Origin of the sequence: Shewanella sp. SM74, assembly GCF_025653725.1 — a bacterium.
Taxonomy (GTDB): domain Bacteria; phylum Pseudomonadota; class Gammaproteobacteria; order Enterobacterales; family Shewanellaceae; genus Shewanella; species Shewanella oncorhynchi.
Genome location: NZ_JAKKRZ010000032.1, coordinates 1 through 45344, shown reverse-complemented (window position 1 = coordinate 45344; position 45344 = coordinate 1). Strand labels below are relative to the sequence as shown.

The window sequence follows — 45344 nt, the reverse complement described above, 5'->3', positions numbered from 1 at the left end:
TCGGGTTGTCATGCCAATGGCATTGCCCGGTAGCTACGTTCGGAATCGATAACCGCTGAAAGCATCTAAGCGGGAAGCGAGCCCTAAGATGAGTCATCCCTAGGAATTTAATTCCTCTAAAGAGCCGTTCGAGACTAGGACGTTGATAGGCATGGTGTGTAAGCGTTGTGAGGCGTTGAGCTAACATGTACTAATGACTCGAGAGGCTTAACCATACAACCCAGATGGGTTTTGCTAAGCGAACTTAGATAGAATATCGACACTTGATAAAGTTAAAGACTCAACAGAAAATCAGCTTTCCGAATTATTATTAACGTGAGCCAGCGATGGACACGGTAATAAACAGAATTTGCTTGGTGACAATAGCCTTGTGGAACCACCTGATCCCATCCCGAACTCAGAAGTGAAACGCAAACGCGCCGATGGTAGTGTGGGGTCTCCCCATGTGAGAGTAGGTCATCGCCAAGCGCCTAATTTAAATAATCTTAATTGATTAGTATAGAATTGCTGATATGGCTCAGTCGGTAGAGCGCATCCTTGGTAAGGATGAGGTCCCCAGTTCGATTCTGGGTATCAGCACCATTACAATCTAGTGTTTAATCCTAGAATAAAGAATTTGCTTGGTGACAATAGCATTGTGGAACCACCTGATCCCATCCCGAACTCAGAAGTGAAACGCAAACGCGCCGATGGTAGTGTGGGGTCTCCCCATGTGAGAGTAGGTCATCGCCAAGCGCCTAATTATCTCATTGAGATGTAACCAAGCCAGCTGAATAAGCTGGCTTTTTTGCGTCTGTAATCTGAACATTCTTTGCACTAATAGCAATGCTGCCGACTGTAAGTATTGCTATTAGCTTTGTTGGCGAGTTTTTTCTTCCCCTCAATACACAAGCTTTGCTTCCAGATTTTTCACTATTAATCGATAAAAAAAAGCAGCCAGAAGGCTGCTTTGAGGTGTTACTTTCGCATTAGGTTGCTTAAGCTTCTTTAAGCCACTGGGCAGCACGTTTAGCGAAGTAAGTTAAAATACCGTCTGCGCCTGCGCGTTTAAAGCAGAGTAGGGATTCCATGACGATGGCTTTTTCTGCTAACCATCCATTTTGGATTGCAGCCATATGCATGGCGTATTCACCACTGACTTGATAGGCGAATGTTGGTACTGCAAGTTCAGTTTTAACGCGATGCACTATATCTAAATACGGCATACCTGGCTTAACCATCACCATATCGGCTCCTTCTTGGATATCGAGTGCGACTTCATGCAAAGCTTCGTCACTGTTCGCTGGATCCATTTGATAGCTATGCTTATTTCCACCTTTGAGGTTACCCGCTGACCCTACGGCATCACGGAATGGACCGTAGTAGTTTGAAGAGTATTTTGCCGAGTAAGCCATTATTTGGGTGTTGACGTGCCCTGCCGCTTCTAATGCTTGGCGAATCGCGCCAATACGGCCATCCATCATGTCCGATGGTGCAATGATGTCTGCTCCAGCATCGGCGTGTGACAGTGCTTGCTTCACTAAAATCTCGGTGGTGATATCGTTAAGGATATAACCTGTTTCGTCTATGATGCCGTCTTGACCGTGAGTGGTGAAAGGATCTAGTGCCACGTCAGTCATGATTCCGAGCTGTGGAAAGGCTTTTTTGAGCTCGCGCACCGCACGTTGCACTAGGGCATCAGCGTTATAGGCTTCTTCTGCCATTAACGTTTTTTTCTCTGCAGGTGTCACAGGGAAAAGTGCAATCAATGGGATACCTAACTCAACCAGTTCTTCAGCTTCTTTCAGTAGCAAGTCTATCGAGTAGCGCTCAACACCGGGCATAGAGGCTATTTTTTCACTGCGATTAGTGCCTTCTAGAACAAACATTGGGTAAATCAAGTCATTGACCGTTAGATGATTTTCGGCCATGAGGCGACGGCTAAAATCATGTTTACGCATGCGGCGCATTCTACGCTGAGGGAAGGCACTGGTAATGATATTCACATTTGACTCCTAATTAGGTACTGGTCTTGCTTGATCCGACAAATACAAGCTGACTTGATTACGTCCACCGTTTTTGGCTTGGTAGAGGGCTTTATCTGCTTGTTCTAGTAATTTAGTACTGTGTTGATCGTGGGTCACTATATCGGCACTGACTCCGATACTGATAGTCAAAGGTATCGCTTCACCTTCCCATTCAAAATGAATAGAGGCAACAGCGTCTCTTATTGTTTCAGCAACTTGGAGAGCACCTTCTGCAGTTGTATTAGGAAGGATGATAGCAAATTCCTCCCCCCCAAAACGTGACACTAGATCCGTTGGCCGTTTTAAATGCTGCTGTAATGTTTGAGCTATTGTACGTAATGCTTGATCGCCTGCAAGATGACCGAATCTGTCGTTGATCAGCTTGAAGCGATCTATATCAAGCATTAACAGTGCTATGGGAGTTTCTTGCCTGCGACTGATCCGGCTTTCAGCGATTAAACGTTTATCAAAGGCACTGCGGTTTTTGACCCCTGTTAAACTGTCGATAGTGCTTTGTTCAGTGAGTTTTTGGTTTACTTCATGCAATTCTCTGAGCGTGATTTCAAGCTCTAAGGTACGTTCTTGTACCATTTGTTCGAGTTTCTCATTGCTCTCGGCTTCCGCTTTTAGGGCTTCTTCCCGCGCACTACGAATTTTCTGTGCTTGTTTCAAGGCTTCTTGCTGGATACGTAGTTTAGCTTTGCGCTCATCGTTATAGCGGATGGCGAGCACCAGAGACATGAAGATAATTTCAAAAGTCAGCCCAAGCATCACAGGCGTTTGCGGTTTTAAATTGAGGTCAATCACGCTGAGATAAAGCAAGCTACTGATGCAGGCGCCTGTCAGCATACTCACCCAGCCAATAGTGTACATACGTGCCAGTTTATGGCCATTGATAGCCTGAGTAATGGCAAAGACCATCAGGACTAGGCTGAGTACTGCAACGGAAATGATCTCGATATAGAGCGCCGTTCCATATTGGATAAATGGTGTGGCGAGTCCAACACAGAGGATATACACAGCACTATAGCGACAAGTGAGTAACATACGGCGGTTTAAATATTTGAGCTGTAATATTTTTTCAGTAAACATTAACGCAAATGCCATAACGATTGGCAGTAAAAACGGCACCATAACTTGCTGCAATAGCGGCCAGTCTGGCCAGAGGAATCGGAAGGCAAAACCGTTAATCGTGGCAACGAGTAAGGTCATGCTAAGGACATAGCCAGAGTAATAGCTGTAGCTGAATGAGCCCGATGCTATGGCGATAAAAAGGCTAAAAATGCCAATTGCGGCAAGTACACCAAGTTGGAATCCATGCTCAACGGCGGTAGATTCGGCAATTTGAGCTAAGTCATTAGAAGACCATAGGTTTAATGGTACTGCAGCACTACCTTCAGTTTGAATATGCAGATAGAAAGTATGGGAGTCATCTGTGTTGATCTTGAAAGGATATAGGAAAATATTGCTCAAGAATGGTCGATCCTCATAGGGGAATATATCACCCATCAGCACAGTATTCATGAGTTTATTATTGACTAAATGGTAGATAGTTACCTTGTCTAACAAAGGGTTATCTAGCGCTAAAATGCGCGAAAGTGTTTCGTCAGGGCTGGTTAAGCTGAAACTGAGCCAAAAATCATGGCCGCTGAGTTTTTGAATGTCTTTATTGGTAAAGTTATGCCAATCAGTTTTTGGCAAAGCTTGTATTTCGGCCAGTTCTTTTGCTGGTGTAGGGTGGCTGACCATTAACCAAGGCGTAAGGTTTAAAGGTGTCGTGGTTGACTCGTCAATGCTCAATAGGGTTGCCAAGGCCTGTGTTGGGTATATCCATAGCCACAGCAAGAGTATGAGTGGCATGTTTTTGTTAAGCATGGATTCGATCCAAATTAAAAAACGCTAAGCTATTTTGGTAGCAACGTTTTGCAAACTCATCCGCATCTTCTCCGCGTAGGTTTGCAATATAATTTGCGATATAAGGAAGGTATTCGGGCTTGTTTTTGCTCGATTTAGGCTTGGGCCGCATACTACGGGGGAGTAGGTAAGGGCTATCTGTCTCGATTAAAATGCGATTCTGCGGAATAAAGGGAACGAGTTGCGCTAGTTCTTGGCCGCGTCTTTCATCGCAGACCCAACCTGTTATGCCTAAGTGTAAATCTAGGTCAATATAGGCTTCCATCTGTGTGTGAGTGCCAGTGAAACAATGCAAAAGCGCGCCACTAAGCTGTGGGCGATATTCCCGCAGGATAGCAATAAAGTCTTCGTGGGCATCGCGTTCGTGCATTAGCACCGGCATTTGCAGTTCAACGGCTAAGGCCAGTTGGGCAATAAAAGCTTGGCGCTGGATAGGTCTCGGGGAGAAATCACGATTGTAGTCTAAACCACATTCGCCAACGGCAACCACTTGCGGTGCGTGACAGAGTTCAGCTTGTCGAGCGTTTGAGCCATCATGCCAACCACTGGCATGGTGGGGATGCACACCAGCAGTGCAGTAAAGTTGGTTAGGATATTGCTCGCATACAGCAATGGCTGCCGCACTTTCAGTTAAATCGCTGCCAATAACAATTAACGGCGAAACCCCTTGGTCCGCCGCCGCTTGTATTATCGATACAGTATCTTGTTCGAGTGCGCTGCCAAGTAAATTGACAGCGATATCTATGTATGAGGGCATTATTTTAGACGTTTTACCCGAACCTTGGCATTGCGATCATCGGTTCCCATTAAAAAAGAACCTAAAGCGGCTTTTTCAATATAGACAGTTTCACCTTGCTTAACATTGTACTTACGGCCATCAGTTTGTTTCCATACCTGACCGTTAGTGAAAGTCACTTTAATGTCTCCGTAGGCATCTTCAGCTATAGATTGAATCTCTAAATAAATCTTATCGACAGTATTTTCTTGAACACGCTTGGCTTCCATCCCAAAGTCATCGGCAATTTTTGCCGCTGGTGCTTGGGGGGCGGTTGCCACTATCGCTGCTGCAGTCGTAGGGACTGCAACTGTTGCTACTGTAGCCGGTATCGCTTGAGTGCTAATGGTGTTAGGTGTCATGCCTTTTAGGCTTTCTGCTAGCTTGTCATAGCAAATCAAGCGGTCGAGTTTATCGGCGGTTGCTGCACATTGGGTTAACTGTTGTTCAATGCTGGCATTTGCTTGGACAGATACAAGCATGATCGCTGCCGTGATAAGGGTTAAGCGCATGAGAATGTTCCTTATTATATTATTCCCCTAACGCCTTCGAGGACGTTAGTCGTTTGTTTGTTCAGTCTCTTCGTCTGACTCGTCATCTGGTTTGCTGTAGAAACGAGCCGCTAATAAACCGCCTTCGAACAATAACAGCATTGGTACAGCAAGCATAGTCTGGGAAATCACATCTGGTGGGGTTAATAGCATGCCGACGACAAAGGCGCCCACTATGATATAAGGACGTTTTTGCTTGAGATCTTCAGGTGTAGTGACACCTGACCAGCAGAGTAAAACAACGGCAATGGGGATTTCAAAGGATAGACCAAAGGCAAAGAACAGCTTCAGAATAAAGTTAAGGTAACTGGTAATATCTGTCGCAACTTGAACTCCCTCTGGCGCATTGTTAGCAAAAAAACCAAAAACAACAGGGAATACAAGATAATAAGCAAATGCAATGCCGAGATAAAACAATAAGGTACTGCTGAATAGCAGTGGCATCACTAAGCGTTTTTCATGTTTATATAAACCCGGTGCCACGAAGGACCAAATTTGAAATAACACGTAGGGCACTGCCACAAAAAATGATAAAACGAGGGTTAGTTTGAAAGGTGCAAAAAATGGTGCAGCGACATCCGTCGCAATCATGCTGCCACCAAGAGGTAAAGACTGCATTAAAGGTATTGCCATGTAGTGGTAGATATCATTTGCCCAGTACACACTACAAATGAACACTAATAACACACTGGCAATGGATTTTAGCAGCTTGGACCTAAGTTCAAGCAAATGGCTGATAAGTGGCTGCTGTTGCGACATGAATTATCCGTTGGCTTTCGGGTTAGAACTGGTATCCACGCCCTGAGATGCCTCACTTGAAGCAGCGGGAGAGGCCGATGTTGGACTCGCCTCTGCAGTGGCTGTTGGATTAGTTTGGCTAGCTTGAACTGGATTCACTTGAGCAGGTGTGTGAATTTGATTCTCAGGCGCAGGGGTGTCTTTTGATGGATCCTGAACCTGATAAGGGCGGTTCACTGACTGTGCCGCTTGCTTTAGTTGCTCAATAGACTCTTTGAGTTCAGGTGAGAGGTTAGATAAACCTTTGCTCTCTGCTTTTTTAAGATCGGCATGCAACTGCTCGATCTTCAGCTCCTGCTCAAGTTCTTCTTTTACCGAGTTCGCCATGCGTTTCATCGCACGGATCCAACTCGTTACCGAACGCACCGCAACCGGTAGACGTTCGGGGCCAAGAACCACTAGCCCCAAAACACCGATCAGCAGCAGCTCCATAAAGCCGATACCGTCAAACATAAAGAGTTACGCCTGTTCTTTGTTAGACTCAGGTTTCTTTTCAGTCGCCTGTTGAGTTGTTTGCGCTGTTTTAGCCGCTTCGGTGTCTTCTAATGCCTTCTTGTCTTCTTCTGAAGACATGGCGTTTTTGAAGCCTTTAACCGCACCACCTAAATCACCACCCAAAGAGCGTAATTTCTTAGTTCCAAACAACAAGACAACGATTAACGCAACGATAAGCAGTTGCCAAATACTAATACCACCCATGAAGGTATCCTCTTAATTGATATCGGTTCTATTATGAACCTCTGATTAATTAGTGCTAGCTAAAATTTGCGATTCTTTGGCCTAGATCGCCATCCTACAAACCACAATATCATGCCTGAAATTAGACAAACATAAGGGGTCCATAGTGTAGCGTCTCTATTAATCAATAACGTGCCACAGATCAATAAAACGGCAGAAGTGATAAGCAAGTAGTTACTCTTGTGTGCCTGCTGCTGATATTTCAAATACTTATCTAGCATTTGTTGCTGAGAACTCAGCAATTTCCTGCCTAACTTAAGATTATCGTAAATTAGTTCAGGGAATTCAGGTAGTTTATCAGCCCAATATGGCAGTTTTGTGGATACCTTTTTAAACATAGCTTTAGGACCGACTTGGTCGGCCATCCACTGCTCTAAAAAGGGTTTGGCGGTTTGCCATAAATCCAACTGCGGATACAGCTGACGGCCTAAGCCTTCGATGTAGAGTAAGGTTTTTTCCAACAATACCAATTGCGGTTGCACCACGATATCGAAGTGGCGCGCAGTGCGGAATAATTCCAGTAACACATGACCAAAGGAGATCTCGTCGAGCGGCTTGTTGAACATAGGTTCACACACCACTTTGATGGCCTGTTCGAAAGCTTGTAGATCGGTTTTTTCCGATACCCAGCCAGACTCAATATAGAGCTGGGCGATTCTGTGATAATCGCGATTAAAGAAGGCGAGGAAATTCTCGGCGAGATAGCGCTTATCGACTTCGCTGAGTGTGCCCATGATGCCGCAGTCGAGCCCAATGTAGTATGGGTTCTCAGGATGATCGCGGGAAATAAAGATATTGCCCGGATGCATGTCGGCATGGAAAAAGTTATCGCGGAATACTTGGGTAAAAAATAGTTCAACACCGCGCTCGGCCAATAACTTAAAGTTGGTACCTTGCGCTTTAAGTGCGGCAATATCCGAGACAGAAATACCGTAAATACGTTCCATCACCATCAGGCGTGGATAGCAAAACTCTTCATACACATAAGGCACATAGAGCGCATCTGAGTTGAGGAAGTTGTTGCGTAGTTTGACTGCGTTTAAGGCTTCGAGCTTAAGGTTTAACTCGCCTAAAATGGTCACGCGGTAATCTTCGATCACTTCAGCAGGGCGCAGTCGGTTACCTTCACCGAGGAGGTATTCAATCAGTTTGGCAGTTTGCGACATCAACTGCAGATCGGCCTGGATTTTAGCTTCTACATTAGGGCGCAGCACCTTAAGTACGACGTCTTTACCGTTAGATTTGAGGGTCGCGGTATGCACCTGAGAAATAGAGGCTGAGGCCAGTGGTATTTCATTAAAGTCATCAAATAGGGATTCAATCGGCGCTTTTAGCTCAGCTTCAATCGCTTGGCGGGCAAGTGCACCATCAAAGGGCGGCACTTTGTCCTGTAGCATGGCCAATTCACTGGCCCATTCATCGCTGAGTAAATCGCGGCGGGTTGAGAGCATTTGTCCAAGCTTGATATAAACGGGGCCGAGTTCCTGCATCGCCAATTTTAAGCGTTCGCCACCGGGCTTATTTTTATGCTTATTGCGGATCCAGAATAGGCTGTTACGGGCGAGTTTAAAGTACCAAGGTGTCATCTTTGGCGGCAATACGTCATCTAACCCGTACTGAAGTAAGGTCTTGATGACGTGGTAACCGCGGCGGATACTGGCAAAGGTCATGGCTTAATTTGGTCTCTTAATTGGGCAATCCGTTGTTCAATCGCGCGAGTGTCGGCAACTAAATCATCCATTTGATCGCGAAAGTGCACTAACTCAATTGGGTGCGGTGCGAGGCGATACTCTTCAACTGCGAGTTGTCCTAAGTGGGAGCGGGTTTTACGCAATACTTCGAGTGCAAAGTCTTTTACCTGATGGCTAGAACAGATGAGTTTGTGAGTGGGACCATCACCTAAATAACGGGATATTGGCTCGGCAAAGTCAAACTCGATGCTGCGTAGATATTGGCTAAAGCTTTGTAATAAATTGAGATCGCCTTCAAGCTTGAGTTTATCTTGCTTGATTAGTTCAGTCAGGTTTGCGCCTTCGGACACGCGGTAAAGCGTCGTCGCATCGGCATGTAGACTGACATCAACATCGCCTTCATAGCGGCTCAGTACTTGGATCTCTTTGGCAAACACTAAATAGAATGGCCAGCTGAGCTGTGATAATTGGATACGAAACACTTTGCCATGCAACTGGCGCTGGCGTAAATAATCGTCGCCCGCTTGGGCCTGAAGTTTTTTCAGACCCGTTTCAATTGTGGCGCAGGCAAGCAGCACAACTTCTTGCGGCATCATTAGAATTTATAACCACGGTGCAATGCGACAATGCCGTCGGTCATGTTGGTGTAGTCGACTTGTTCAAAGCCTGCATCAACCATCATTTGTTTTAATGTGTCTTGATCTGGGTGCATGCGGATCGATTCAGCCAGATACTCGTAGCTGTCGGCATCTTTAGTGATGAGCTCACCCATCTTAGGTAAGACTTTGAAGCTATATAAATCATACACTTTACGCATGATTTCATGCTGAGGCTTAGAGAACTCTAGCACTAATAACTTGCCACCGGGCTTAAGCACGCGGTTCATCGAACGCAGCGCCGCATCTTTATCGGTCACGTTACGCAGACCAAAGGCGATGGTAATGATGTCGAAGTGGTTATCGGGAAACGGCAGTGCTTCGGCGTTGGCTTGCACATAACTGACATTGTTGACTATGCCCTTGTCGCGCAACTTAGTGCGCCCGACTTTTAACATGGAATCGTTAATGTCAGCTAAAACCACTTCACCTTTATCGCCCACTAAGTGAGAGAATTTTGCAGTTAAGTCGCCTGTGCCGCCGGCCAAATCGAGCACTTTCATGCCAGGGCGGGCGCCAGAGACTTCAATGGTGTAACGTTTCCAAAAACGGTGAATGCCGAAGGACATCACATCGTTCATTATGTCGTACTTAGCGGCAACAGAATGAAACACGCCGGCAACGAGTTCAGCCTTTTTATCGGCCTCTACGGTTTTGTAACCAAAGTGGGTACTTTTAGATTCGCCCTCAGACATCAATGTGTTCCTATTGTTTTGCAATGTATTAGTTGCGAGTGTAAGCCATCGCCTGCATTTGCTGAATCTTTGATCTATCACTCTGTGATCGAGCTAGTAAACTAACTGCAATGCCTTAGCTTGAGGCACCCCTGAACAGTCGTAGGATTAAGTGCTTAGCGACCACGTAAAATGGACTGGCATTAGACCACAATATCAGGATTTGGTGAATAGCTTAGCGCCCAGTTGGGTGTAACTGGTGATATTCATTGTGCCAAAAATTGCATACGAGCCTGCACATAAGCGTAGATAAGCTCGCTTAGGCTTTGGCCAACATCCCTAAATCCGGCTTCAATCCCAGCTTCGTGGCAACTTGGTGCAGCCTCGGCTAAATGCAAATATGCGCATGGGCAGTGGCGGGCGATATAGCTGACATAATGCGCCGCATCGAGCAATGGCACACCTGCAGCGGTTGAAGCGCTACTGGGCATTTTAGCGATAGCATCGACGTCAAGTTCTAATCCTACGGGTAAACCTGTGTCATTAAGTTTGGCGGCGATTTCAAGTAAAGCTTGGCTAAGGCTGATTTCACGGCGAACCCAAATTTGTTGCAAGCTATGCCAAGTTCCCCCAAATTCGCTGAGTTGGCTTAGGTTTGCTTCGCTGTTTTTTAACTCGTGTAAACCCAGTACATGGTAGCAACCTAAGGCGCCGCGATCGGCTGCGTAACTAAAGCCATTGCCGCTGTGACGGCCTTCAAGCAAACGAAAATCCGAGTGAGGATCGAGATTCACCGCGGCGACTTGGCGTTGGTAGTGGCCGTAGGTTGCCATCAACAAACCATAGGCATTGTTGTGGCCGCCGCCGATGAGTATGGGTTCTAAACCCGCTTTTAAAATCGCACTGACGATGCGGATCACGCGCTCATCGAGTTGCTCCACCGCATCACGTAATTCATCTAGGGTAACGTTAGTGTTATCTGTAGTATTGCTCGTAGTTTGTTGCTGCAGATCGGCGGTGTTCACTTGGCCTAACACTAGGCATTCGGCGCCAGAAAGAAAATGATTCGATTGTAAATTGAGCCATTGGCGCATACTGGTTGTGAACGCATCGGTTGCACCGCCGCGGCCTAAATTGGCACGTGGGCCTATATCTTCCCCAACGCCGATAATGGCAAAGCTTGCACCGTGGGCTTTTGCAGTGGCGAGTATGGTCTCTAACGTGTGTTCGTGATTGGCCAGATGGACGCATTGGCCTAGCTTAGTTTCGCCCGTTCTTGTGCTGACGAGTGAGGCGATATCGGTATGGGTAAAAGGAATAAATTCAGGCATAGATTGATATTCTTATTCGGCCAGAGTCGAGCTATTGTGGCCAGAGTAGGGCGAGGATTCAATGGGGAAACGCTGAAAATAGTGAATAAAAAAGCCAGCTTAGCTGGCTTTCTTGACTGAACAGTGAGATTACTCAATGTCGAGTGGTTCAGGTGATAAAATTACGCCTGTGTTATCAGCATAAATGTGATCGCCGGGTAAGAAAGTCACACCGCCAAAATTGACTGGAATTTCCACTTCGCCCACTGAATTGCCATCAGCACCCACTGGAATTGAGGCAAGGGCTTGAATACCAATGTCTAACTCTTCCAATGCATCCACATCGCGCACAGAACCGTAAACGATAATGCCTTCCCAGTTGTTGCTAACCGCAAGTTCAGCGATAGCACCATCGATCAGCGCACGGCGTAATGAGCCACCGCCATCAATGAGTAAGACTTTACCTTGGCCATCCTCTTGTAGGACTTCGGTAATTAGGCCGTTGTCTTCAAAGCACTTGATGGTGCTAATAGAACCGCCAAAAGAGCTACAACCACCGTAGTTACTGAACATGGGCTCGACTACATCTACGACATCTAAGTACATGTCACATAGTTCTGAGGTGTTGTATTCCATATTTACACTCCTATTGATCCGCGTTGCGTACAGTTTAGCGAGTTTACGCCAGTATAAAAGGGATTATTGAAAAGAAAAGTGTTATCAATCACGGTATTGTTGCCACTTGGCTGTTAACACATCTGTAGTAAATTTTCGTCACACTATAGAATTTATTCGGTAAAACTTGATATTGGTCATTAAATAACGGTTTTTTATTACAACTCTGTTGCGCGTTTTGGTATTATATCCCAAGTTTAAATTAACTTACTTAACTTAATTTGCTTTAGGGGCATGGACCCCCCGTTACGCTTATGGACGGTAGAGGGCCTTCGAGAGGTGCCTATGGAAGCTGTAAATACGATTGAAATTATTGGTTATTTTGCCTCTATAATGGTGGCGATCTCTCTAATGATGAAGAATATCATTTGGTTGCGATGGTTGAATTTTGTAGGATGCACTCTGTTTGTGGTTTATGGGGTGTTTATTTCTGCTTGGCCTGTGGCCGGCATGAATGCGTTTGTTGCTTGTATTAATATTTACCATTTGACAAAAATTTACCGTGCTAAGGCAAATACTCCCGCCGCAGCCTAAGTTTTATTGGATTGTGTTGCTCTTGAGATTAACGTTTAGAGCAACACAATATCCTGTCTCAGTCCTATCGCTATTTCTAAATAAATCCCTTAGCCCCAGCATAACGTCTCTAGAATCCTTCTAGATCAAAACCTCAGCCATGCTTCTTGTCATAAAACCTTCGAGCAGATGTCACTTAGCCGTCACAGGTCTTTCTTAGTCTCAAGCTATCTAATAGTGCTTTAGCTAATGTGATTTAGGTTTAACTATTAGCAAACAGTAAATTAGCCGTGAGCAGTCAATAACGAATTCAATCGTGAATAGAGCCTTGGTGAGTCGGTTGGTTTCAGACTAAGCACTCTAAGCGTCGTCGAGAGAATGCACAGATTAACATCACAGTAAAACTCGCTGGTATGCCAGCAAGGAGCCTGTTTTATGTTGAGTTACGTTGCAGACTTAGATAAGCGAATGTTTTGCCATATCGTGAGCTTCACCCAGCACCATGGTTTATATGCCCATGCAAAGCGGGTGTCAGCGAGTGGCGATGGGCATGTGTATTTATATTTGTCCGTGGGTTTGATGCTAACGCACGCTCAAGGACAGGCTCTATTTAATTTGATGTTAGCGAGTTTTTTGGTTGAGTTACCTCTGTATTTACTATTGAAAAATAGTATTCGTCGGACACGGCCATGCCATGCATTAGTGGGATTTGAGAGTGGTTTTGAACCATCGGATCGTTTCAGCTTACCGTCTGGTCATACAGCTGCGGCCTTTGTGATGGCAACGAGCGTGGCACAAATTTATCCTGCGGCGGCTCCTGTGGCGTATTTATGGGCTTTTAGCATAGGGGGCTCACGTATTGCACTTGGCGTGCATTATCCCTTAGATATTCTGGCGGGAGCCTCATTGGGAATTGGGTCGGTATTGCTGGTTCCTCCAGTGATTTAATTCAAATATGCGCCTGTTAATCATTTCATTAGTGGGAATTCTCCTTCACTCATCAGTTTAAGGATACGTAATGCGAATACTCTACGGAGTTCAAGGCACAGGGAATGGCCACTTAAGTCGTGCACGCGTCATGGCTAAAGCATTGATGAAACAAGATATTGAAGTGGACTTTCTATTTTCGGGGCGTAAGCCTGATCAGTTTTTCGATATGGAGTGCTTTGGCGATTATCGCGTTCAAGCGGGAATGACGTTTGCGACGCACTCCGGGCGCGTGAATGTGCCACAAACTGTCCGGCAAAATTTGTCCTTGTCGTTATTTAAAGATATTAAAGCATTAGATCTTAGTTGTTACGATTTAGTGCTCAACGACTTTGAACCTGTGTCGGCTTGGGCTGCGCGGCGCCAAGGCGTGCCATCCATTGGTATTAGCCATCAGGCGGCGTTAACTCATCCGGTGCCAAAACTCGGTAGCACTTGGTTTAATGAGATGCTGCTCAATTATTTTGCACCAGTGGATGTGGCGCTGGGGTGTCATTGGCATCATTTTGGCTTCCCTATTTTGCCGCCTTTTGTCGAAGTGGATGCCAGCCCATTCGAACACACGCATCAGATTTTAGTTTATTTGCCTTTTGAAGATGCGGATATGATTGCTCATTTTCTGTCTCATTTTAGTGATTATCAGTTTTTGGTATATCACAGCCAACAACCTAAAGGCCAAGTTGCTGAGCACATTAAATGGCATGGTTTTAATCGTGAGGGGTTTAAGCAACATCTTGCCAGCTGCGGCGGTGTGATAGGCAATGCGGGTTTTGAGCTTGCCAGCGAAGCATTAACCTTAGGTAAAAAACTCTTAGTCAAACCACTGATTGGCCAGTTTGAGCAGTTATCGAATGTGGCGGCGTTACAACTTTTAGCGGCTGCAGATAGCATGATGAGTCTCGATGTGAACATAGTTAAGCGCTGGCTTAAAACGGCATCACCTAATCCAATTGCATATCCAAAGGTGGGGGATACGCTGGTTAAATGGATTAACGGCGGCGACTGGCACAATAGTCAGCCGCTGTGCCAAGAGTTATGGAGCCAAGTCACGCTTCCCGATACTTGGCGTTAAACAGCATTGCTGTTCAGATGAAAAGCAACTTAGGCACTAGCTGGGTTAATGGCGTTAGCGTATAATTTCGTCAATTTTGCTGTTAGTCCCTTTCAGCACGTCTATTTTGGCCTAGCCTGGCCGTTAATTATGTTGTTATAAATGAGCCTGAAAAAGTTTACTCAGTACAAGTTACTGTTTTTAATGTTGTTATTACTTTGTGTCTTACTTCCTTTTATTCCAGATCAGGCTTACCACATACCCGGCCTTGATATCGCTAAGCAAAATTTTCATGTGATTGAGTTTAATGATAAAGGTCAGCCCCACGACGAAAGGCAATGGCAAGGTTTAGAGACGCGAATTTTACACCCAGAGCCTGCACAGATCCCTGAATTATTGATTTTTGTCCATGGCTGGCATCATAGCGCTGAGCCTAAGGATGAAAACTTTATTGCCTTTGAGCAGTTTTATCAGCAAATGGCCGCGTCCGATACCCAGCGTAACTTGTTGGGTTTGTATATTGGCTGGCGGGGCGATAAATATGATCCTTTTTGGATCGATGGCTCAGATGATGCAAAAAGTTGGATTGAACCCTTAGATTTTCCCACTATTTTACAGCGTAAACGGGTTGCTAAACGTATCGGGCAGTTAGGTCTATCACAACTGCTGGATAAGCTTGATAGCTTAGTAACACAGCATAAACTGCTGCGTTACACTGTGATTGGCCATAGTCTTGGCGGTGCTGTTGTTTTGCATGCGAGTAAAGATCGCATCAAAGCCGCCATTGATAATCAGCAGGATAATCCTAATTTATTCTTACTGTTAAATCCCGCCGTGCCTGCTAAAGAGTATCAGCCATTAGATACGTTGGTGAGCTTAGATAGACAAAAACCGAGTATGGTGGTGTTGCAGTCGAAGGGGGATTTTGCAGTGAAAGAAGCCTTCAATTACATCAAGGACGGCGAGCGCGCTGTCGGGAACTCTTGGGCGATTACCCACGATATTGACAAATGCTCTGGTGGCAATTGCACCACGCCAATGAAGATGCCCTCGGCCTTGATGGCGCACGATCAAATCCCTGGCTGTATGATGACGCTGCCTCAATCAGGCTGGAAAATTCGTGCTCGCCTGCAGGCTCGTCGTACCGTGCAAACCTGCCCCGATGCCAATATGCAAGCCGTATGGGTACTGGCCGTGTCGGACGAAATCGTCTCTGGGCACAATGGCATTCTCACTCCAGAGCATGGTAAAGCCTTGTCTGAGGTGATGCGTATGATTGATTTATATCGAAATCAATTACCTAAACATGCGGTGGAAAGCCCTGCGAACCAAGATCTCGGCACCTTAGCGCCAGAGTCAGAAGCGGCAACATCTACCGAAGGTGAAACGCCTGTGCCACAAGAGCCAGTGATTATTGTCGAGCCTTTACCTGAAGAGCAAAGCTCATCGACACCTAAGGTTAATGCACCATTGCAGGAGCCAAACGTATCACAGGAACAAGATAAGCCTGCTGCGACTGAGGCGCCACCCGCGCCAATTAAAGCGCCGGAATCAAAGCCTGAGGCTAAGCCAAATGACGGTGCAGAACCTCAACCTAAGGTTGAAACTGAAGGCATAAAGTGATCTGTAGCTGTACGGAGTAAGTGATAGGCGATACATCTAGTGTTGTATCTCATTGAAAATAGATAATAAGCTGGTGAATAAACTTTATGAGTCAATATGAGAGCTGAGTTAAGAGCAAAAATCATCACTGTTTGTCATAAAAAAATTGAGACTCAAGGTGATAATGTCGGCCTCTCATTTTACGCTTTCTTTGCGAACAAAAATGATGATCCAGAGTTGCTTATGGAAGCGGCGACTTGGTGGATTCAAACTCATCGCTTAGACCATTTTGTTAAGGCTCATAAGGTGATAGAGATAATCCAAAAGGAATCGGAAGAATAGATCCTAAATCGCTTACTGCGGATTTTTGGTTTGCCACCTGCGCCAAGTAAAAGTGATTAGCGCAGCGAGTATTAGGCTGACCATAGCCCATGTGGGGTATTTATGCTGGTGGTAAAACGCCAGCATGGGAGCGATTTCATCGCGGATTAACACTGGGCCTAATCCAAAGAGTGCCACCCAAATGCTGGTGGCGAGAGCATTACCAATCACAAATTGTTTTAATGGCATTTTAGCGAGACCGCAGCCGATAAACATAAACTGTTTTAATCCCTCAACAAAACGACTCAACACTAAAGCGGCGATGCCATATTGACCAATAACGCCATGGATTTTGTCTTCCAATTGCGGTTTTATCCAGCCCTTCTTAAGCAACACATCACCAAAGCGCCAGCCGATGAAATATCCCAAACTGTTACCGCAGAGTGCAGCGCAAGCTGCAACGATTAATACCAATGGCAGTGACATTTGCCCTGTAGCGGCTAATAAACTGGCGACAATTAATAAGGATTGTCCTGGCGCCGGAATGCCAAAACCCTCGACAGCAATCGCGACAAATAGCAGAACATAACCATATTGCTGCAGCCAAGGCGTGAGTTCTGTGATGATATGTTGTAGCGTTTCTGGCATAGATGAAAGTGCTTAAATCAATGGGACGATTGGGCCATCATACTCGCCAATTTCTCTGGTTGGATAGATTTATGAGCAAAGTTTCATGCCCGTTTTAGTTAGTGGCGGTGAATAGGCGTAACGCAGGGGGGCAGTTTTTACCTGAAATATAAAAAAGGCCGAACTCAGTTCGGCCTTAATACCTGTACTACAGTAGTGACGATAAAGCGACTAGGCGAATGCTGCTTGTAGCTGTGGTACTACTTGTTTCTTACGGCTTAATACGCCGTCTAACCACACTTTGCCATCGACGGTATCTTTACCGTAGGCACGTTGGGTCAGCTCCGCATCGTCAGACACAATCAACAACTCTGAACCTTCTTTCATGATGTCAGTCAGCAGCAATAAAACGCTGTGGCGGTTACCTTCCACTTTGAGCGCTTTGATATCGGCTTCTAGCTCGGCCTTGATATCGTCAAATACTGACAGGTCGATCACTTCTAACTGGCCGATACCGACCAAGTTACCGTTCATGTTGAAGTCTTTAAAGTCGCGCATAACGAGGTCACGTGCTGGCGTGCCTTGGACGGCGGATTTCACTTTGAACATTTCCATGCCCAGTTCTTTGAAATCTTCAACGCCGGCGATCTCAGCTAACGCTTCAACGCAGCGAATGTCTGCAGTGGTACACGTCGGTGATTTGAAAATCACGGTATCGCTCAAAATGGCGCACATCATGATGCCAGCGATATTTTTAGGGATAGCGACTTGGTAAAAGTCGAACATCATCTTGATCACTGTGTTGCTGCAACCCACTGGGCGGATCCAGCATTCTAACGGGGTATCTGTGGTGAGATCGCCTAACTTGTGGTGATCGACAATCCCGACGATGGTCGCTTGGGCGATATCATCCGGTGCTTGAGTTAGTTCTGAATGGTCAACGATATACACTTGCTCGCCAGCATAGCTGGTTTTGTATTCCGGTGCTTCGAAGCCGAAACGTTTCAGAATAAAAGCGGTTTCGGGTGACAATTCACCTAAACGTGCGGCAATGGCTTCTTCACCGATTTGGTTTTTTAAATAGGCTAACGCGATAGCACCGCAGATTGAATCTGAATCGGGGATCTTGTGACCGACAACGTAAATGGGCATTTCAGGGACTCTCCTTTAAATTTGTGACAATTTTAGCAATATTTGGCTTTAATCGGAAATAGCCAAAGCGCATATCACTGCGCTCTTCAGTTGCTATTTCTCTAAAAATCGAACGCTCAGGTTCGGCAAAGATGGCTTAAGGTTTAGATCTTCACTTTTATCACGACTTTACGCACCGCCGTGGCGATATCGCCTGTGCCGGGCATATGCATGTCACCGGGGAAAAATAATGCAAACATGCCTGCTTTGAGTTTGATATAAGAGGCATTGGCTTGGTTTGCCTCGTAATCAAACTCGGCGTAATCGTGTTTTTCAAAATAGGGTTTCGAGGGTGTTTGCTCCGCTAGTGGCAAGTAACCAAACTCTTCTTCACCGCTGAAAACATATTGCACATCGATATATTTTTGATGAACTTCAAAGGGTTCTGTCGACTTATGCTTGGTTTGATAGTCATTCACTATCACAAAAATATTGTCGCCATCGAGGGGATAATTGCCTACGGGTAGCTGACTAAAGTCGGTCGTCGCTAGATGTTCTAATGCAGTCGCAAGCCGAGGGCTTAAGGATTGATAAATATGGCGGTTTTTTAAGGTATCGACGATCATCGGCTACTCGACATGGTGGAAGTGAAATGAGCGAATGGTAAAGATTATAATCCGATCACCACAGTTAGGACATAAGCTTTGTCGATTGGAAGCAGGTCTAAACATTTCGGCATAAAAAAACAGGCCATTGAATGACCTGTTTCTACATCAAGTATTATTAAACTTAGCTAAAACGGGTTTAGTAAGTGTATTTGGCTTCTAAAAAGTAGTAACCACCATTAAAGCCAAAGGGGGTATTGGTTAATGGGTATACAAAGATACCATTGAAGTTATTGTTATCAGGTCGTTTTTCTGGATACACATCAAACAAATTTTGCACCCCAGCTGTAAAGCTTAGCGCATTGGTGGCGGCGTATCTTACCGACAGATCCATCACCCACTGATCGCTATAGTTCACATCACCCGTTGAATAACCTTCACTGTAGTCACCAAAGTAGTTTAAGCGGATATTGGTTTTAAAATCCCCGAGTTCATGGGTCAGCCCAATACTGCCCGTGTTATGCGGTGTGGCAGACGTCATGCGGGTTCTTTCTATACTATCAAAGAGTTTCTTGTCTAATCCGCCTAAAATAGAGGGTAGATTGATGTCTTGGATCTCTGTTTTATTATAGGCATAGGCTAAGTTCGCCCGTAAATCGCCCCAAGTGCCAATATCAAAGTCTTGGCTAACAACAAGATCGACCCCGCGAGTTCGGCTATCGACGGCATTGACGAAGAAGCGTGCTGAATCAGCATTGGTTCCTGCTAGTGCGGTCGTAACCGCGGGGCTATCAGTCGCTCTTAGGGAGCCAGATAAGATGATGCGATCATCAATCTCTATTTGGTAAGTGTCGAGTGTTACCGCGAGGCCAGTATCATTGGTATAAACAAGACCGAGACTAAATGATTGCGATATTTCAGGTTCTAGTTCGTTAATTCCAAGCGCCTTTGTCACTGGTGATAAGGTGTTGAAGGTGCCTGATTCAATAGGAACCAGTTGCCCCGTCACTGGATCGGGATTAAACAACGTCGAGATATTGCTGAAGTACAGTTGTTGTACGCTCGGCGCTCTAAAGCCTGTATTGATAGTGCCACGCAGGGCTAAGTTGTCGGTAAAATCGTAACGACCCGCGAGTTTCCAGCTCGTGTTGCCGCCAAAGTCAGAGTAGTTTTCGTAGCGTAGCGCTGCCGCCCAGTAAAACTCGTTGGTTAATTGGTTTTCAAGTTCGGCATAAATGCCTGTGTTATCGCGCGTTTCATCAACCTCAGACTCAGGGGTAAAACCGGTGAAGCCTTGGCTACCCGCCGCTTTGCCATTATAGCCACCATTGATATACGAATCTTCTTCTCCGGCTTCAATTTCATAGCCGTTTTGGCGCCATGAAACACCGGTCGCAAACAGAATTTCAGAATCGTTTATAAAGGCAAAATAACGGGAAATATCCAAATTGATATTGGCTTCACGGGTCGATAACGTTCCTGCGTCGAACTCGGTAGGAGTTTCAGGGCCTAAGGAAGCATTTAAGGTATTGACGATATTATAGTTAAATGAATTCTTGCCATATCCCACTGAGGCATCAATATCCCAGTCACTCAAGTTGAATTCATAGCCTAGGGTAAGAGACGAATCGATAATTTTGGGGTTAATTTGTGGTAAAAAACCGTCGGGATACACTTCGGGTAAGTTACGGGCATCGAGAGCTAAACGGTAAAAAGCACCCGATTTAGTTTCACGTTGGCTAATACCACCAAAGGCATACAGTTTTCCGTCGGTAGATATAGGCTGAGCCGCATTGATAAACAAACCGACATTATCATATTCGGCATCACCAACGTGGTGGCTCTTACGGTTAAATGTCGCTTCGCGCGGATCTGCTGAGCCATCAGCTAACTTAGGGTATTGCTGCCGTGGATCTAACCCTGCGCGGTTTGTGCTGTCTTTGTGATGCGCTTCGAGGGCGACATTCACAAAGCCATCATGGTTTAAACTGATCCCATGGTTAACGCCTATGCGCCATTGCTCACCGTCACCTTGGTAGGTTTGTCCGGCTTGCGCCGAGACGCTACCGCCTTGATCGCTGTCCTTGAGTACCACGTTAATCACGCCAGCAATCGCATCTGAACCGTATTGTGCCGAGGCTCCATCTCGGAGAATTTCAATGCGTTTTATCGCTGTCATTGGAATAGCATTTAAATCGACGTTAGAGGAGCCTTTTCCCATGGTACCGCTTAAATGTACTAGAGCAGAACCATGGCGACGCTTGCCATTTACGAGTACTAAGGTGTGGTCTGGCGACAGGCCGCGTAAGCTCGCGGGGCGCACCGCATCTGAACCGTCAGTCACCGAGGAGAATGGGAAGCTATAGCTTGGCGCAGCAAATTGCAGCGCTTTAGCGGTTTCCGTCATACCTGTTGATTCGAGTTGTTCGGCAGTAATGATATCGACCGGCGCAACACTGTCAGTTGCCGTGCGTAGTGCTATGCGTGAGCCTATGATCTCGATTTTTTCGAAGCCGGTTTGTTGCTCTTCGGCTTGGACTGCTGGAATAACCAGTGTGGATGACACTGCCAATGCGATAACGGCTAGACGCATAAAAACCTCTCAATGATGTTTGTAACCCAATACTCGAACTTAGGTGTGCAGATAAAATAACAATCTGATGCCGAGAAGGTTATCATTGTAACAATTGTTACATTTAGACGTAAATGTGCTAACTCAGAGCCTAGTGTTCTAAATAATATTCAAAATGCAGTTGAATATATTGATGAAAACCTCCCTATCGATCTGCGTGCTTTTGAGGCATCGTACGGCACAATACACGTTGTCGCATGCACATTGCGACTGAGTTAAGTTGATGATATGAATTGTTTATTGACGTATACCTTCGTGGTTTACTATTTTATTTTGCTCTAATGGCATTGGTTTTAAGGTACATAGAATTGTCAGCGTTACGATTTCTCGCAGGACCAACAGCATTTAACACCTTGGCAGAACAAGGTCTTAAATCTGAGCATTTTACCCAGCTACTTGCCGCCTCTGGTGGACCTAAATGGCTTGGTATCGCTGGGTTAGATAAGTATCTGTTTTCTGAGTTTTTCAAAGACAGACAAACACCGCTTTATACACTCGGCGCTTCTTCAGGGGCGTGGCGTTTAGCGTGTTTGGCGCAGCAAGATCCCCTCGCAGCCTATGGCCGCTTAGAGGATTTTTATATTGGTCAGCGTTACGACAGCATGCCAACACCGCAGGAAGTCAGTGCGCAAGTTAAAGGCGTAGTGCAGGGCATTTTAGGGGGAAATGGTGGCAGGGAAATCGTTAATAACACTCATATTCACAGTCATTTCGTCGTGTGCCGTGCTAAACATTTAAATCGTTTAACGGCAAAGCTTCCGCTTGCGGCGGGGCTGGCGATGGCGGCGGCGACCAACTTAGTGAGCCGTCGGAGTTTAGGTTGGCATTTTGAGCGTGTGGTCTTTAGCCAACAAGCTGCAGCATCTCCCTTTTTGCAACTCAACGATTTACCCAGTCAGCAGGTTGAATTAACTGAGGCTAATGTCGATGCTGTGATGTTAGCAACGGGGTCGATTCCTTTATTGCTGGCCCCTGTGTCCCAAATTGAAGGCGTTGCCGATGGGCAGTATTACGATGGCGGCATTACCGACTATCACTTTGATTTGCCTTTATCCCGTGCTAAGGGACTGACGCTGTATCCGCATTTTTATCCGACCATCAGCCCAGGATGGTTCGATAAATCCTTGAAGTGGCGCCAAGGTCGCGCTAATTATCACAATGCGCTAGTGTTGGCGCCATCGGCCGAATTTGTCGCTTCATTGCCCTTTGGCAAAATCCCCGACCGTGAAGATTTTAAGCAACTGGACACGGCGCAGCGGATGCAATATTGGCGTACGTCTGTGGCTTTGAGTGAACGTCTTGCAGAGGAGTTTGCTGAGGTTGTCGTAAGGGGAAATGTGCTAGAGCGACTGGAGCGTTTTTAGTTCGCTGTAATTGTGCTTAGAAAACGGGGTTTGACATGACGTGGTTGAAATGCCCTGATTCAAAATAGCGGGGTCGCAAATTTCTTTGTGCGCTCAGCGGCTTCAGGAAGGAAATTCTTTCACCTGCTACACTTTACAATAATAGGAAATACGAATGCATTGAGTTCGTTTCCTTCTATTTGGGGCAGGAGGTTGCTATGCAAACACGAGAAATGGCGTTACTCATGCGCGATGCCTTGTTACTGCCACAGGGACGGGTGGAGGTTCGCGTGGTTGACCCCGGTCATCTGCGCATGGTGGCCGATGTATTCAAGGGAAAGTATGTGCTCGCCTTTGCCACCATTAGACCCAGTGGTAGTCCGCCCTGTTATCCCACTGCCACCCAATGTGACATTATCGATTTTAATCAGCTAGAAGATGATTCACTCAGCATAGTGCTCGAAGGGCGTCAACGCGTCAGCATCCTCTCAGCGGCGCAGGCCAAAGATAAGCTGTGGATGGCGCGTACTTTACCTTGCCGTAACTGGCAAGAAGAGCCGATTAAAGGTGAATTTGAGTTGATAAGCGCCGCATTAGAGCAATTTTATGAAGTGAATCCCGATCTGTTTGAGCTCTATTCTCAAGTGCATTTGGAAGACGCCGCTTGGGTGAGCCAACGCTGGCTAGAGGTTTTGCCTATGTATAACAAAGATAAATTAGTATTAGTGAATCAGCCAGATTGCCACAAAACCTTGGACTTCGTGCTGCAACTCATCAAGTCCCATGTGGACTGAAAAACCACAAAAAGGCTAGAATAGCGGCTTTCTATAGCCGCTTTTTTTGTGATATGACTGCATCTGCCCGCGCCGCCCAACCTTCTTACATAGTGCTTCCTGTGAATGTCACAGATAAACCCACAGTGTTTGCCTTTCTCGTACAACATTTTGCCCGTATAGGTGAAGATGTATGGTGTCAGCGGATCCTCGACGGAAAAGTGCATTGGCGGGATGGCAGTTTGATCGCCTTGGACACTGAATATCGTCCAGCGGCGCGGGTGTATTACTACCGTGAAGTGCCGGTGGAAGCGAAAATCCCCTTCGAAGAACAGATCCTATTCCAAGATGACAATGTCATTTTGGCCTACAAGCCGCACTTTTTGCCTGTGACGCCAAGCGGCAACTATGTGAACGAATGTCTGGTGCATAGACTAAGATTGCGTACTGGCATTGATACTATCGCGCCCGCTCATAGGCTTGATCGTGAAACTGCTGGAGTGATCCTGATGACTGTCGCGCCTGAAACCCGCGCGCTCTATCATCAACTCTTTATCGACGATGCGATTCGTAAAGACTATCAAGCGATTGCCAAGTTGACTCCTGAGATTATTGAACAATATCAACAGGGCTGCTTAACTTTGCCATTGCACAGGACTGTTACAAACCGCATGCAGCCGAGCGACCCGAGCTTTACCATGAAAATCGTTGAAGGCGAGGCAAATACCCATTCCGAAATCAGTTTAGTGGCGGTAAAAGGCGATCTTGGTTTGTTCCACCTGAGCCCGATTACCGGTAAAACCCACCAACTTCGTGTGCATATGCAAAGCTTAGGTATGCCATTGTTAAACGACAGATTTTATCCAAGCTTATTACCCAAAGGGCCGGATAACTTTGCGACGCCTCTTAAGTTGATGGCGCAGCGGTTACGTTTTATTGACCCAGTGAGCGGGATCCATCACGACGTGCAATGTCAAGGTTTTGAGTTTTAGTCAGCGGAAAGCATTATTTCCAGTCTGTTTAAAGGAAATAATCGGGTGCAATTGTGTGCTTGGCCCTGTGATGGTATGAATACAATCTGCAGTATCTGAGTCTCTGCCATAGGGAGCCATATTACGATTGTTTAAAGGAAGTCCATTATGACCAAATCTGCGATCTTCTCTATCTTGCTTTGCGCTGCAGTATTAGTGGGGGCCATGTATTTTGGTGACTGGACTAAGCAGCCTTATCTGAATGACATTGCCGCCGAAATCCGTAAGGCGAGTGCGGTGATTGAACCGAAGAAACCGAGTTCGTCTGGCACATCGACAGCAGAAGCCGATGCCGAGCGGGATCAAAGCCCTAAGATCATTTGGGATCAAATGGCGCATGAAAAACCGTCGAATAAGTCGCAGCCAGAAGCACTGATTTTCAATCAGGCTCAGCCAAAACCTGCCAAAACCGATGAGGCGTTATCCAAAAATACGCCTTTGATGGATTCTGGCTCTGGTGCCACTCAGCCTGAAACGGTTAAACATAATAAACCCGTTTAATCTGTTATTCCTGTTTGGGTGGTTCGAACAGGGTTTCGCTCATATCGCCATGTAAAACCGCAATTTTTGTTGGTGCACCATCATCAGCTAATTCCAACATACCTATTCCGCTTTTATTCACTAGACGTTTACTCGGCTCACCATTTGGTCGCCTGCCGCGCAGCAACATACGTTTACGTTTTGTCAGCAAGTTAAGTGGTGAAAAGTGGCCATAAAACCAGCCATTGAGTTTATCGAAAATCGGTAACAGCTTCTCGGGGAAGTGATTTTTTATACCGCTGCAGGTGATTTGGTAGATGTTAGGGCTACTGCGTCTAAAACGAATACTGATGTCGTAACTAAAGGAGTAATGCACATCGCCGGAGAGGATCACAAACTCCTCTGGGGTTTTACGGTGCATAAAAATACTCAGCAGTGCATTGGCGGCGCCCGGGTGGGCCATCCAGTTTTCGGCGTCTACTAACAGGGAACCGCCGATCAGAGTGGCTGTGCGCTGCACTGCTTCAATCAACTTGACCCCAAACATGGGCGCAGGTGAGACGATAATGACCTTCGACTGGCCGAGTAGCTCTTGCTGCAAATCCATTAACGCCTCCCAATCCATCAAGCCGGAAGGTTTTGCAAGATTAGATTCACTGCGCCAGCGGCGGGTACGCGTGTCGAGCACGACCAGTTTGGGCGAGGACTCTAAGGTGTAATGCCACTGCTCAAATTTAAGTAATTCGTCGATGAGCAGATCCTGACTTTCGCTTTCTTGTCGCGCAAAAAACGCATCGAGCAGCGGGCGGATATCGGCGGCAAATTTATCAGGCGCGTTGCCAAGTCCTTGGAATAAGGTGTAGCCGATTAAGGCATTGCCAATAATGCGTTTCGAAAATGCGTGTTCGTAGGCCGCTTGTTCCCATTTAGCCGTCAGATTCCAATCATCGGTGACGTCGTGGTCATCAAACATCATATAAACGGGAATGTGCGCCATAAAGCGCCTGACTTGCCCCAGCCCAGCTTTAAAGCCAAGCAAGTGTTGCCACTCATTTTGCCAGCGGGCGGTATTGGCGGGTGATAAGCCATCGACATCCTTTGAGATGTTCACTAATTCCCACAGTTCAGGTGACCAAGTGAGTAAATACAGGGCGATGATTTCATTTAGGCTGACCAAATGATTTACGGCGATGGAGGAGGTAAAAATGGGGTGATTGCGATACCAACGCCAAAGCGCGGTTTTGGCCGGATATTGGGTATGAGGCAACAGGTTTTTATGCCGTTGATACAAATATGCGGGCTGATAATGAATGTCTTCACTAGTGGTGATGCTCGCGCCTTCAAATTGCTCATGTTTAAGACCAAGCAAATCGATGACTTGCCCTATGGCGCTTAACATAGGTCCCGCAACATCATCAATGTAGACCTGATCGCCACTCATTATGATAAGTGCAGGGCGATCATCCTCCGCACCCCTGTTGATTATCTTGGCTAAATGGGTATCGGCGGCGACCAGTGCATCGTCACTGTGGTGATGCGGATTGCGGCAGGAACCGTGGAATACTTGGGTTAATTCAGGGGTAAAACGTACACTTGGCGTCGACGCATCGCCGTAGTTTAGCTGGCTTATCATGGCAAAAATATCACCATGCTGAGCGGCAGACACTTGGTAAGGTGTGACGATATTGGGCGCGAGCAACTCTGGGCGCGACAGTATTATTAGATATTGATGGGCATGTTGCCCAAGTGGCACATAGTGTAAATCTGCATCCTGCAACAGGTACTCTTGCTCACCAAGACGCAGCTTAAGTTCAGTTAATGGCTCACGACTTACAAACCACAGGGTAAAGTGTGAGGCATCGCAGTGGCGCAGCATGGGGCCAGCTAATATCAGAGGAAGTGTCGTACTCAAATTCTGCCTATGGGTATTTGGGTTAATCTTGCATGAGTTAACCCTAAGTAAGTTTGGTTTAGAAGAGTAAACAAGTGCGTTGAATATGAAAAGCTTTTAGAATTGTTAGCCATAAATATGCGTTGAAACTGAATGGGGCGGTATGGCTAAGATTATGGTCACGGGGGCGACTGGGCTACTCGGCAGAGCTGTCGTAAAACAGCTTGAATTAACAGGACATGAGGTTATCGCCACGGGTTTTAGCCGCGCAAGTGAACGAGTGCATAAACTTGATCTTACCGCCCCTTTGGATGTCGAGGCATTTATCGCCCGCGAGCAACCGCAAGTGATAGTGCACTGCGCCGCCGAGCGTCGCCCCGATGTTTCCGAGCAAAATCCGCAGGCAGCATTGGCACTTAACTTAACCGCCAGCCAAGCCTTAGCTATGGCAGCTAAGGCCAATAATGCTTGGCTTATCTATATTTCCACTGACTATGTGTTCGATGGCACTCAACCTAAGTACGCTGAAGATGCAGCCACTCATCCGGTTAATTTTTATGGTGAATCTAAGCTAAAGGGCGAAGAAATCGTGCTAGACACTAGCGCTGATTTTGCTGTGCTACGCTTGCCAATCCTTTACGGCCAAGTAGAAAAGCTGAGTGAATCTGCTGTGCTAGTGCTGGTTAACCAATTGATTGAGCGTCGCGCTCAGGGTGTTGATCATTGGGCGATACGCAATCCAACCTCGACCGCCGATATTGCCCAAGCCATAGACAAGATGATTGCACAGCATATTGTAGCGCTAATAGTGCAGGGGATTTATCATTTTAGCGCCGCAGAGACTATGACTAAGTATCAGATGTTGTTGACCTTAGGAGAGATTTTACAACTCAGTACAGCGCACTTAACGCCTGAGTCTACGCCGACAGATAACGCCAAGCGGCCAAGGGACTGCACCTTAAGTTGTGCACGTTTAGCTGCGCTGGGGATTAGTTCTGAAATCAATTTTGCCACTGGCGTGCGCCAAGCATTAACACAATCGAGTGGTGCACTTGCTACGCTCGGATTCACTCTGTAGGAATCGCCATGGCTAAGATCTTAGGGACCAGTCTACAGGCTGCCGACCAAGTCGCATTACTGCGAACCTTAGGTTTGCTGCTGCAAATAGGCTTAACCACGTTTGCCGCCGATACTTTTGGTCTTAGCCTGCAAATGGAGCCGTTAGTGCATGTGTTAGTGCTAGAGGTATTATACCTTTCGCTCACATTGGCGCTACGTAAACCCTTATTTGCTAAGGAGCGCGGCCTCTTTATTGCGCTCAGCTTAGACACATTATTTTGGATATCTTGGTTGCACTTTTCCGGCGGCGCGACCAATGCGTTTATCTCGTTATTACTGTTGCCGATTGCACTTGCGGCTGTGACTTTGCCAATCTGGGCGCCTTGGGCACTGACGGCTATTTCAACCTTTGCCTACAGCCTGATGATCTTTACTGTGCCCGAATCCCCCATGCAGCACCACGGTATGGACATGAGTTCCCACTATTTAGGCATGTGGTTCAACTTTGTGATTTCAGCTTTGGTGATGACAACCAGCGTAGCGTTAATCACTAAGCGTATGCGCCGCCAAGATGCGCAGTTAGCTTATATGCGCGAAGGGCAATTGCGTCAGGAGCAACTCTTAGCCCTAGGTACAGTATCGGCGCAGATGGCACATCAACTGGCCACGCCGCTCTCGAGTCTGAGGTTATTACTCGATGAAGTAAAAGAAGACATGAGCGATAACTCGATAACGATTGTCGAGATGGAAACTGCGTTAGGTCGCTGTGAACATACACTTGCCGAGCTGAGATTAGCGACGGAGTCGATCCGCGATCGCCGCCAGCGCCCACTAAAGATCATTGAGCTGGTGGACAGTTTAAAGCAAAAAACCTTGCTGTTTATGCCGCAAACTGAACTGAATTGGTTGATCACTTGTATGCCTGAACAACTGGCAGAGCAAAGTATTCTGACTGATATGAGTTTAACGCCAGCCATCATGGCCTTGATTGAAAATGCTGCCCGCGCTAGCGCCGAAACCCTAGGTGCGCCGCAGGTGGATATCAGTTTAGATATAGCGCCAAACGAAGAGCAGATCTACTTGCAGATCCGCGATTATGGCACTGGTATCGCGCCCGATTTATTGCCACAGCTGGGCACCTTACTCATAGAAAGTCCCAAGGGTTTAGGTGTAGCTTTGCTACTCAGTCATGCCAGTTTAGAGCGTTTAGGCGCTGAGTTGATTTTGGCTAATCATCCCCAAGGTGGCACTGTGGCACAAATTCGTTTCACTATTTTAAGGGAGCTGGCGCCGTCTGTATCGCACAAGACTAAGGCTAGTGACGAGGTAAGTTCATGAAACGTTTGTTGATTGTAGAGGATGACCTTTCCCTTGCGAGTATTTTAGGCCGCCGATTAACACGCCATGGCTTTGAATGCCGATTAACCCATGATGCCAGTGATGCTCTGCTGGTGGCGCGGGAATTTCGTCCTAGCCATATTCTTTTAGATATGAAGCTTGCCGAAGCCAATGGCCTAGGGTTAATTGTGCCGCTGCGTCATCTGCTGCCCAAGGTGACTATGGTGTTACTCACAGGTTATGCCAGTATCGCCACTGCGGTGGAAGCGATTCGTCTCGGCGCCGATAATTATTTAGCTAAACCTGTGGATACCCAAACCTTGCTCGCCGCACTGGAAATAGATGGGCATTCCCATACTCTTCAAGAAGATGAAGTCGACGATTCGCCACTTAATCCTAAGCGTTTGGAGTGGGAGCATATTCAGCAAGTGCTCAATGCTAACCAAGGCAATGTGTCCGCCACGGCTCGCCAATTGGGAATGCATCGTCGGACGTTACAACGTAAATTGCTGAAGAAACCAGTGGGTGAAAGTGGACATTTGAAGTAACGATTCATCCACGTGTGGGCAAGGAGCAAGGAGCAAGGAGCAAGGAGCAACAGGCAACAGCTTAAGGCAAACCTGATGAGGTGCTGAGGCTGAGCGTTTGACCATAAAAAATGCCACTCAAAAGGGCCGAGTGGCATTAACAAGAAAACGAGAAGTGAATCGATGAATTAGCGCTAGGATTTACGCTAGCGCCATTGCACGATTAGGTTATGCGATTAAAAATTAACGGTTTCTTCGTTTGAGCAAGGGCCGTTAGTTTCACACACTTTATAGCTGAAGCTAGTGCCAGCTAGGTCAGTGAAGCGGTCAATAAACGATGAACTGCTTGAAGTACCCACCGCAACACCGTTACGGAAGATAGTATATTCATCAGCGTTGTGACCTTCCCATTCGAGTGCAACACGAATGCTGCCGCGACGAGATTTGTTAGCGTTTTTCACTGTCATTTCTAACGCCACTTCTGGCACTTCAACTGCAAATTCTTCAGAAGTGCTTGCCGTTGCGCCATCGTTGTCAGTTACAGTCAGTGTGACTGTGTAGCTGCCTGACTGGGCATACTGATGATTGACACTCGCACCTGCGGCATTTGTACCATCACCAAAATCCCAGTTCCATGATGTCAGGTCGCCATCGCTGTCAGTACTGGTGCTTGTGAAGCTGCCGTTGCCGTTAGCAAAGCTTGCAGTAAAGCCTGCAGTTGGAGCTTGGTTTGGTGTGTCATCGCCGTCATAAGCACCCACTAGGCTCACACCTGTGTAGCTGCTATAGCCGCTGACCATCACCCAATAAGTTCCCGTTTGAGCAGGATCAATAGCACAGCTTTCGGCATTACCTGACTTGTATGGACGACAGTCATAGCTGCTAGACGTCGGCGCTTGACCAAATTTAACATACATGTCCGCATCACCTGTGCCGCCTGACATATTGAAGCTCAGGTTAGTTGCACCGCTAGCGACATCGAGTTTGTAGTATTTTTTGCTACCTGATGCACCCGCTAAACCTGTCACAGCAACACCGTTGGCGAGTTCAGTAGCTTCTGGTGGTGGCGGTGGTGGTGGCGTTTCACAAGGGGTGATACCCACAGCGGCAAACGCAGTAACCACATCGTCAGCACTTAAGCCTAAGTCAGTTGCGGCCGATTTTACACCACAAGCGCCTTGCCAGAATAAGCTGTCCGCCGTCCAATATAATTGGTTAGCGACTACGAATGTTTGGAATGCTTTGCGTGTATCCCAACCTGGTAAGTTAGCTAAAGTGTAGAAAGCTTTATTGAATACACCTGAACTGTGGTGCACGTCGATGCCATCATAGTAATCGTCGATATGACCGATTGAGATACCGTCTAAGGTTGGATCTGCCATGTAGCGCAGTGCACCACTGCCTTTAAAGATATCGGCGCCGACTAACCAGTCGTTTGTGCCGTGCATGTAAAATTCAGCAGCTTCACCCGCCATATCTGAGAAGGCTTCGTTCATGCCGCCAGATTGATCTGCGTAAACCAGCCCTGAGTTTTGTTCAGTGAACCCGTGGCTCACTTCGTGTGCCGAGACATCTAAGCTCACTAATGGGTGGAAGGTTGTTGCGCCATCACCGAAGGTCATAGCGCTGCCGTCCCAGAAAGCGTTTTCGTAGTTGTTGCTGTAGTGAACTCGCATCGTTAACTGAAAGGTTAACGGTGCAGTGTTGTACCACTCGCTATACATGTTGTAGATCACGTTGCCAAAGTAGTGCGCATCGTTTAATGGCGAGTAAGCGCCGTTGATCTCTTTGACTGTATTGCGTGGACAAGTATAAGAGAAGGGGGTGGCGCCTGATGTGGCACCGTTTAGGTTAACGGTTTTCACGTTAGGTGAGTTCATGGTGCAAGTGTCACCGCTCACTTCAACGTCTAAGCTAGAAAAATCAGTACCGTATTCGTATTGGCCTGTCTTAATGTTACCGCCTGGACCTGTGCCGGTTGCAGCATGGTTAATCCCTTCCCAACGCTTAATCACTTCACCTGAGTGCGCGTCAACCATAGTGAATGGGCGGCTTGGCTCATCGCCATATACTACAAATGAGGTCACATAAACGAGGCGAGTTTTAGCGGCATCATCGAGGTAAAGCCATAATTTTGCTTGTTTGTTTTCAGCTTTTAGGCCTGCAACGGCTTTGTCAGACTTGCCACGGATCGCAATATCTAACGCTTTGTTAGCCGTTAAAGTGGGTTTGACAAAATCAGCCGACTTTTCAATATTTTTTAATACGCGGCCAGACATGTCGCTGTAAAAGCCCATGCTCGATTGTGACGTCGCAACAGAGAAACCATAAACCGGTACGCCATGGAAATATTGTTGTAAACGTTGTTTTTGCTTGCCTTGACCTAGGTTGAGTTTTTTCTCGACTTTGAGTTGGCTACCTGCGTCTAAGCTGAACTGAGACACTAAGTTATTGCTTGAAGACGCGCTTCTAAGAGTACCGACATCGACAACATCGGCAGCAAATGCGGATGTGCCTAAAGTGGCCGACACAGCAATGAAGAGTAGCGACAGTTTTTTGTTTAGCATCATGCTTGAAATCCTTTTTCCGTTTTGTAAATAACGTTGGAATGCCATACAGCTTAACTGGCTCGGGCGAGCGTTTTTTATTGTGATTTCTACAGGGTCGTCGGCATCCCTCTGCCATGGCCGCATAGAATGAGCTGTTGCTCAGGCGGGAATTCTCAGATTTTTATTCTGTGCAAAGCGTGAATAACCGCATGACTCTAGATGTTATTTAAATGTAAAAGCGTTAACAATCGTACAAAGGAACTATCTTCAACGTTCATTTAGACGCTTTTAAATCTGAATTAGGACTTTTGGGTAATAGGGATTTAGCCAAGCGGAAGGGTGATGCACTTGAGTGTTTTAAAATAATTTAATGATTTATTTCAATTGTTTATTTTTCAGTGTTCTTGAAAAGGCTTGATTAAGGATGGGGTGTGCGTTGGGGGCATCATCCTATCAAGGGGTTGAGATCCTCGGCTTTGATTTATTAACTTAGAAAGACTCCATCGGAGTTGCCGCTGCTTGACTTGCTCTTCAGCTTATGTCACCAAGGTAACTCTGTGCCATCGTAGGCAAAAAAACGCCCTGTTTGTGCGGGTGTAGCATTGGCTATGATGGGCAGTAAGCAGTTGGCGACATACTCAGGTGTAAACAGTTTGCCTTTGGGGACACTCTGTTGAAATGGCTGAGATAATGGCGTGTCTGTCGTGCCCGGATGCAGAGACAACACCACGCCGTGTTTCATGGTGCGTTGCCACTCAATCGACAGTGTTTTGAGAAACATATTCAGCGCGGCTTTTGAGGTGCGATAGCTGTACCAGCCTCCTAATTTATTATCGGTAATACTGCCGACTCTCGCCGATATCACGGCAAATCTTGCCGAGCTACTTTGTTTTAAGGCATGGCAGAAGTGTTTAGCCAGCATGACACTGGGCAGGGTATTGAGCGTTAAATTGTGCTGGAAAAAGTCGATATCCAGTGACTGTAGGCTTTTTTCTGGCCCTTTATCTTGGTTGTGTAAAATCCCGACACAGTTAATAATCCAATCTAATTCAGTGAGTTGTTCACTTAGCTGTCTAATCTCAGCTTCATTGGTCACATCTAATGCATGCCATTGGATTTTCTCCTGCCTGTCTTGGGGAAGATGATGCCAGTAGGTGGCGTGCACTGTGGCGTCGGGATAGCTTTCTTGAATTTGCTTAACCATGGCTTTGCCAATACCCCCACTCCCGCCGACGATAAGTACTTTCATAGCAAACTCTCCCTATCCAAATATCTATATCAAAATCTTTATATCAAACTCTTTATATCAATGAGTCACACTTAACATTACTCAGCTACAAACGGTTTAGATGAACGAGGTTGTGCTCGGCCGTGGCTAATATGGCGTGCCTTACGGGCTCGTCCATCTTGTCCCATGTGTTGTACAGCATGCCGATCCTTGGGTTCTGCGACAATCGCGCGCGGTGTTTGTCCATAAAGCGCCAATAAAAGCTATTGAACGGGCAGGCAAGTGCGCCGCTGCGCTCTTTTATCTTGTAATGACACCCGCTGCAGTAGTCACTCATTTTATTAATGTAAGAGCCGCTAGCGGCGTAGGGTTTAGTGCCGACAATGCCGCCGTCGGCAAACAATGCCATGCCGCGGGTATTGGGCATTTCAACCCATTCGATGGCATCAACATACACGCCTAAATACCACTCATCGACTTGATTTGGCTCGATTTCGGTTAATAAGCAGAAATTGCCGATCACCATTAAGCGCTGAATATGATGGGCGTAGGCAAAATCTAATGATTGGGATAACGCTTGTCGCATGCAGCTCATCTTAGTGTCGCCATGCCAAAAATAATCGGGCAGCGTCCCATGGGCATCGAGAGCATTAGTGCTGGCGTACTGCGGCATATTGGCCCAGTAAATGCCGCGAACATATTCTCGCCAACCTAATATCTGTCGTACAAACCCTTCAACTTGGGCGATATCAATCTCAGCATTCGTTTGATAACTGTCGATGGCCGCATTGATGACTTCTAACGGGCTGATTAATTTACTGTTAAGGCTGAATGATAGTCGACTATGGTACAAGCTCCACTTGGCGGGATGTTGCGCTGTCATGGCATCTTGAAAGCGGCCAAAGGAAGGAAGGCAAACCTGACAAAAATATGTTAATAGCTCGAGGCTTTGCGCACGGTTTATCGGCCACAGCAATGGCGTATCAATACGACCCATGGTCGGGATTTGATGACGTTCAAGCCTAGCGAGAATTTTCGTCACATCGAGGCTAAACATTAATGGCTCAGGCAAGACTTTTATATCCTGAGGTTTAAGCTTTTGACGGTTGCTTGCATCAAAGTTCCATTGCCCGCCGAGTGGCTTTGCGTCTTGCATCAAGATGTTGAAGCGTTTACGCATACGGCGATAAAAGTGCTCCATCATAATGTGTTTGCCGACGGGGAACTGCGTATCGATTTCGTCAAACGGCAATATAAAGTGTTCTGTATCGACACAGTTCACCACGGCGGTGTTGAGCTTAAGCTGACTCAATTGCTCAAGCAGGCGGTATTCATCTGGCCTTTGGTATTCAAACTTGATTGCGCCAACCTGCATCACTTGATGTTGAATGAGCCCCAGTAGATCGCTATAGCCCTGAGTGTTATTGAAGGTGTCATCAAGGGTTAAATAGAGCACTTGATGCCCTTGCGCACGCAGCTCTTGGGCAAATTGCGCCATTGCCGCAAAGAAGGCACATATTTTTTGCACATGGTGGGTTACATAAGTGTTTTCTTGGTGCAATTCTGCAATCACATACAGCACTTGATCATCAACACGGTTAAACCAAGAATGCTGGGCATTGAGTTGATCGCCTAAAATTAACCTGACTGTATGGAATTGCTGTAATTGCATTAAGTGGACTCGTTGAATGACTTTCGCGGTTAAGCATTTCGCGATGGGATATTGCCTGACATTACGAATTGGGTTGCAGTGAGGATCACAAAGCAGGGTATTTGTCGTGATTTCGACAAGGAGGTTTATCTAAACTTGGTTTGATAGCTTTTAAAGCAAAGTCAAAGTCGGGGGCTTCACCCCTTGATTTTCAATCAAGAGTCCTTGCCGAACAACGTCGATGTCTGACTGCCAGTTCGCCATCCTTGGCTCTCGTTCGTACCGCTGTTTTCGCAGCACTCACCCTAGCGAAGTTACATGCATTAACTCTTTATTTATAAGCAGGGCTTCGTGCTTATTCAAAATCGCTAACGCTTACGGTGGTACATCCCTATTAATTAAATAAAGAATCCGAAAGCTAACTTGGCATCCATGCCTCGCTCATGCGATTTTCTTCAACGCCCTTCAGCAACTTCGCAGGTGAAGGTGAACTTCTGAAGTTTTAGTGTTGTTTGTTAGTATTTAAAAAGAGTACTAACACTCCATTTTTAAAATTTAACAATGGGAGTCTAAATAACACGAGCTAATTCATATAATAAGGCTGGTGGAGCACGTTTTATAATACAAAAATGAGATTGGTATCCTTAGATATAAAAACATCGGCCTAGACCGATGTTTTGGGGTTGTCTGATGCAATAAAATTCACATAAACAGTGAGATAGCTAACCACTAATCCCAATATACTGTATAGACATGATAGCCTGCATACGGCTTAGGGGATAGTTGATGTTCGCCATAGGGCCAGCCTGTCCCCATTCCATCTGCTGCGATTCCTTCAATCCATTCTTCCACTTCCGCCAGAGGCGCACAGGTAAGAATATGAATGTTCTCAGCTGCAGGCCATAGCTCATCATCCTCAAGTGCTTCGGACCATTCATCGTGCATCCCAACATAAACACCTTGCACATCTGACCTATGTTCGATTTCTTTCAAGCAACGATAGATTTCTTTGATGGATGGTCGACCATAACCCCAATTATTGGGTGCGATAGACTCTTCATCTTCGTTTTCTAAAAAGTACTCATTTAATGTCACTACCGGACAGTGCTCTGGATCGGCGGTCGATAAGGCGCTTAATTTATTGAGTAATTCCGTTCTCGTTGTCACTGACAATACTCCATTTCTAAGATTTGTTTCCAGCGAAGGTTTAACTGTTTTATCACATATGCAGGGCTAATAATAAATCTGGCCATCCATTTTAGAGCAACAATATAATGCACTTTCAGGTTGCCTACAAAGAAGCTGTTTTCAAGGCACCCAGCTTAAATGGTGTGGTAGTTAACCTCCGACTATGTTTTGATTAAGCATTAAACAAGGAGGTTTATATGCCGCGTCCTCTCAGAACTTAATAAGCCTTGAAGACATTCCCTATTACCATTGCTATAGCCGCGTTGTGCGGCGTGCTTTTTTATGTGGCGATGATGCCTATTCTGGGAATAATTATGACCATCGCCATAGTTGGGTTGAGTCACTACTGTTTGAACTTGAAGCCGTTTTTGCTATCGATGTTGCAGCCTTTGCGGTGATGTCGAATCATCTACATGTGGTGCTGCGGGTCGATATCGACAGTGCCAATCGTTGGACTGACTGAGAAGTGCTGGAGCAGTGGCATAAGTTGTTTAAAGGCGATGAATTAACACAAAAATCCGTTTAAGGAGAGTTAGTTGAGGCGCATGAGGTCAACCGATTAAAGCATTCAATTGCAATTTACCGCAGCCGATTATGCGATATTTCATGCCTAAGTTTTCAAAAGAGCGCGATGTTTGAATGAGCTAATAGCAAGACAAGCAAATCAAGAAGATAACTGTACAGGCCACTTTTAGCAGGGACGGTTTAAATCACAGGCCTTACTTGATGAAGTTGCTGATTTAAAATGGTAGACCTGATAATTTTCATTCCATTATCCTTGACCATGTGATCGCAGTGTTCGCGCTTACTTATGCTGCAAATGGCGCCATCAAGCGCTTAGGGATAACTCATTTTTAAATCAAAGTTGGCGAGTCACTGGCGTAATAGTCTTAATCGTTGGGTGCATTGATCAAAAAGTTATTATTTTATAGTATGTTACTCAATTTTAATGCGTCACTTAACGCAGCGGGAGCTTAGTTCGTATGCGGGAATATGATGGGATTGAAAAGCGTTATCAAAGACCTGATGCCGATTTAGCTAAAAGTTTGATGATTATCGAAAATTTATTGGGTTTTACGCCGCTAGAGGATAGGTTGGAATTTGATTTGTCTTTTTGGGCTGGCGGCTCAGGTGTATTCGATAAGTTGGCGGTTTCATGTTCTGTGACTCCCGAGCAAATGGTACTCGCGCAAGATAAGTTGAGACTCTATTCCCCAGAGGCGGCGATAGCATTGGATGAATGGCGTGATGATTTTATTTGGCTAGTGGAGGATGAAGACGTTTGTACCGATGTGCTGGTTAGGTCGGCGCATTTTATTAATCAGAATAAAGCGCCATTTCAAGATGTTTGTCTTAAAACGCAATCCATTTATTTCGCTTACATGAGTGATGTGAATGGCTGGACTGCGGTATGGGGTCAGCAAGATAGGCTCAATTATGCTTATTTCTGCCAAGGATAGCCTTTATCTTTAAGTGATTACCGACAATCGCCAGTTAAGTGTTATTTACCAGTCCGTAATCAAGGGCGTAGCTTTCAAGCTTGGCATCGAGATCATCTAGATCTTTATAAAACTCGTCATCGAGCTTATCGAGTACGCTGTACAGGTCTTGGTTATCGGTGGTGGCTAAACGACGATCTCTGTCGATTGGTACGGGCTTTTCGCCAAACACGGCCTGTTTTGCTTGGTGCAATAAGTTTAACGAGTGGCTTGCTCCCATTTGGATAAGTCCACGCTCAGCGAAGGCGTAATGCTCACCTGAAGAGTTGTCGAAATACTGAATAAATCCACCATTATAGACTTCGCCAGATAAGCAGTTCACCGCATAGTAGTTTTGTTCCTCTGGTCTAAGCGTATAAAAACCTTGTTCTTTGTTATGTACCCTTACAACAAGATCTCGCCAAAAGGCTCGAAAGGGACAGGTTTTATCGAGTTCACGCTCTTGTTGGTAGTATTCCTTCGCACGCTCGAGATTTGCACGTATGCCATTTTTGCAGGGCATGCATAAACCCTCATTTTTCTCGGCGGTACTCGGAAGGATTAAGGTGTTACATTCTTGGCAGGGGATTTTTTCCGACATGGTCTTTCCTTTGATACTCAAGTCAGTAAGAGAAGTCACAGCTTCACAAGCTACCCATTGTTAAATTCTCTGTTTCTAGAGTTTACATCGCACAATTAAGCGTCTATTTACCTAACGTACTAGTTGTACTTTATATTCATCGCAATCAGCGGTTCGCGTGAGGCTTTTTCTGCGCGTAGGCGGGCGAGGTATTTTTCCCATAGGTCCACCTGGTGGGTGGCGAGATCGTAGAGCACTTTCCACGAGAATAGGCCTGTGTCGTGGCCGTCATCGAAGACGATTTTCACTGCGTAGTTACCGACGGGTTCTATGGCACTGATGTTGACGTTTTTCTTGTGGGTGACCAGCTTTGGATTACCGTGACCATGCACTTCGGCCGAGGGCGAGTAGACTCTGAGCATCTCGCAGCTGAGCTGATATTGCTCACCATTATCGAAACTGATTTCTAGAATGCGCGATTTACGTTTCAGTTTAAGATCGGTGACATTGGGCGTTGCTGTGGTCATAGGTTGGCTACCAAGAAAATGCTAAGGATAGGATAACGACTCATTAAAATAACACCTGACTAATGTAACCACTCGCGGCCAAGGATACAAAGGGTAAGCGAGAGCCTTGGTCAGGCTTTTTCGTTTAAGTCACACTTTTGCAGTTGAGTCGTTCACCGCCAAGTCGTTTGAGCTTGGCGGTGAACGGTTTAGTACTAGAGGATAAAGCGGCTGAGATCTTCGTCTTGGACTAAGTTGTCTAAGTGGGCGCTGACATAGTCGGCGTCGATAACAAAGGCGGAGCCCGATTTTTCCGATGCCTCGTAGGAGATATCTTCCATCAGCCTTTCCATCACAGTGTGTAAACGACGGGCGCCGATGTTTTCGGTGCGCTCGTTCACTTGCCATGCGGCTTTCGCAATGCTGTCGATACCCGATTCGCTGAATTCAACTTTCACGCCTTCTGTGCCCATCAGCGCGATATATTGCTCGGTGAGCGAGGCGTGTGGCTCGGTTAGAATGCGTTTAAAATCATTGGCTGATAATGCATCTAACTCGACACGGATCGGTAAACGACCCTGTAATTCAGGAATTAAATCAGACGGTTTAGACATCTGGAATGCGCCAGAGGCGATAAACAGTATGTGGTCGGTTTTTACCATGCCGTGTTTTGTGGTAACAGTGCAGCCTTCGATGAGCGGCAGTAAGTCACGTTGCACGCCTTCACGGGAAACGTCGGGGCCTGAGGTTTCGCCGCGCTTACAGATTTTGTCGATTTCGTCGAGGAACACTATGCCGTGTTGCTCAACCATTTCAATGGCTTGTTCTTTTAAATCTTCTTGATTGACCAGTTTGGCGGCTTCTTCTTCGATCAATAGCTTAAAGGCTTCTTTGATCTTCATCTTGCGACGTTTTGCTGGTGCTTGGCCCATGTTTTTAAACAGACTTTGCAGCTGGTTGGTCATTTCTTCCATGCCTGGAGGCGACATGATTTCAACACCAATTTGCGGTTGGGCCACATCGATATCGATTTCTTTATCGTCTAATTGGCCTTCGCGTAGTTTTTTGCGGAAGACTTGACGGGTATTTGAGTTGGAATCGGTTTCAGTGCTTTCCCAGTCGTTTTTTGGCTTAGGCAACAGGGCATCCAGAATGCGCTCTTCGGCATTTTCTTCGGCGCGTTGGCGACATTTGCCCATTTGCTGCTCGCGGGTCAGCTTGATGGCGATATCGGTCAAGTCGCGGATGATTTGCTCGACTTCCTTACCGACATAACCCACTTCAGTGTATTTAGTGGCTTCGACCTTGATAAAAGGCGCGTTCGCCAGTTTGGCTAAACGGCGGGCAATTTCAGTTTTACCAACGCCCGTTGGGCCAATCATCAGAATATTTTTTGGGGTGACTTCTTGACGGAAATCCGCGTCAAGTTGCATCCGGCGCCAGCGGTTGCGCAGGGCGACAGCAACAGAACGTTTGGCCTTTTGTTGGCCAATAATGTGTGCATCCAGCTCGTGGACAATCTCACGGGGGGTCATTTCAGACATAATATTCCTCACGGGCTGTTTAGTAATTGAGTTCTTCAATCGTTTTGAATTGATTGGTAAATACGCAGATATCCGCAGCAATAGTCAGGGATTTTTCGGCGATTTCTAGAGCTGACAGCTCAGTATTTTGCAATAGTGCAAGGGCCGCCGCTTGGGCATAGTTGCCGCCTGAACCAATGGCGACTAAGTCGTGTTCTGGCTGAACGACATCACCATTACCTGTGATGATCAGCGAGGTTTCCGCATCGGCCACGACTAACAGGGCTTCGAGTTTACGCAGCATACGGTCGGTACGCCAATCTTTGGCGAGCTCAACGGCCGAGCGCAATAAATGGCCTTGGTGCATTTCGAGTTTGGCTTCGAAACGCTCGAATAGGGTGAAAGCATCGGCGGTGCCGCCTGCAAAACCTGCCAGTACCTTGTTGTGATATAAGCGACGCACTTTTTTGGCGTTACCTTTCATGACGGTATTGCCTAGGGAGACTTGGCCATCGCCGGCGATGACAACTTGATTATTACGGCGTACTGATACGATAGTGGTCACAATGAATCCTCTTCTGGCCCGCAGCAAAAGTTGCGGTGGATGATGGGATATATATGGGGATGGATGACAATAATTCAAGTAATCGCGGCAAATGCCAAAGGAGTTTGCGATCTTTCGCGCTCCTTTAGCAATAAAAATAAGCGCTTATTGGGAAAGGGTGGATCGACCTACAATAGTGCGGCCATCGAAGGGATAGTATTTAAGATCCCAGTTTTCACTGCCGAAGCTGCGATCGTCAGAGACATAGTTGAAAATGCAGTAAGCATTGGGATCTTTTATGTCGACGGCACCATACCAGTAAACAATGTCGACATTGGGAACTGTGCGCCAAGAGTATTGATCGGCAATGACAAATTCATTATTAGCCAAAAGACCTTGCCATAACTGACCACAATAATCGCCCTGCAATTTAGCACCGGCATCAGCGGTTGCAGTCTCTATTCCCAGTGGAAATCCAGTGGTGGTCGAGTCGAGTTTTCCATCACCATAACAGGCGAGATCTTGGGTATAACCTGAGTGACCGCCCGCAAGCCAGCAACTGTGATAAAGCTTAACACCAGAGGTAAAGGCCGCAAATGTGGTTTTGGCTCTGGCATCGTGAGCATCTTGGCCTAGGTTTAAAAACCGTGGTGCTGCGACGACGGCCAAGATCCCAAGGATGATAATGACCACAACCAGCTCAATTAATGTAAAACCCTTCGATGACTGCAAACGACTCATATTGCTCACCTATTTGTTAGAGGACAATATTCTAACGGAACTTTGATTTGCAATCAGTAAGCCATTGATAATATTTAGTTGTTTAACATTGCTGTTACATGGTTATGCAGCAAGATGGCAAGCCATCACTTCACCCTTCAATGCAATCAGCCGAATGTAAACGGCTTATAAAGCCATTTTGTCTATAACACGATAGCGGGTTTGTACGTAGCCATTGTCGTACTGCTGCGTGTGAATTGGCATTAATTGAATCGCTTGAGCTAAGTCGCCAAAGAGGGGAATACCTTTACCCAGTAAAGTGGGGATGCGAGTGAGCGTGAGTTCCTGAATTAGCCCTGCCGCTAAAAAGCCTTGGATTGTTTGGCCGCCATCGATATAGATATGTTTGAAGCCACGCTCTCTGAGTTGTTTGCTGATATTTACCGCATCGCCATTAAGCACTTGCACGTGCTCACTTAACGCCGACGGTACTGTTACACCGCTGCGACTTAATACAAACACTGGGATATTTACATAGGGCCAATCGCAATCGAAGGAGAGGACTTTTTCAAAGCTTTTTCGTCCCATTACAATCGCATCGATAGTGTCGATAAAGGCATGATAACCAAAGTCTTCATCGGGATTAGTACTGGGGTGCTGATTTAAAAAGTCGATATCCCCATCGGGCGTTGCGATATAACCGTCGAGGGTCGCGGCAATAAAAACGGAGGCTTTCATTCATCTTCCTTAATGCTATTTTCGAGCGTGTTTCTCTAGTGATTCTTTCAGTGCCTGTTGCTGAGCGAGGCAGTCTTGTTTTGCTTTGCCCGACATATCGTTACACGTTTGACCTTTATCTGGGCCTTCCAATATGGCTGCTGCAATATAAACTGCGGCGTCGGCTGCATTGCATTCTTGTTTGCTGTAGGGGGAATTTGTATCACATTTTGAATTAAGTGGCCCAACGCAGCCACTCATACAGGTCAAGACTAAGGTGCTAAAGCTGAGTAATATTAAAGGTTTGAACATTCGCTCTTCCATGATTCTTATTATTTGAGACGGTTGGAAAGTATATAACTGCTTTGCAGACGGAACTAGAATTGGATCGTTCCATTTCCACTTTAGTTGTTATCTTGGAGGAAGGCATTCGCGGATGGAAGCAAAAAATCCCCGAGGGTATAGTTACCCTCGGGTGGAGGTTCAAAAAGCAGTGGATTTCTTGAGCGCCTGCGGGGCACAAAGGAAGGAACCTATGGCGTGATTGTGCGGGCTGCTACGATATTTAACAAAGCCAAATGCACAAACTGCGACAGCTTGTCGCAGGTTGGATGAAAACTGTGTAGTTACGGTATCTTGAATGGTCGGGGTAAAAAGGGTTTAACGGTTAAATCCTTATGCGTGGCGAGAAGGCTTAACAATTGTTTAGTGACCACGGGTGATTGACTTATAAGACAGAATTCAGATTGCCTAAGTGCTGCACTAGCTCTGCCATATTGTTCACTTCGAGCTTTTTCATGATTTTTGCGCGGTGTACTTCAATCGTGCGCAGGGATAAAAACATCGCCTCCGATATTTGCTTGTTAGTCATGCCTTGGATCACATGGGCTAACACTTGCTGTTCGCGCTCAGTCAGTTGGTCAAACTTATGCTGCAGACTTTGCTGTTCGAAGGCCGCTTGGCTTTCACGCTGCGCCTTTTCAATCGCTTGTACTAATGCCTTGCCGGACACTGGTTTTTGAAAAAAATCGCAGGCCCCCTTACGAAAGGCGCTTAACGCCATAGGTAAATCGCCGTGGCCAGTGAGAAAGATGACGCCAAGCGGACTGTGGGTTTCGAGCAGTTTTTGCTGCACTTCTTGGCCGGTGATTTCCGGCATTCGGCTATCTAAAATCACGCAGCCCGCCTGTGATAATGCACAGTGCTCAAGGAAGTCGCGGCCGCTGTTGAAGGTTTGCACTTGATAGCCAAATTGTCCGAGCATAAAGCCCAGTGAATCCAGAATCGCTTCATCGTCATCGACTAGATAGAGTGGCAATTTTATCGACATGGTGTTCCTTGTGGGGCGGTAAGCATGCTATCAGCTTAAGCTGGGTGCAGAGTGGGCTCAATTTTAAGCCTAGGTCTTGGGAGATACATCACTAAATTAGCCGATTCCCTCTGGGCATAAACCAGAGTTTGGCGGCATTTCACAGCTTGATTTTTATCTGCGAGCTAAAGTCGTTCCATGACAATGGCATATAAGAGTGGGTAATAGAGGCGATGACGATTGACTCTTGGTGTAAAGCGATATTGATGGGATTCTTGCTGAGTATCATTGGGCTTAATCCGTCCTATGCCAACGAAGCGACAGAAGTGAACCATTTTAGAGTCGGAGTGCTGGCAAATCATGGCGTGTTACAGGCCAAGCAGCGTTGGCAACCTATGATGGATTACCTCAGTGAGCAAGTGCCTAATAGTCATTTTGAAGTCGTGCCTGTGGATTTTAATGGCATGCGTAGTCAGTTACTTGAGCATGATTTGCAGTTTATCGTCACTAACCCTGGGCAATATCTGCATCTAAGTAACAATTTCCCGTTGTCTTGGCTTGCGACAATGAAGAGTCGTAAGCATCAAGGCAGTACTTTTACCATAGGTGCGACCATTATTGTCCGCGCCGACAGCCCTATCCGTACCTTGCAGGATTTGCGCGGGCGCAATGTGGTCGCCAGTGATCCGCAGGCCTTGGGGGGGTATCAAGCGGCCATGGGGTTACTGCATAAAATGGGTTTTTTACCCGAACAGTTTTTTGGGCAAGTGCGCTTCCTCGGTTTCCCGTTAGAACCGCTTATCTATCAAGTCAGAGATGGCAGTGCCGACGCCGCAATAGCGCCTTTTTGTACCTTAGAGGAAATGATCGCAACGGGTCTTGTTAATCAGGGCGATTATCGGGTTATCCATCCTGCAACGCCTGCAGGATATGATTGCGAGGTGAGCACTCAGTTATACCCAAACTGGTCATTCGCTGCGGCGGATACGGTTTCTCCTAAGCTGACGATGGCGATTACCCGCGCCTTATTCGATTTACCCGCCGATCATATTGCAGCCATTACCGCCGATACTTTGGGCTGGACTGCGCCCGTGAGCCAGTTAAAAGTGATTGAGTTATTTAAAGAATTACAACTACAGGGAGCATCACCACCACTTTATCAAACCGTATACAAATGGATGTCAAAAAATAAAGAATGGGGTGGCGCACTGCTGTTAATTTTCATTATTTCCACCATTTATCACCTGTGGCTTGAATATAAGTTTCGCCAGAAAAGTGAGTTTTTAGTCAGCACTGAGCGCCAATTAAAGGACAAGGCACTGCAGCTTGAGCGACTACAAAGTGCGGCGATTCTTGGGGAAATAGGTGCCGGACTTGCCCATGAACTCAATCAACCCATAGCCCTGAAGGATCCCCTCATAAATCAGCCATAGCATAGCCATATTTGAGCAACTGATTGGCGAATAATACCCAGGCCGCCAGCAATTCTTTCTCCGTGATTTGATAATCAGGCCGCCTGAGTACCTCCAATCCCAAGCGAATCGTTGAGAGTACCGTTCGATGCCCAATGGTATTGGCCTGAAAATGCTTATCCCAGCCCTGTTGCTGTGCGTGTAAACCAACTAGCCACAACAGGCATTGAACCATCAACG

42 protein-coding genes, 1 tRNA gene, 3 rRNA genes and 3 pseudogenes are annotated in these 45344 nt (G+C 46.4%); 19 read left to right on the top strand and 30 right to left on the bottom strand.

Features of this window, described 5'->3' with window-relative positions:
- The 4 genes from L5M49_RS21620 to rrf (L5M49_RS21605) all read left to right on the top strand — a co-directional run.
- A 23S ribosomal RNA gene (locus L5M49_RS21620) occupies nt 1-215 on the top strand; the annotation flags it as partial.
- A 137-nt stretch (nt 216-352) separates the two neighbouring features.
- Nucleotides 353-468, top strand: a 5S ribosomal RNA gene (rrf, locus tag L5M49_RS21615).
- Between the two features lie 38 nt (nt 469-506).
- Nucleotides 507-582: transfer RNA gene (locus L5M49_RS21610), tRNA-Thr, on the top strand.
- Between the two features lie 37 nt (nt 583-619).
- Nucleotides 620-735 (top strand): 5S ribosomal RNA (rrf, locus tag L5M49_RS21605).
- 242 nt (nt 736-977) lie between these two features.
- Here rrf (L5M49_RS21605) and hemB read toward each other — a convergent pair.
- The 12 genes from hemB to rraA form a co-directional block, all read right to left on the bottom strand.
- Entirely contained in the window at nt 978-1985 is a 1008-nt protein-coding gene (hemB, locus tag L5M49_RS21600; RefSeq protein WP_263186321.1) for a porphobilinogen synthase, read from the bottom strand.
- A 9-nt stretch (nt 1986-1994) separates the two neighbouring features.
- Complete coding sequence (locus L5M49_RS21595; protein WP_173496410.1) at nt 1995-3881, bottom strand: diguanylate cyclase; 1887 nt, start codon at nt 3879-3881, stop codon at nt 1995-1997.
- A complete protein-coding gene (locus L5M49_RS21590; protein WP_173496411.1) occupies nt 3874-4677 on the bottom strand; it encodes a TatD family hydrolase in 804 nt (267 codons plus the stop codon). Before L5M49_RS21590 ends, L5M49_RS21595 begins: the two co-directional genes overlap by 8 nt.
- Nucleotides 4677-5207 carry a hypothetical protein gene (locus tag L5M49_RS21585; RefSeq protein WP_173496412.1) on the bottom strand — a complete coding sequence of 177 codons (531 nt, stop codon included), beginning with the start codon at nt 5205-5207 and terminating at the stop codon, nt 4677-4679. The genes L5M49_RS21590 and L5M49_RS21585 overlap by 1 nt, the downstream gene beginning before the upstream one ends.
- Nucleotides 5208-5252: 45 nt before the next feature.
- Nucleotides 5253-6005, bottom strand: coding sequence for a twin-arginine translocase subunit TatC (tatC, locus tag L5M49_RS21580; RefSeq protein WP_168825778.1), 753 nt, complete (start codon nt 6003-6005; stop codon nt 5253-5255).
- A gap of 3 nt (nt 6006-6008) precedes the next feature.
- Nucleotides 6009-6497: a Sec-independent protein translocase protein TatB gene (tatB, locus tag L5M49_RS21575; protein ID WP_173496413.1), complete on the bottom strand. Its 489-nt coding sequence runs from the start codon at nt 6495-6497 to the stop codon at nt 6009-6011.
- Between the two features lie 6 nt (nt 6498-6503).
- Nucleotides 6504-6743, bottom strand: a complete 240-nt coding sequence (gene tatA, locus L5M49_RS21570; RefSeq protein WP_006083329.1) for a Sec-independent protein translocase subunit TatA — start codon at nt 6741-6743, stop codon at nt 6504-6506.
- 59 nt (nt 6744-6802) lie between these two features.
- Nucleotides 6803-8452, bottom strand: coding sequence for a ubiquinone biosynthesis regulatory protein kinase UbiB (ubiB, locus tag L5M49_RS21565; RefSeq protein ID WP_105251211.1), 1650 nt, complete (start codon nt 8450-8452; stop codon nt 6803-6805).
- Nucleotides 8449-9069, bottom strand: a complete 621-nt coding sequence (locus L5M49_RS21560) for an SCP2 domain-containing protein (RefSeq protein ID WP_263266828.1) — start codon at nt 9067-9069, stop codon at nt 8449-8451. The genes ubiB and L5M49_RS21560 overlap by 4 nt, the downstream gene beginning before the upstream one ends.
- Nucleotides 9069-9824, bottom strand: a complete 756-nt coding sequence (ubiE, locus tag L5M49_RS21555) for a bifunctional demethylmenaquinone methyltransferase/2-methoxy-6-polyprenyl-1,4-benzoquinol methylase UbiE (protein ID WP_006083326.1) — start codon at nt 9822-9824, stop codon at nt 9069-9071. The genes L5M49_RS21560 and ubiE overlap by 1 nt, the downstream gene beginning before the upstream one ends.
- A gap of 245 nt (nt 9825-10069) precedes the next feature.
- Nucleotides 10070-11134, bottom strand: coding sequence for a formimidoylglutamase (locus tag L5M49_RS21550; RefSeq protein WP_263223332.1), 1065 nt, complete (start codon nt 11132-11134; stop codon nt 10070-10072).
- Nucleotides 11135-11263: 129 nt separating this feature from the next.
- Nucleotides 11264-11749, bottom strand: coding sequence for a ribonuclease E activity regulator RraA (gene rraA / locus L5M49_RS21545; protein WP_105251214.1), 486 nt, complete (start codon nt 11747-11749; stop codon nt 11264-11266).
- Nucleotides 11750-12073: 324 nt separating this feature from the next.
- On the opposite strand from rraA, the gene L5M49_RS21540 reads away from it, so the two are divergent.
- The 5 genes from L5M49_RS21540 (at nt 12074) to L5M49_RS21520 (ending at nt 16283) form a co-directional block, all read left to right on the top strand.
- A complete protein-coding gene (locus L5M49_RS21540) occupies nt 12074-12322 on the top strand; it encodes a YgjV family protein (RefSeq protein ID WP_113940145.1) in 249 nt (82 codons plus the stop codon).
- Nucleotides 12323-12736: 414 nt separating this feature from the next.
- Nucleotides 12737-13249 (top strand): phosphatase PAP2 family protein, encoded by a 513-nt coding sequence (locus tag L5M49_RS21535; RefSeq protein WP_263183843.1) that lies wholly within the window; start codon nt 12737-12739, stop codon nt 13247-13249.
- A 70-nt stretch (nt 13250-13319) separates the two neighbouring features.
- Nucleotides 13320-14360, top strand: a complete 1041-nt coding sequence (locus L5M49_RS21530; RefSeq protein WP_105251217.1) for an MJ1255/VC2487 family glycosyltransferase — start codon at nt 13320-13322, stop codon at nt 14358-14360.
- 141 nt (nt 14361-14501) lie between these two features.
- Entirely contained in the window at nt 14502-15962 is a 1461-nt protein-coding gene (locus L5M49_RS21525) for a thioesterase (protein WP_263266827.1), read from the top strand.
- 96 nt (nt 15963-16058) lie between these two features.
- Nucleotides 16059-16283 carry a DUF6500 family protein gene (locus L5M49_RS21520; RefSeq protein WP_219250709.1) on the top strand — a complete coding sequence of 75 codons (225 nt, stop codon included), beginning with the start codon at nt 16059-16061 and terminating at the stop codon, nt 16281-16283.
- Nucleotides 16284-16295: 12 nt separating this feature from the next.
- Here the strand turns inward: L5M49_RS21520 and L5M49_RS21515 are convergent, their stop codons facing one another.
- From L5M49_RS21515 to L5M49_RS21500, 4 genes are all read right to left on the bottom strand, one after another.
- Complete coding sequence (locus L5M49_RS21515; protein WP_263266826.1) at nt 16296-16910, bottom strand: DedA family protein; 615 nt, start codon at nt 16908-16910, stop codon at nt 16296-16298.
- Between the two features lie 210 nt (nt 16911-17120).
- Entirely contained in the window at nt 17121-18041 is a 921-nt protein-coding gene (locus L5M49_RS21510) for a manganese-dependent inorganic pyrophosphatase (RefSeq protein WP_263266825.1), read from the bottom strand.
- Nucleotides 18042-18184: 143 nt separating this feature from the next.
- Nucleotides 18185-18646 (bottom strand): YhcH/YjgK/YiaL family protein, encoded by a 462-nt coding sequence (locus L5M49_RS21505; protein WP_105251222.1) that lies wholly within the window; start codon nt 18644-18646, stop codon nt 18185-18187.
- Nucleotides 18647-18824: 178 nt separating this feature from the next.
- Complete coding sequence (locus L5M49_RS21500) at nt 18825-21218, bottom strand: TonB-dependent receptor plug domain-containing protein (RefSeq protein WP_263266824.1); 2394 nt, start codon at nt 21216-21218, stop codon at nt 18825-18827.
- A 347-nt stretch (nt 21219-21565) separates the two neighbouring features.
- Between L5M49_RS21500 and L5M49_RS21495 the strand changes: the two genes are divergently transcribed.
- The 4 genes from L5M49_RS21495 to L5M49_RS21480 all read left to right on the top strand — a co-directional run bounded on the left by L5M49_RS21495 (nt 21566) and on the right by L5M49_RS21480 (nt 24905).
- Nucleotides 21566-22621 (top strand): alpha/beta hydrolase, encoded by a 1056-nt coding sequence (locus L5M49_RS21495; protein ID WP_263223336.1) that lies wholly within the window; start codon nt 21566-21568, stop codon nt 22619-22621.
- 197 nt (nt 22622-22818) lie between these two features.
- The gene (locus L5M49_RS21490) at nt 22819-23394 is read left to right on the top strand and encodes an LON peptidase substrate-binding domain-containing protein (RefSeq protein WP_105251225.1); all 576 of its coding nucleotides are present in this window, start codon (nt 22819-22821) and stop codon (nt 23392-23394) included.
- A 53-nt stretch (nt 23395-23447) separates the two neighbouring features.
- Nucleotides 23448-24365 carry a pseudouridine synthase gene (locus tag L5M49_RS21485; protein WP_263266823.1) on the top strand — a complete coding sequence of 306 codons (918 nt, stop codon included), beginning with the start codon at nt 23448-23450 and terminating at the stop codon, nt 24363-24365.
- A 147-nt stretch (nt 24366-24512) separates the two neighbouring features.
- The gene (locus L5M49_RS21480) at nt 24513-24905 is read left to right on the top strand and encodes a hypothetical protein (RefSeq protein ID WP_212600493.1); all 393 of its coding nucleotides are present in this window, start codon (nt 24513-24515) and stop codon (nt 24903-24905) included.
- 4 nt (nt 24906-24909) lie between these two features.
- On the opposite strand, the gene L5M49_RS21475 is transcribed toward L5M49_RS21480, so the two are convergent.
- A complete protein-coding gene (locus L5M49_RS21475) occupies nt 24910-26760 on the bottom strand; it encodes an alkaline phosphatase D family protein (RefSeq protein ID WP_263266829.1) in 1851 nt (616 codons plus the stop codon).
- Between the two features lie 178 nt (nt 26761-26938).
- On the opposite strand from L5M49_RS21475, the gene L5M49_RS21470 reads away from it, so the two are divergent.
- Genes L5M49_RS21470 through L5M49_RS21460 form a run of 3 tightly spaced genes read left to right on the top strand, consistent with a single transcriptional unit; the run spans nt 26939 to nt 29720 of the window.
- Nucleotides 26939-27853, top strand: coding sequence for a dTDP-4-dehydrorhamnose reductase family protein (locus L5M49_RS21470; RefSeq protein ID WP_263266822.1), 915 nt, complete (start codon nt 26939-26941; stop codon nt 27851-27853).
- Nucleotides 27854-27861: 8 nt separating this feature from the next.
- Nucleotides 27862-29172 (top strand): sensor histidine kinase, encoded by a 1311-nt coding sequence (locus L5M49_RS21465; protein WP_263266821.1) that lies wholly within the window; start codon nt 27862-27864, stop codon nt 29170-29172.
- Nucleotides 29169-29720, top strand: coding sequence for a response regulator transcription factor (locus L5M49_RS21460; protein WP_263172991.1), 552 nt, complete (start codon nt 29169-29171; stop codon nt 29718-29720). Before L5M49_RS21465 ends, L5M49_RS21460 begins: the two co-directional genes overlap by 4 nt.
- Nucleotides 29721-29935: 215 nt before the next feature.
- On the opposite strand, the gene L5M49_RS21455 is transcribed toward L5M49_RS21460, so the two are convergent.
- From L5M49_RS21455 to L5M49_RS21440, 4 genes are all read right to left on the bottom strand, one after another.
- Nucleotides 29936-32269, bottom strand: a complete 2334-nt coding sequence (locus L5M49_RS21455; protein ID WP_263266820.1) for a M4 family metallopeptidase — start codon at nt 32267-32269, stop codon at nt 29936-29938.
- A gap of 520 nt (nt 32270-32789) precedes the next feature.
- Nucleotides 32790-33497: an SDR family oxidoreductase gene (locus L5M49_RS21450; RefSeq protein WP_263266819.1), complete on the bottom strand. Its 708-nt coding sequence runs from the start codon at nt 33495-33497 to the stop codon at nt 32790-32792.
- Nucleotides 33498-33582: 85 nt separating this feature from the next.
- Entirely contained in the window at nt 33583-35148 is a 1566-nt protein-coding gene (locus L5M49_RS21445; RefSeq protein WP_263266818.1) for a cryptochrome/photolyase family protein, read from the bottom strand.
- 708 nt (nt 35149-35856) lie between these two features.
- Entirely contained in the window at nt 35857-36294 is a 438-nt protein-coding gene (locus L5M49_RS21440; RefSeq protein WP_113940113.1) for a hypothetical protein, read from the bottom strand.
- A gap of 218 nt (nt 36295-36512) precedes the next feature.
- Between L5M49_RS21440 and L5M49_RS21435 the strand changes: the two are divergent.
- Both L5M49_RS21435 and L5M49_RS21430 read left to right on the top strand, forming a co-directional pair.
- Nucleotides 36513-37007: pseudogene (locus L5M49_RS21435) on the top strand (transposase); the annotation flags it as partial.
- A 291-nt stretch (nt 37008-37298) separates the two neighbouring features.
- A complete protein-coding gene (locus tag L5M49_RS21430) occupies nt 37299-37775 on the top strand; it encodes a hypothetical protein (protein WP_263206915.1) in 477 nt (158 codons plus the stop codon).
- Nucleotides 37776-37809: 34 nt separating this feature from the next.
- On the opposite strand, the gene L5M49_RS21425 is transcribed toward L5M49_RS21430, so the two are convergent.
- The 8 genes from L5M49_RS21425 to L5M49_RS21390 form a co-directional block, all read right to left on the bottom strand.
- Nucleotides 37810-38394 (bottom strand): DMP19 family protein, encoded by a 585-nt coding sequence (locus L5M49_RS21425; protein ID WP_263266817.1) that lies wholly within the window; start codon nt 38392-38394, stop codon nt 37810-37812.
- 119 nt (nt 38395-38513) lie between these two features.
- Nucleotides 38514-38900 (bottom strand): gamma-butyrobetaine hydroxylase-like domain-containing protein, encoded by a 387-nt coding sequence (locus tag L5M49_RS21420; protein WP_063883307.1) that lies wholly within the window; start codon nt 38898-38900, stop codon nt 38514-38516.
- Between the two features lie 194 nt (nt 38901-39094).
- Nucleotides 39095-40423, bottom strand: a complete 1329-nt coding sequence (gene hslU, locus L5M49_RS21415; RefSeq protein ID WP_105251238.1) for an HslU--HslV peptidase ATPase subunit — start codon at nt 40421-40423, stop codon at nt 39095-39097.
- A gap of 19 nt (nt 40424-40442) precedes the next feature.
- Nucleotides 40443-40967, bottom strand: a complete 525-nt coding sequence (gene hslV / locus L5M49_RS21410; RefSeq protein WP_006083300.1) for an ATP-dependent protease subunit HslV — start codon at nt 40965-40967, stop codon at nt 40443-40445.
- Nucleotides 40968-41111: 144 nt separating this feature from the next.
- On the bottom strand, nt 41112-41687 hold the full coding sequence (locus L5M49_RS21405) for a type II secretion system protein (RefSeq protein WP_219234484.1): 576 nt from the start codon (nt 41685-41687) through the stop codon (nt 41112-41114).
- A 165-nt stretch (nt 41688-41852) separates the two neighbouring features.
- The gene (locus L5M49_RS21400; protein WP_263266816.1) at nt 41853-42404 is read right to left on the bottom strand and encodes a dihydrofolate reductase family protein; all 552 of its coding nucleotides are present in this window, start codon (nt 42402-42404) and stop codon (nt 41853-41855) included.
- Between the two features lie 15 nt (nt 42405-42419).
- Nucleotides 42420-42695: a hypothetical protein gene (locus tag L5M49_RS21395; protein ID WP_263266815.1), complete on the bottom strand. Its 276-nt coding sequence runs from the start codon at nt 42693-42695 to the stop codon at nt 42420-42422.
- A gap of 415 nt (nt 42696-43110) precedes the next feature.
- Nucleotides 43111-43713, bottom strand: a complete 603-nt coding sequence (locus L5M49_RS21390) for a response regulator transcription factor (protein WP_105251242.1) — start codon at nt 43711-43713, stop codon at nt 43111-43113.
- 212 nt (nt 43714-43925) lie between these two features.
- On the opposite strand from L5M49_RS21390, the pseudogene L5M49_RS21385 reads away from it, so the two are divergent.
- Nucleotides 43926-45095, top strand: a pseudogene (locus L5M49_RS21385) (PhnD/SsuA/transferrin family substrate-binding protein); the annotation flags it as partial.
- Nucleotides 45096-45108: 13 nt separating this feature from the next.
- On the opposite strand, the pseudogene L5M49_RS21380 reads toward L5M49_RS21385, so the two are convergent.
- Nucleotides 45109-45344: pseudogene (locus L5M49_RS21380) on the bottom strand (IS4 family transposase); the annotation flags it as partial.

Excerpts from the sequence above, each read along its gene's own strand:
- L5M49_RS21595 (WP_173496410.1), bottom strand. The coding sequence starts at position 3,881 with ATGCTTAACAAAAACATGCCACTCATACTCTTGCTGTGGCTATGGATA.
- L5M49_RS21590 (WP_173496411.1), bottom strand. The coding sequence starts at position 4,677 with ATGCCCTCATACATAGATATCGCTGTCAATTTACTTGGCAGCGCACTC.
- L5M49_RS21585 (WP_173496412.1), bottom strand. The coding sequence starts at position 5,207 with ATGCGCTTAACCCTTATCACGGCAGCGATCATGCTTGTATCTGTCCAA.
- tatC (WP_168825778.1), bottom strand. The coding sequence starts at position 6,005 with ATGTCGCAACAGCAGCCACTTATCAGCCATTTGCTTGAACTTAGGTCC.
- tatB (WP_173496413.1), bottom strand. The coding sequence starts at position 6,497 with ATGTTTGACGGTATCGGCTTTATGGAGCTGCTGCTGATCGGTGTTTTG.
- tatA (WP_006083329.1), bottom strand. The coding sequence starts at position 6,743 with ATGGGTGGTATTAGTATTTGGCAACTGCTTATCGTTGCGTTAATCGTT.
- ubiB (WP_105251211.1), bottom strand. The coding sequence starts at position 8,452 with ATGACCTTTGCCAGTATCCGCCGCGGTTACCACGTCATCAAGACCTTA.
- L5M49_RS21560 (WP_263266828.1), bottom strand. The coding sequence starts at position 9,069 with ATGATGCCGCAAGAAGTTGTGCTGCTTGCCTGCGCCACAATTGAAACG.
- ubiE (WP_006083326.1), bottom strand. The coding sequence starts at position 9,824 with ATGTCTGAGGGCGAATCTAAAAGTACCCACTTTGGTTACAAAACCGTA.
- L5M49_RS21550 (WP_263223332.1), bottom strand. The coding sequence starts at position 11,134 with ATGCCTGAATTTATTCCTTTTACCCATACCGATATCGCCTCACTCGTC.
- rraA (WP_105251214.1), bottom strand. The coding sequence starts at position 11,749 with ATGGAATACAACACCTCAGAACTATGTGACATGTACTTAGATGTCGTA.
- L5M49_RS21540 (WP_113940145.1), top strand. The coding sequence starts at position 12,074 with ATGGAAGCTGTAAATACGATTGAAATTATTGGTTATTTTGCCTCTATA.
- L5M49_RS21535 (WP_263183843.1), top strand. The coding sequence starts at position 12,737 with ATGTTGAGTTACGTTGCAGACTTAGATAAGCGAATGTTTTGCCATATC.
- L5M49_RS21530 (WP_105251217.1), top strand. The coding sequence starts at position 13,320 with ATGCGAATACTCTACGGAGTTCAAGGCACAGGGAATGGCCACTTAAGT.
- L5M49_RS21525 (WP_263266827.1), top strand. The coding sequence starts at position 14,502 with ATGAGCCTGAAAAAGTTTACTCAGTACAAGTTACTGTTTTTAATGTTG.
- L5M49_RS21520 (WP_219250709.1), top strand. The coding sequence starts at position 16,059 with ATGAGAGCTGAGTTAAGAGCAAAAATCATCACTGTTTGTCATAAAAAA.
- L5M49_RS21515 (WP_263266826.1), bottom strand. The coding sequence starts at position 16,910 with ATGCCAGAAACGCTACAACATATCATCACAGAACTCACGCCTTGGCTG.
- L5M49_RS21510 (WP_263266825.1), bottom strand. The coding sequence starts at position 18,041 with ATGCCCATTTACGTTGTCGGTCACAAGATCCCCGATTCAGATTCAATC.
- L5M49_RS21505 (WP_105251222.1), bottom strand. The coding sequence starts at position 18,646 with ATGATCGTCGATACCTTAAAAAACCGCCATATTTATCAATCCTTAAGC.
- L5M49_RS21500 (WP_263266824.1), bottom strand. The coding sequence starts at position 21,218 with ATGCGTCTAGCCGTTATCGCATTGGCAGTGTCATCCACACTGGTTATT.
- L5M49_RS21490 (WP_105251225.1), top strand. The coding sequence starts at position 22,819 with ATGCAAACACGAGAAATGGCGTTACTCATGCGCGATGCCTTGTTACTG.
- L5M49_RS21485 (WP_263266823.1), top strand. The coding sequence starts at position 23,448 with ATGACTGCATCTGCCCGCGCCGCCCAACCTTCTTACATAGTGCTTCCT.
- L5M49_RS21480 (WP_212600493.1), top strand. The coding sequence starts at position 24,513 with ATGACCAAATCTGCGATCTTCTCTATCTTGCTTTGCGCTGCAGTATTA.
- L5M49_RS21475 (WP_263266829.1), bottom strand. The coding sequence starts at position 26,760 with ATGCTGCGCCACTGCGATGCCTCACACTTTACCCTGTGGTTTGTAAGT.
- L5M49_RS21470 (WP_263266822.1), top strand. The coding sequence starts at position 26,939 with ATGGCTAAGATTATGGTCACGGGGGCGACTGGGCTACTCGGCAGAGCT.
- L5M49_RS21465 (WP_263266821.1), top strand. The coding sequence starts at position 27,862 with ATGGCTAAGATCTTAGGGACCAGTCTACAGGCTGCCGACCAAGTCGCA.
- L5M49_RS21460 (WP_263172991.1), top strand. The coding sequence starts at position 29,169 with ATGAAACGTTTGTTGATTGTAGAGGATGACCTTTCCCTTGCGAGTATT.
- L5M49_RS21455 (WP_263266820.1), bottom strand. The coding sequence starts at position 32,269 with ATGATGCTAAACAAAAAACTGTCGCTACTCTTCATTGCTGTGTCGGCC.
- L5M49_RS21450 (WP_263266819.1), bottom strand. The coding sequence starts at position 33,497 with ATGAAAGTACTTATCGTCGGCGGGAGTGGGGGTATTGGCAAAGCCATG.
- L5M49_RS21445 (WP_263266818.1), bottom strand. The coding sequence starts at position 35,148 with ATGCAATTACAGCAATTCCATACAGTCAGGTTAATTTTAGGCGATCAA.
- L5M49_RS21430 (WP_263206915.1), top strand. The coding sequence starts at position 37,299 with ATGCGGGAATATGATGGGATTGAAAAGCGTTATCAAAGACCTGATGCC.
- L5M49_RS21425 (WP_263266817.1), bottom strand. The coding sequence starts at position 38,394 with ATGTCGGAAAAAATCCCCTGCCAAGAATGTAACACCTTAATCCTTCCG.
- L5M49_RS21420 (WP_063883307.1), bottom strand. The coding sequence starts at position 38,900 with ATGACCACAGCAACGCCCAATGTCACCGATCTTAAACTGAAACGTAAA.
- hslU (WP_105251238.1), bottom strand. The coding sequence starts at position 40,423 with ATGTCTGAAATGACCCCCCGTGAGATTGTCCACGAGCTGGATGCACAC.
- L5M49_RS21405 (WP_219234484.1), bottom strand. The coding sequence starts at position 41,687 with ATGAGTCGTTTGCAGTCATCGAAGGGTTTTACATTAATTGAGCTGGTT.
- L5M49_RS21400 (WP_263266816.1), bottom strand. The coding sequence starts at position 42,404 with ATGAAAGCCTCCGTTTTTATTGCCGCGACCCTCGACGGTTATATCGCA.
- L5M49_RS21395 (WP_263266815.1), bottom strand. The coding sequence starts at position 42,695 with ATGTTCAAACCTTTAATATTACTCAGCTTTAGCACCTTAGTCTTGACC.
- L5M49_RS21390 (WP_105251242.1), bottom strand. The coding sequence starts at position 43,713 with ATGTCGATAAAATTGCCACTCTATCTAGTCGATGACGATGAAGCGATT.